The organism is Mitsuaria sp. TWR114, assembly GCF_007997345.1.
Map to the genome: position 1 here is coordinate 1 of NZ_VOSR01000012.1, position 43,182 is coordinate 43,182.

The 43,182-nt window shown below is 66.5% G+C and carries 33 protein-coding genes and 1 pseudogene; 11 read left to right on the plus strand and 23 right to left on the minus strand.

Features of this window, described 5'->3' with window-relative positions:
- The coding region (locus FUT87_RS00860) for an ABC transporter permease (protein ID WP_147239777.1) at window positions 1-434 on the minus strand (434 nt) is incomplete at its 3' end.
- Window positions 431-1,272: pseudogene (locus tag FUT87_RS00865) on the minus strand (ABC transporter ATP-binding protein). The gene FUT87_RS00860 and the pseudogene FUT87_RS00865, both read right to left, overlap by 4 nt.
- 379 nt (window positions 1,273-1,651) lie before the next feature.
- On the opposite strand from FUT87_RS00865, the gene FUT87_RS00870 reads away from it, so the two are divergent.
- From FUT87_RS00870 to FUT87_RS00895, 6 genes are read left to right on the plus strand one after another with little or no spacing between them, the layout of a single operon-like run.
- Window positions 1,652-2,110 (plus strand): type IV pilin protein, encoded by a 459-nt coding sequence (locus FUT87_RS00870; protein ID WP_091727192.1) that lies wholly within the window; start codon window positions 1,652-1,654, stop codon window positions 2,108-2,110.
- Window positions 2,104-2,739: a GspH/FimT family pseudopilin gene (locus tag FUT87_RS00875; RefSeq protein WP_147239778.1), complete on the plus strand. Its 636-nt coding sequence runs from the start codon at window positions 2,104-2,106 to the stop codon at window positions 2,737-2,739. The genes FUT87_RS00870 and FUT87_RS00875 overlap by 7 nt, the downstream gene beginning before the upstream one ends.
- Complete coding sequence (locus FUT87_RS00880; RefSeq protein WP_255511601.1) at window positions 2,708-3,142, plus strand: prepilin-type N-terminal cleavage/methylation domain-containing protein; 435 nt, start codon at window positions 2,708-2,710, stop codon at window positions 3,140-3,142. Before FUT87_RS00875 ends, FUT87_RS00880 begins: the two co-directional genes overlap by 32 nt.
- 41 nt (window positions 3,143-3,183) lie before the next feature.
- Window positions 3,184-4,356, plus strand: coding sequence for a PilW family protein (locus FUT87_RS00885; RefSeq protein ID WP_183482522.1), 1,173 nt, complete (start codon window positions 3,184-3,186; stop codon window positions 4,354-4,356).
- 44 nt (window positions 4,357-4,400) lie between these two features.
- Window positions 4,401-5,006, plus strand: a complete 606-nt coding sequence (locus FUT87_RS00890; RefSeq protein WP_091727204.1) for a hypothetical protein — start codon at window positions 4,401-4,403, stop codon at window positions 5,004-5,006.
- Window positions 5,007-5,019: 13 nt separating this feature from the next.
- Window positions 5,020-8,877 (plus strand): pilus assembly protein, encoded by a 3,858-nt coding sequence (locus tag FUT87_RS00895; RefSeq protein ID WP_147239781.1) that lies wholly within the window; start codon window positions 5,020-5,022, stop codon window positions 8,875-8,877.
- Between the two features lie 134 nt (window positions 8,878-9,011).
- On the opposite strand, the gene FUT87_RS00900 is transcribed toward FUT87_RS00895, so the two are convergent.
- The 12 genes from FUT87_RS00900 to FUT87_RS00955 form a co-directional block, all read right to left on the minus strand.
- Complete coding sequence (locus FUT87_RS00900; protein WP_091727211.1) at window positions 9,012-10,487, minus strand: glutamate synthase subunit beta; 1,476 nt, start codon at window positions 10,485-10,487, stop codon at window positions 9,012-9,014.
- 50 nt (window positions 10,488-10,537) lie between these two features.
- Window positions 10,538-15,358 carry a glutamate synthase-related protein gene (locus FUT87_RS00905; protein ID WP_147239782.1) on the minus strand — a complete coding sequence of 1,607 codons (4,821 nt, stop codon included), beginning with the start codon at window positions 15,356-15,358 and terminating at the stop codon, window positions 10,538-10,540.
- Window positions 15,359-15,505: 147 nt separating this feature from the next.
- Window positions 15,506-16,291: a transposase gene (locus tag FUT87_RS00910; RefSeq protein WP_310735086.1), complete on the minus strand. Its 786-nt coding sequence runs from the start codon at window positions 16,289-16,291 to the stop codon at window positions 15,506-15,508.
- A 2-nt stretch (window positions 16,292-16,293) separates the two neighbouring features.
- A complete protein-coding gene (locus FUT87_RS00915) occupies window positions 16,294-17,427 on the minus strand; it encodes a deoxyguanosinetriphosphate triphosphohydrolase (RefSeq protein ID WP_147239795.1) in 1,134 nt (377 codons plus the stop codon).
- 22 nt (window positions 17,428-17,449) lie between these two features.
- Window positions 17,450-18,595 carry a 3-dehydroquinate synthase gene (gene aroB, locus FUT87_RS00920; RefSeq protein WP_147239783.1) on the minus strand — a complete coding sequence of 382 codons (1,146 nt, stop codon included), beginning with the start codon at window positions 18,593-18,595 and terminating at the stop codon, window positions 17,450-17,452.
- Complete coding sequence (locus FUT87_RS00925; RefSeq protein ID WP_147239796.1) at window positions 18,576-19,181, minus strand: shikimate kinase; 606 nt, start codon at window positions 19,179-19,181, stop codon at window positions 18,576-18,578. The genes aroB and FUT87_RS00925 overlap by 20 nt, the downstream gene beginning before the upstream one ends.
- Window positions 19,178-21,379 (minus strand): hypothetical protein, encoded by a 2,202-nt coding sequence (locus FUT87_RS00930; protein WP_147239784.1) that lies wholly within the window; start codon window positions 21,377-21,379, stop codon window positions 19,178-19,180. The genes FUT87_RS00925 and FUT87_RS00930 overlap by 4 nt, the downstream gene beginning before the upstream one ends.
- 244 nt (window positions 21,380-21,623) lie before the next feature.
- Complete coding sequence (gene pilQ / locus FUT87_RS00935) at window positions 21,624-23,819, minus strand: type IV pilus secretin PilQ (RefSeq protein WP_147239797.1); 2,196 nt, start codon at window positions 23,817-23,819, stop codon at window positions 21,624-21,626.
- 26 nt (window positions 23,820-23,845) lie between these two features.
- Complete coding sequence (locus tag FUT87_RS00940; RefSeq protein ID WP_147239785.1) at window positions 23,846-24,397, minus strand: pilus assembly protein PilP; 552 nt, start codon at window positions 24,395-24,397, stop codon at window positions 23,846-23,848.
- Window positions 24,397-25,104, minus strand: coding sequence for a type 4a pilus biogenesis protein PilO (locus FUT87_RS00945; protein WP_147239786.1), 708 nt, complete (start codon window positions 25,102-25,104; stop codon window positions 24,397-24,399). The genes FUT87_RS00940 and FUT87_RS00945 overlap by 1 nt, the downstream gene beginning before the upstream one ends.
- Window positions 25,105-25,111: 7 nt before the next feature.
- Entirely contained in the window at window positions 25,112-25,720 is a 609-nt protein-coding gene (locus FUT87_RS00950; RefSeq protein WP_147239787.1) for a PilN domain-containing protein, read from the minus strand.
- Window positions 25,717-26,796 carry a pilus assembly protein PilM gene (locus FUT87_RS00955; protein WP_091731533.1) on the minus strand — a complete coding sequence of 360 codons (1,080 nt, stop codon included), beginning with the start codon at window positions 26,794-26,796 and terminating at the stop codon, window positions 25,717-25,719. The genes FUT87_RS00950 and FUT87_RS00955 overlap by 4 nt, the downstream gene beginning before the upstream one ends.
- 441 nt (window positions 26,797-27,237) lie before the next feature.
- Here FUT87_RS00955 and FUT87_RS00960 point away from each other — a divergent pair, with 441 nt between their 5' ends.
- Window positions 27,238-29,679 (plus strand): penicillin-binding protein 1A, encoded by a 2,442-nt coding sequence (locus FUT87_RS00960; protein ID WP_147239788.1) that lies wholly within the window; start codon window positions 27,238-27,240, stop codon window positions 29,677-29,679.
- Window positions 29,680-29,779: 100 nt separating this feature from the next.
- On the opposite strand, the gene cyaY is transcribed toward FUT87_RS00960, so the two are convergent.
- A complete protein-coding gene (gene cyaY, locus FUT87_RS00965; protein ID WP_404932647.1) occupies window positions 29,780-30,127 on the minus strand; it encodes an iron donor protein CyaY in 348 nt (115 codons plus the stop codon).
- A 36-nt stretch (window positions 30,128-30,163) separates the two neighbouring features.
- Here cyaY and FUT87_RS29785 point away from each other — a divergent pair, with 36 nt between their 5' ends.
- Window positions 30,164-30,382, plus strand: coding sequence for an LPS translocon maturation chaperone LptM (locus FUT87_RS29785; protein WP_221213855.1), 219 nt, complete (start codon window positions 30,164-30,166; stop codon window positions 30,380-30,382).
- A gap of 246 nt (window positions 30,383-30,628) precedes the next feature.
- On the opposite strand, the gene FUT87_RS00975 is transcribed toward FUT87_RS29785, so the two are convergent.
- From FUT87_RS00975 to FUT87_RS01005, 7 genes are all read right to left on the minus strand, one after another.
- Window positions 30,629-31,651, minus strand: coding sequence for an ABC transporter ATP-binding protein (locus FUT87_RS00975; RefSeq protein ID WP_147239799.1), 1,023 nt, complete (start codon window positions 31,649-31,651; stop codon window positions 30,629-30,631).
- Between the two features lie 26 nt (window positions 31,652-31,677).
- Window positions 31,678-32,673, minus strand: coding sequence for an ABC transporter ATP-binding protein (locus FUT87_RS00980; RefSeq protein WP_147239789.1), 996 nt, complete (start codon window positions 32,671-32,673; stop codon window positions 31,678-31,680).
- 19 nt (window positions 32,674-32,692) lie between these two features.
- Complete coding sequence (locus FUT87_RS00985) at window positions 32,693-33,655, minus strand: ABC transporter permease (protein WP_091727247.1); 963 nt, start codon at window positions 33,653-33,655, stop codon at window positions 32,693-32,695.
- 58 nt (window positions 33,656-33,713) lie between these two features.
- Window positions 33,714-34,946 (minus strand): M20 aminoacylase family protein, encoded by a 1,233-nt coding sequence (locus tag FUT87_RS00990; RefSeq protein ID WP_147239790.1) that lies wholly within the window; start codon window positions 34,944-34,946, stop codon window positions 33,714-33,716.
- A 1-nt stretch (window position 34,947) separates the two neighbouring features.
- Entirely contained in the window at window positions 34,948-35,925 is a 978-nt protein-coding gene (locus FUT87_RS00995) for an ABC transporter permease (protein WP_091727255.1), read from the minus strand.
- A gap of 246 nt (window positions 35,926-36,171) precedes the next feature.
- Window positions 36,172-37,233, minus strand: a complete 1,062-nt coding sequence (locus tag FUT87_RS01000; protein ID WP_091727259.1) for a porin — start codon at window positions 37,231-37,233, stop codon at window positions 36,172-36,174.
- Between the two features lie 298 nt (window positions 37,234-37,531).
- On the minus strand, window positions 37,532-38,593 hold the full coding sequence (locus FUT87_RS01005; RefSeq protein ID WP_147239791.1) for a porin: 1,062 nt from the start codon (window positions 38,591-38,593) through the stop codon (window positions 37,532-37,534).
- A 272-nt stretch (window positions 38,594-38,865) separates the two neighbouring features.
- Here FUT87_RS01005 and coq7 point away from each other — a divergent pair, with 272 nt between their 5' ends.
- Window positions 38,866-39,525 (plus strand): 2-polyprenyl-3-methyl-6-methoxy-1,4-benzoquinone monooxygenase, encoded by a 660-nt coding sequence (coq7, locus tag FUT87_RS01010; protein ID WP_404935338.1) that lies wholly within the window; start codon window positions 38,866-38,868, stop codon window positions 39,523-39,525.
- A gap of 62 nt (window positions 39,526-39,587) precedes the next feature.
- Here the strand turns inward: coq7 and FUT87_RS01015 are convergent, their stop codons facing one another.
- The gene (locus FUT87_RS01015; protein WP_147239792.1) at window positions 39,588-40,010 is read right to left on the minus strand and encodes an OsmC family protein; all 423 of its coding nucleotides are present in this window, start codon (window positions 40,008-40,010) and stop codon (window positions 39,588-39,590) included.
- A 457-nt stretch (window positions 40,011-40,467) separates the two neighbouring features.
- On the opposite strand from FUT87_RS01015, the gene ilvA reads away from it, so the two are divergent.
- Both ilvA and FUT87_RS01025 read left to right on the plus strand, forming a co-directional pair.
- A complete protein-coding gene (gene ilvA / locus FUT87_RS01020) occupies window positions 40,468-42,054 on the plus strand; it encodes a threonine ammonia-lyase, biosynthetic (RefSeq protein ID WP_091727275.1) in 1,587 nt (528 codons plus the stop codon).
- Between the two features lie 159 nt (window positions 42,055-42,213).
- Window positions 42,214-43,182 (plus strand): nicotinate-nucleotide--dimethylbenzimidazole phosphoribosyltransferase (locus FUT87_RS01025; protein WP_147239793.1); only part of this gene is annotated, 969 nt, incomplete at its 3' end.

A 43,182-nucleotide genomic window follows, 5' to 3' on the forward strand; every position in this document is an offset into this window, starting at 1 on the left:
GGCGCCAGCACGCGCTGCACCGGGTCGACCGCCATCATCTCCATGGCGCTGAGCTGCTCACCGGCCTTCATCAGGCCAATCTCGGCGGTCAGCGAGGTGCCGGCCCGGCCGGCGAACAGCAGGGCCGCCACCACCGGTCCCAGTTCGCGCACCAGGCTGAGGGCGACCAGCAGGCCGACGGCCTCGGCCGAGCCGTAACGCTGCAGGGTGTAGTAGCCCTGCAGCGCCAGCACGAAACCGACGAACAGCCCGGACACGCCGATGATGGACAGCGAGCGGTTGCCGAGGAAATAGATCTGCTCGCGCACCAGCGCGAAGCGGCGCAGGCACGCGCCCAGGTGCAGCAGCAGGGCGCCGAGCAGCCGCGCCGACCAGCCCCAGTCGCCGAGCTTCAGGCGCAGGCCGCGCCCGATGGAGGTCGCGAGGCCGATCATGCGGAGATCTCCTGGGGCAGCCCGAAGTCTTCGCGCACCGGCTTGGCGGGCTGATGGAAGCGCACCGGACCGTCGGACTCGGCGTTGACGAACTGGTGCACCAGCGGATCCTGGCTGTGACGCAGCTCCTCCGGCGTGCCCTGGGCGACGACGCCGCCGTTGGCGACCATCACCACGTGGTCGGCGATGCCGAAGGTTTCATGGATGTCGTGCGAGACGATGACGCTGGTCAGGCCGAGCGCGTCGTTCAGGTCGCGGATCAGGCGGGCGGTGACGCCCAGCGAGATCGGATCCAGGCCCGCGAAGGGCTCGTCGTAGAGCACCAGGTCGGGATCCAGCGCGATGGCACGCGCCAGCGCGACCCGGCGCGCCATGCCGCCGGAGACCTCGTTGGGCATCAGGTCGCGGGCGCGCGCAGGCCGACCGCGTTGAGCTTCATCAGGACCAGGTCGCGGATCATCGGCTCGGGCAGGCGGGTGTGCTCGCGCAGCGGGAAGGCGACGTTCTCGAACACGCTGAGGTCGGTGAACAGGGCGCCGAACTGGAACAGCATGCCCATGCGCCGGCGCTGGGCGTAGAGCTGGGTCTGGTCCATCGGCGCCAGGTCCTGCCCGTCGAACAGCACTTGCCCGGACTGCGGGCGCAGTTGCCGGGTCAGCAGCCGCAGCAGCGTCGTCTTGCCGCCGCCGGAGGATCCGATCAGCGCCATCACCTTGCCGCGCGGCAGGGTGACGTTGACGTCCTTCAGGATGACCCGGTCGCCATAACCGACAGTCACGCCCTTCACCTCGATCAGCGGGCGGGCGTCAGGGGAGGAGGAGGGATCGGTGAATGCCATTTCTTGGAATAGATCCGGGACGATGCCGGGCGGCAGGCGTCCGGGAGCCGGGATCATAGGGTAAAGCCCGAATTGATGCCGGAGGACACCTGGGGCGGGGTGGCGATATGCGACAGCCCGATGAAGGGGGATTGACGCCGGGATCGAGGGCTTCGCGACGCGTAACCGCTGGTCACAATGGGCCCGCGTGCGTGGCTTGCCGATGGGCGGGGCCGGTGCGCGGGACGCCCGGCGACGCTTGCACAAGGCGTCAACGGGCGCCAAACCGTGACGGACGTCACAGTCGAAGGCCGCCGCGAGACGGGCGGAATCCGAGGCACGACGAGCGGCCTCGCCTTCCAGGGGCGGCTGCCGATAATTTCAGCAAACAGGAGCGCTTATGTTCGGGAACTTTTCGTCGCCGGCTCGCCGGTCCACGTCGCGTGGCTTCACGCTGATCGAGTTGATGATCGTGGTGGCGATCGTGGGCATCCTGGCGGCGATCGCGCTGCCGAGCTACCGGTCGTACTACATGCGCGGCGCCCTCGCCGACGCGGCCACCGGCTTGACGATGATGCGGGCCGACATGGAAGCCTACTACCAGAACTTCCGCACCTATGCGGCCAGCGGTTCGGCCACGCCGCCGTGCTCGACGCCGCGCAAGAACGGCAAGTTCACGATCGGCTGCGACGCGCCAGGCGCCAGCTCCTACACGCTGAAGGCCACCAGCACCGAAACGCTGCTGAAGGATTTCGTCTTCACCGTCGACCAGGCGGACAAGCGCCAGACCACCGGCGCGCCCACGGGCTGGAACACCTGCACCAGCCGGTGGGTGATGGTGAAGGGTGAAGCATGCTGAGGACGAAGGGCCGCGCGTCACGCGGGTTCTCGTTGATCGAGCTGATGATCGTGCTGGCGATCATCGGCCTGACGACGGCCCTGGCCGCGCCGACGATGAGATCCTGGGCCACCAATGCCCAGATCCGGACAGCCGGCAGCTCGCTCTCCACCAGCTTGCGCAACGCGCAGGCCCAGGCGATCAACTCCTACCAGCCGGTGGTCTTCTACCGCACCGACGATTCCAGCTGCGCGCTGAACTCGGCTGCGTCGGCCACGGGCCGATTCTGGGTGGTCCAGCTGATCGCGAACCCGTTGATCACCCAACCCGCGCCCACGCAGCCGCTCCAGTGCGGTTCGGTGACGGATGCGACCTCCAACATCACCATCACCGGACCGACGGCAGTCTGCTTCGGCCCCAACGGGCGGCCCGTGATGCTCAACGCCCCGGTGGCCGGCGCCTCCTGCAACGTCAATGCCGATGGCAACTCGATCTACTGGATCGACTCCAGTTCGACAGCCGCCAATCAGAAGAAGCTGTCCGTCTGGGTGACCCTGGGCGGGACGGTGCGTCTGTGCGACCGCGAGCGTCTGCTGTCGGACTCCGAACCCGACGGCTGTGAAGCCGTCAACAAGGCGGCCACCGAATGAACACCTTCTCACCAAGTCGCGCGCGCGCCCTTCCCGGGCGCGCGCCCGAGGCATGACGCTGATCGAATTGATGGTCGCGATGCTGGTCATGACGATCGGCATCGTGGGCCTGGTCGCGCTGATGGCCCGTGCCTCGCAGGCCAGTTCCGGCGCCGATGAAAACCAGCGTGCGGCCACCCTGGCCTCGGAAATGGCCAACGACATGTGGCTCTACAACACGAGCCTGCCGCCCACCATCGCTGCATGGCAGGCGCGCGTCTCGGCCTCCGGCCTCGTCGGCGCGAAGGGCGATGTTGCCGATGCGCCGGTCGGGACGCTCGCGAACACCAAGCGCATCACGATCACGTGGAAGACGCCTGCCGGCGATGCGCGTACGTACTACACCGACGTGCGACTGAACTGACCATGACGATGCATCGCCGTCCCCTCCTCCGCCGTGGCGCCATGCGCGCGGCCTTCGGCTTCACCCTGGTCGAGCTGCTGATCTCGATGACGATCGGCCTGGTGCTCATGGCCGCGCTCGGCATCATGATGAACGCCTTCGACAAGTCGAAGCGCCAGAGCGCCACCACTTCCGACCTGGCCCAGAACAGCGGCTACCTGTCCTACGACCTGGACCGCCAGCTGCGCAGCATCGGTTCCGGCCTGTTCCAGAACCAGGCCCTGAGCTTCGGCTGCCCGCTCGATGTCGCGCGCAATGGCGCGCCGATCCTGCCGCGCCAGTCGGCTTTCCCCGCCCCGTTCCAGAACGTTCCGGGGGCCGTGGCGGCGATGCCCATCGTTGTCTATGCGGGACTCGGATTCGACGCGAAGTTCGGCAACGGTCCGTCCGACGTCATCCAGATCATGACCACCTCCGCGGGCATGAGCGAAGCGCCCCAGGAAGTGGTCACCGGCACCGTGCAGGTGAACGCCTTCAACATGAACAACACGCTGGGCCTTCGCGGCGGCGACCTGCTGATGCTCACCGAGCTCTCGCGCCGCTGCCTGATCACCCAGGTGGCGCCGAACTTCGTCGGCTCCGCCGCCCCGGGCGTGCCGCTCGACGGCCCCTACTACGCGGCCGCGGTCGGGACCAACAACCTGGTCAGCTACGGCGTGTCCAGTCCCTTGAGCGTGACCAACCTCGGCAACATCAATGGCAACCAGCCCCATTTCCAGCTGATCGGCATCAATGACAAGCGGCAACTGGTCGCCTACGACATGCTGCAGATGAACAACATCCCCAATGCCGACCTCCCGGTGCCGCTGGCCGACAACGTGATCGACTTCCGCGTGCGCTTCGGGGTGGCGCCCGCGGGCAACGGCGTGATCACGAGCTGGGTCAATCCGTCCGCCGCTCCCTACAACGCCGCCGGACTGACCGCGACCCCGGCACTGGGCGCCGACATCGTGGCCGTGAGCATCTCGATGCTGGTGCGCGGGGACCGGATCGAGCGCGACAAGGAATACGTCTCGCCCGGAACCTTCACCATGTTCTCCGCCTTGCCGGCGGCGATGCAGACGACGATCAAGCTCCCCGAGGCCGAGCAGCTTCGCCATTACCGCCTCATCGAACTGACGGTGCCGGTGCGCAACGCCATCCTGACGGCTCCCGCGCGTCCGGTGCCGCCTTGAGCGGACCGTCCCCGTCCGCCGCCGTCCCCATCCCGAGGCCTCCCATGCGTTCCACCGCCCCGACCCTCCCCAAGCGCCAGCGCGGCGTGATCATGGTGATCGCGCTGATCACCCTCGCCGTGCTTCTGATCGGCGCCGCCGCCGCGATGAAATCGATGAACGTGACGCTGGCCAGCGTCGGTTACTTCGGCTTCAAGCGCGAGATGACCAACCAGAGCGAACGCGCCATCCGCCTCGCCAGCACGGCCCTGTCCCCTGGCGGCGCCCTGGCGCTGACCTCGGCGCGCTGGACCAGCAACGCGGCACAGAACTACAGCGCGACGATGCTCCCGAGCGACGCTTCCGGCATTCCGCTGGCGCTGCTGGACACGACCACCGGCGGCGGGCTGTCCGGCCTGGGCAGCTCGGCCAACGAGATCAAGCTGGCCAGCGACAACGTCACCGTCCATTACCTGATCGACCGGCTGTGCTTGAACACCGGCGCCTTCGATCCGGCCAACTGCCAGATGCTGGGCCGGGCCAACAACTTCGGGGCCAAGCCCGGCAATCCGAAGCCGCAGCCCCAACCGACCTATCGCATCACCGTGCGCGTCACCGGCCCGCACAACGCGTACTCGTTCTATCAGAGTACGTTCACCACCTTGAACTGATCAGAGGCCCTCGATGTTCCCCTCTCGTCTTTCCTTGCGCCTGAGCGGCGCCGCGGCCTTGTTGGCCGCGATGTCGATCGCCAATGCGCAGACCGTGCTGGCCGACAAACCGGTGTTCGCCTCCGTCGCGGTGCCGGGCAACCTGGCCCTGGCACTGTCGGTGGAATATCCGACCGCCGTGAGCAACGCCCACACCGACGCGACCTACAACCCGGCGTCGACCTACCTCGGGTACTTCGACCCCAACAAGTGTTACGACTACAGGAAGTCCACGACCGCGATCCCGGTGGACCACTTCGCGCCGACGGCCAAGGCGGCAAGCCACGTCTGCAGCAAGAAGTGGAGCGGCAACTTCCTGAACTACGCCACCATGCAGACCATCGACCCGTTCCGGTGGGCGCTGACCGGTGGGTCGCGGGTGGTCGACACGACGACGGCCACCGTCCTGCAGAAGGCCTATGCCAGCGGCCAGGGCAACACCGGCAACTTCCCCGATCGCTCCATCACCTCGCAGACCATCGTCGCCGGCGCCACGCCACTGGTGGATCAGAACGGCAACGCCTGGAACGGCCTGAAGATGCGTATCCAGGGCCTTGGCGTGAGCATGCGCATCTCCAACAGCGGAGACAACAACAGCGGCAACCCCACGGCCTTCGATCCCACGTCGTCCTCGTGGAACGGCGGCGTCTCGTATCTGGTCGACATCCGCGTCCGCGTCTGCGACAACACGCTGAGCTCGGCGAACAACAGCTACCTGGAACAGAACTGCAAGCCTTACGCCAACAACACGATCTACAAGCCGGAGGGTCTGATTCAGGACTACGCCAGCCAGATCCGGTTCAGCGCGTTCGGCTATCTCAATGACGCCACCCTGGGCCGCGATGGCGGCGTTCTGCGCTCGCGCCAGAAGTACGTCGGTCCGACCAAACCGGTGCCGGGCGGCGATCCCGTCGCGAACGCGCAGCGCGAATGGGATCCGAACACCGGCATCATGGTGGACAACCCCAACGTCGACGCGAGCGCGAACATCAACGATGTGGCGGACATGGCCGCCTACTATGGGGTCAACGTCAGTTACAGCGGGGTGATGAACTACCTGAACAAGTTCGGCGCCTCGGGTTCGTACAAGACCTACGACCCGGTCGGCGAACTCTATTACGCCGCGTTGCGCTACTACCGCAATCTCGGCAACGTCGCCAGCTACTCCGCTCCCAGCAGCAAGACCACGCGGGCCGCGCAGGCCGACGGTTTCCCGGTGATCTCCAACTGGGGCGACCCGATGGAGTATTCCTGCCAGAAGAACTTCATCCTGGGCATCGGCGACGTCAACACCCACGCGGACCGCAACCTGCCGGGCGCGACCGGCTCCTCAGAGCCGACCAAGCCGACCGAAGTGACCGACGACAAGGCCTTCGATGCCGTCGAATGGACCAACCGCGTGGGCAAGCTCAGCGGCGTCAATGCCTCGCTGGGCAATGTCCAGGGCTATAACGGCTGCTGCAACAACAACGGCGCGTTGATCGCGGGCATGGCGTACTGGGCCAACTCGACCGACATCCGCCCGGACGCGGAATCGGACAAGAACTCGGCCGGCATGCAGACGGTGCAAACGTACTGGCTGGACGTGCTCGAGTTCGGCGCCTACAAGTCCAACAACCAGTACTACCTGGCCACGCGCTACGGTGGCGCCAACCTGCCGACGGACTTCAACCCGCTGACCCGCACGACGGACCTGACGCAAGGCTGGTGGCACACCGGCGACAGCACCGACACCGTCGGCGGTCAACTGCGCCCCGATACCTACTTCACGGCCGCCAAGGCGGACCAGATGGTGAGTGGCCTGTCCAACGCATTCGCGAGCATCGCCTCGCGGATGAAGGCGTACTCGACCGCCTTCAGCACCGCCTCGCAGCAGATCACGGCCGCCGGCGTGGCCAGCTACGCCACGCAGTACGACGCCAAGCAGTGGACCGGCGAGGTCATTGCCAGCACGCTCAGCGCCGCCAACGGCAGCACCGCCACCACGCAGGTCGAGGCCTGGCGCTTCTCCACCAAGCTGGCGGCTCAACTCGCCGGCACGGGCTGGAAGGACGACCGTCGAGTGGTGACCTACAACACCGACACCAAGAGGGCGGTGCGCTTCCAGAAGACCTCCAGCGTGGGCTCCGCTCAGCAGGCCGGCCTGGTCACCAGCTACAACACCACCGACACCACCGACGAGTATGTGAACTACCTGCGCGGGGACCAGTCGAACGAGGGCACCGGCAAGTACCGCACCCGCTCGTCACTGGTAGGCGACATCGTCAACTCCAAGGTCACCGTGGTCGCTCAACCGTCGATGAACCTGTCGGAAGGTGCCAACCCTGGCTACGCGGCGTACAAGGCGGCTGTCGCCACCAAGAAGCGTCCGAACTACCTGGTGGTGGGCACGAACGCGGGCATGGTGCACGTGATTGATGGCTCGCTGACGGGCAGCACCGCCGGCCGCGAGATCTTCGCCTACATCCCGGGCGCGCTGTTCGCCGGCCCCAGCAACCCGGCCACACCGGGCACCGACGGCCTGGCCATCCTGGGCAATCCCAACTTCAACCACCGCTTCTTCGTCGACGCCCGTCCGACGGCGATGGATGTGGACTTCGGCTATGTCGATGGCCAGCGCGGTGCCGCCGATTGGCACACGATCGTCGTCGGCGGCCTGGGCAAGGGCGGGCGCAGCGTCTACGCGCTGGACCTGACCGACCTGTCGGACGTCACCAGCGAAGACGATGCGGTGCGCAAGGTGCTGTGGGAGTTCACCGCGCCGGACATGGGCATGCTGTTCGGCGAACCCGTGATCACCAAGACGGCCACGCACGGCTGGGTGGTGCTGGTTCCGACCGGCCACAACAATGCTTCCGGCAAGGCCCGCATCTACGTGCTCAACCCGAAGACCGGCGCGATCATCACGACGATCAGCGCGGACGCGCTGTCCGACGACGCCTCTGCCGGCGATCCAGCCGGTCTGAACCAGCTGACGCCGTTCTATCCCGACCTGTCGACGCTGGTGGTCGAGTCGGTCTACGGCGGCGACCTGCGCGGCAATGTCTGGCGTGCGGACCTGCGCTCCGGCAGCAATGGCTATCCCAACCTGGTGAAGGTGGCACGCGCGGTCGGTCCGAACAACACGCCACAGCCGATCACCACGGCGGTCGTGCCCATCGGCGATACCAACACCTACCGTCGGTTCCTGGCCTTCGGCACCGGCAAGATGCTCAATGCCAACGACATCAACAGCACGCAGCTGCAGCGTCTGTACGGCGTCGTCGACGGCACGGTCGCCAAGTTCAGCAATTCGGGCGACGCGCCGACCAACAACGTGTTCCCGATCACCTCGGCCAACCTGGTGCAGCTCACGGACCTGACGCAGAAGGCGAGCATCGACTACAAGGTGAAATCGGGCTGGTACTTCGATCTGCCTTCGGGCTACCGCGTGCTGAATGACCCGACCTACTACCTGAGCTTCGCCGCCTTCTCCGCGACGCTGCCGTCGACGGCCGATGCCTGCAACCCCGGTGGTGTCAGCCGTGTCTACCTGATCGATCTTTCCAGCGGTCAGACGCAGTTCGCCAACAACGCGGCCTACCTGGATCCGGGCTTCGCCGTCACGGACATGCTGTTCGTGAAGACGGACGAGGGCGTGGACCTGGTCCTCAGCGGGTCGACTCCCTCGTCGCCCAAGACGACCTGCGATGCGAAGGATCCGACGTGCAACGTCTGCCCCCCGGGCGATCCGCTGTGCCGAAGCAAGCCCAACCAGGGCTCGGCGGTCGGCGCCAAGATCCTGAACTGGCGCGAAATCCCGCTGCGCAACAGCACGAACGGCGCGCTCTGATCGCCCGCTCCACAACCGAAGCCCGGCACCCGCCGGGCTTTTTTTCGTCTTGTCAGCCGCTCGCTACGGCTCCGTGGGCATGAAAAAACCCGCTGTCTCACGACAGCGGGTTTTCGCTTTCTGGATCCGGCTGATCAACGCGGCAACGCGCTGTCCCCCATCAGGAACTCATCGACCGAGCGTGCCGCCTGCCGGCCTTCGCGGATGGCCCAGACCACCAGCGACTGGCCGCGGCGCATGTCGCCGGCCACGAACACCTTCGCCGCGTTCGTCTTGTAGCCGCCGTTGAAATCGGTGGTCGCCTTGGCGTTGCCGCGGGCATCCTTGGTGACGCCAAAGGCATCGATGATCGACGCGACCGGGCTGACGAAACCCATCGCCAGCAGCACCAGGTCCGCCTTCAGGACCTGCTCGCTGCCCGGAACCTCGACCATCTTGCCGTTGGACCACTCCACGCGCACCGTCTTCACGCCGGTGACCTTGCCCTTCTCGCCGAGGAATTCCTTGGTCGCGATCGCGAATTCGCGCTCGCAGCCTTCCTCGTGGCTGGACGAGGTGCGCAGCTTGATCGGCCAGTAGGGCCAGGTCAGCGGCCGGTCCTCGACCTCCGGCGGCTGCGGCATCAGCTCGAACTGGGTGACGCTCTTGGCGCCGTGACGGTTGCTGGTGCCGACGCAGTCGCTGCCGGTGTCGCCACCGCCGATCACGATGACGTGCTTGCCGTCGGCGCGCAGCTGGTTCTTGAGCTTGTCGCCGGCATTCACCTTGTTCTGCTGCGGCAGGAACTCCATCGCGAAATGCACGCCAGCCAGGTCGCGGCCCGGCACCGGCAAGTCGCGCGACTGCTCGGCACCGCCGGCGAGCAGCACGGCATCGAACTTCTCGGTCAGTTCATCGGCCGTGACCACATCCTTGGCCCAGTTGGTGACCTTGGATCCCTCGGGCAGGTGGGCCACCATGACGCCGGTGCGGAACACCACGCCCTCCGCTTCCATCTGCTGGACGCGGCGGTCGATGTGGCTCTTCTCCATCTTGAAGTCGGGGATGCCGTAGCGCAGCAGGCCGCCGACACGATCGTTCTTCTCGAACACGGTGACGCTGTGGCCCGCGCGCGCCAACTGCTGCGCCGCGGCCAAGCCGGCCGGGCCGGAACCCACGACCGCCACCGTCTTGCCGGTCTTGACCTTCGCAGGTCTGGGCGGTACCCAGCCCTCGGCCCAGGCGCGGTCGATGATCGCGTGCTCGATCGACTTGATGCCCACCGCGTCGTCATTGACGTTGAGCGTGCAGGCGGCCTCGCAGGGGGCGGGGCAGATGCGGCCGGTGAACTCGGGGAAGTTGTTGGTCGAGTGCAGCACCGCGATGGCGCTCTTCCAGTCAGCATCGCCTCCCCGGTACACCAGGTCGTTGAAGTCCGGAATGATGTTGTTGACCGGGCAGCCGCTGTTGCAGAACGGCGTCCCGCAGTCCATGCATCTGGCGCCCTGCTGCTTCGCCTGCTCGACGTTCAGGCCGATGACGAATTCCTTGTAGTTCTTGAGACGCGCCTCGACGGGCTCATAGCCCTCTTCCAGACGTTCGTACTCCATGAAGCCGGTGACTTTTCCCATGGCGGCTCGCTCCTGAATTCCTGAATCTCTTGCGACTTCGATGCGACGGATCAGACCTTGGCCTTGGCGGCGGGCGCCTTGGCGTGGGCGATCGTGGCGGCGGCTTCCTTGGCGGCACCCAGCTCGCCCAGCGCGCGGCGGTACTCCGTCGGGAACACCTTCACGAACTTGGCGCGCGACTCGGCCCAGTGGTCCAGGATGTCGCGGGCGCGCTGGCTGCCGGTCCAGCGGTGGTGATCCTCGATCAGCTTCTTGAGGATCGCCTCGTCGGTGCGGGCCTCGCCATCGCCGAGCTTGTGCCAGATCGCCCTGTCCATCGTGGCTTCCTGCTCGTGCGCGGGCAGCAGCTTGTCCAGCGAGACCATCGCCGTGTTGCAGCGCTTGGCGAACTGGCCATCCTCGTCGTAGACGTACGCGACGCCACCGCTCATGCCGGCGGCGAAGTTGCGACCGGTCTTGCCGAGAACGGCGACGGTGCCGCCGGTCATGTACTCGCAGCCGTGGTCGCCCGTGCCCTCGACGACCGCGGTTGCGCCGGACAGCCGCACCGCGAAGCGCTCGCCCGCGACGCCGCGGAAGAAGGCCTCGCCCTTGGTCGCGCCGTACAGCACGGTGTTGCCGACGATGATGTTCTTCGTCGCGTCACCCCGGAAGTCGATCGACGGGCGCACCACCACACGGCCGCCGGACAGGCCCTTGCCGGTGTAGTCGTTGGCGTCGCCGATCAGGTAGAAGGTGATGCCCGGCGCCAGGAAGGCACCGAAGCTCTGGCCACCCGTGCCTTCCATCTGGATGAAGATGGTCTGGTCCTCCAGCCCTTCCGGACGACGGCGGATCAGTTCGCCCGACAGCATCGCGCCCACCGTCCGGCGAACGTTGGTCACTTCCTGCATGAAGCGCACCTTCTCGCCTTTCTCGAAGGCGGGCAGGCACTTCTCGATCAGCTTGACGTCCAGCGCGCGGTCCAGGCCGTGGTCCTGGTGATCGTTGTGCAGGCGGGCCACGTCGGCCGGCAGTTCCGGGCGATGGAAGACGCGGGTGAAGTCCAGGCCCTTGGCCTTCCAGTGGCTGATGCCCTTCTTCGTGTCGAGCAGGTCGGCGCGGCCGATCAGCTCATCGAACTTGCGGATGCCCAGCTGCGCCATGATTTGGCGCGCTTCCTCGGCCACGAAGAAGAAGTAGTTGACGACATGCTCGGGCTTGCCGCTGAACTTCTTGCGCAGCACCGGATCCTGCGTCGCGACGCCGACCGGGCAGGTATTCAGGTGGCACTTGCGCATCATGATGCAGCCCTCGACCACCAGCGGCGCGGTCGCGAAGCCGAACTCGTCGGCGCCCAGCAGCGCGCCGATGACGACGTCGCGGCCGGTCTTCATCTGGCCGTCGGCCTGCACGCGGACGCGGCCGCGCAGGCGGTTCAGCACCAGCGTCTGCTGCGCTTCGGCCAGGCCCAGTTCCCACGGCGTGCCGGCATGCTTGATCGACGACCACGGCGACGCGCCGGTGCCGCCGTCATGGCCGGCGATCACGATGTGGTCGGCCTTGGCCTTGGCCACGCCCGCCGCGATCGTGCCCACGCCGACTTCCGAGACCAGCTTGACCGAGACGTCGGCGCGCTGGTTGACGTTCTTCAGGTCGTGGATCAGCTGCGCCAGGTCCTCGATCGAATAGATGTCGTGGTGCGGCGGCGGCGAGATCAGGCCCACGCCCGGCACCGAATGGCGCAGGAAGCCGATGTAGTCGGTGACCTTGCCGCCGGGCAGTTGACCGCCCTCGCCGGGCTTGGCGCCCTGGGCCATCTTGATCTGAATCTGGTCGGCGCTGACCAGGTACTCGGTCGTGACGCCGAAGCGGCCCGACGCGACCTGCTTGATGCGCGAGCGCATCGAGTCGCCGTCCTGCAGTTCGTAATCGACCTCGACGACCTTGCTGCCGACGACGTCCGACATCTTCGTGCCGGCCGTGATCTTGATGCCCTTGAGCTCATTGCGATACCGCGCCGGGTCTTCGCCGCCCTCGCCGGTGTTGCTCTTGCCGCCGATGCGGTTCATCGCGACGGCCAGCGTCGCGTGCGCCTCGGTCGAGATCGAGCCCAGCGACATCGCACCGGTGGCGAAGCGCTTGACGATCTCGGCGGCCGGCTCGACCTCCTCGAGCGGGATCGCCTGGGTCGGGTCGAACTTGAACTCGAACAGGCCGCGCAGCGTCATGTGGCGGCGGCTCTGGTCGTTGATCAGCTGGGCGTATTCCTTGTACGTGTCGAACTTGCCCGATCGCGTGCTGTGCTGCAGCTTGGCGATCGCGTCGGGGGTCCACATGTGCTCCTCGCCGCGGGTGCGCCACGCGTATTCGCCGCCGGCGTCCAGCATGTGCTCCAGCACCGGGTCGTCGCCAAAGGCGGCGCGATGCAGCCGCAGCGCTTCCTCGGCGACCTCGAACACGCCGATGCCGCCGACCTGCGTCGGCGTGCCGCGGAAGTACTTCGCGACGAAGTCGGACTTCAGGCCGATGGCCTCGAAGATCTGCGCGCCGCAATAGGACATGTAGGTCGAGATGCCCATCTTGGACATGATCTTCGACAGTCCCTTGCCCACCGCCTTGATGTAGTTGTAGATCGCCTTGTCGGCCGACAGCGCCGCCGGCAGCTCCGCGCTCATCGCCTGCAGCGTCTCCAGGGCGAGGTAGGGATGGACCGCTTCGGCGCCGAAGCCCGCGAGCACCGCGAAATGGTGGACCTCGCGTGCCGTGCCGGTCTCGACGACCAGGCCGCAGGTGGTGCGCAGGCCTTCGCGGACCAGGTGGTGATGCACCGCCGACAGCGCCAGCAGCGCCGGGATGGCGACCCGGTTCGCGCTCAGGTGACGGTCCGTGATGATGAGGATGTTGTGGCCGCCCTTGATGGCGTCCACGGTTTCAGCGCACAGCGAGGCCAGCTGCGCCTCCACGCCCTCGCGGCCCCAGTCCAGCGGGTAGGTGATGTCGAGCTCGTAAGGCTTGAACTTGCCGTTGGTGTGGTGCTCGATCGCACGCAGACGAGCCATCGATGCGAAGTCCAGCACCGGCTGCGTCACCTCCAGGCGCATCGGCGGGTTCACCGCGTTGATGTCCAGCAGGTTGGGCTTGGGACCGATGAAGCTGTTCAGCGACATCACGATCGCTTCGCGGATCGGGTCGATCGGCGGGTTGGTGACCTGCGCGAACAGCTGCTTGAAGTAGTTGTAGAGCGGCTTGTTCTTGTCGGACAGCACGGCCAGCGGGCTGTCGTTGCCCATCGAGCCGATGCCTTCCTCGCCGTTCGCGGCCATCGGCGCGAGCAGGAACTTCACGTCTTCCTGGGTGAAGCCGAAGGCCTGCTGGCGGTCCAGCAGCGAAGCGGGGAACACCGGCGCGGCCGCTTCCGGCGCGGGGATCTCGTCGAGCTTGACCCGCACGTTCTCGATCCACTGGCGGTAGGGACGCGCGTTCGCGTACTGCGTCTTCAGTTCCTCGTCGTCGATGATGCGACCCTGCTCCAGGTCGATCAGGAACATCTTGCCGGGCTGCAGGCGCCACTTCTGGACCACCCGCGATTCCGGAATGGGGAGCACGCCGGATTCGGAGGCCAGCACGACGAGGTCGTCATCGGTGACCCAGTAGCGGGCCGGACGCAGGCCGTTGCGGTCCAGCGCGGCGCAGACCTGGCGACCGTCGGTGAAGACCATGGCGGCGGGGCCGTCCCACGGCTCCATCATCGCGGCGTGGTACTCGTAGAACGCGCGGCGGCGCTCGTCCATCCACTCGTGCTGCTCCCAGGCCTCGGGAATCATCATCATCGCGGCGTGCGCGAGCGGGTAGCCCGACATCGTCAGCAGCTCGATGGCGTTGTCGAAGGTGGCCGTGTCGGACTGGTGTTCGAAGCTGATCGGGTACAGCTTCTTCAGGTCGTCACCCAGCACCGGCGACTTCATGACGCCTTCGCGGGCGCGCATCCAGTTGAAGTTGCCCTTGACGGTGTTGATCTCGCCGTTGTGGGCCACCATCCGGTACGGGTGGGCCAGCGGCCACTCGGGGAAGGTGTTGGTCGAGAAGCGCTGGTGCACCAGCGCGATCGCGGAAACCACGCGCGGGTCGGCCAGGTCGCGGTAGTACTTGCCCACCTGGTCGGCCAGCAGCAGACCCTTGTAGATGACGGTGCGGCAGCTCATCGACGGCACGTAGTACTCGCGGCTGTGCGTCAGATGGAGCGCCTGGATCGCGCTGGAGGCCGTCTTACGGATCACGTACAGCTTCCGCTCGAGCGCGTCGGGAACGATGATGTCCGGGCCGCGGCCGATGAAGATCTGGCGAATGATCGGTTCCTTCTCGCGCACGGTCGGCGACATCGGCATGTCGCGGTCCACCGGCACGTCCCGCCAGCCCAGCAGCACCTGGCCCTCGGCCTTGATCGCACGGGCGAGTTCCTGCTCGCAAGCGAGGCGCGAGGCGTGTTCCTTGGGCAGGAAGATCATGCCGACGCCGTACTCGCCCGGCGGCGGCAGCGTGACGCCCTGCTGGGCCATCTCGGCGCGATAGAACTCGTCGGGGATCTGGATCAGGATGCCGGCGCCGTCACCCATCAGCTTGTCCGCGCCGACCGCACCGCGATGGTCCAGGTTCTCCAGGATCTTCAGGCCCTGCTGGACGATGTGGTGGGCCTTCTGGCCCTTGATGTGGGCCACGAAGCCCAGGCCGCAGGCGTCCTTCTCGTTGGCGCCGTTGTACAGGCCATGGGCGGCCAGCTCGCGGATCTCGGTCGCGGACGGGCCGGCCGTCGGCAGCGTGGCGGAAACCGCGTCGGCGGTCGTGGCGGGGGACGACGATTGCGCTGCGCGCGGATCTTGAGCTGCCGACATCGGTGGCCTCCTGAACTCTCGAAAACGAAACCCGCGCAGGTTAAGGCGCGTGCCGGCATGGCACAAGCATAACTAAATGGGGTCAGTCTCGAATTGCAGGATGCGTTGCGGGCGCGAGCCTATTAAATGGGGACAGATAGGAAATGATCATGTTGCCTCCCCCGGCTTCACCTTGCGAGGCCGACCGCGGGGGCGCGGACTCATCGGGCGCTCGCTCAATTCGCCCAGCAGTTGCAGGAAGCGTGCCGATCCGAGCGGCCACCCTTTCAGCGCGGAGTCGATCAGCTTCTGGCGCTCGGTTTCGGTTTCGCCCTCCTCCAACCACCGACGCCAAGCCAGTTCGCGCTCGAATGGGGTATTGCCCAGGGCCCAGAAGCCGGGCGGGTCGCTGATCAGAGGGTCGCGCCGGTGGCCGAGATGGTGCGCGGCGGAGGACCACGGGTAGTCGCCGGGATCGCCCAGCCCCGCGCGTCCCGGGTTCAGCTCAATGCTGCGCATGACCGCGAGCAGGTGGGTGTCCGCCTCCAGCGGCGCCGCGCGGAAACGGCCTTCCCACAAGGTGCCCACACGGCCGTGGCGGAGGTTGAAGGCGCTCACGTAACGTCGCCCGAGCGCCTGCATCATGCGGCTCAGGCCGTCCGTCGTGGAGGGCGTGGCCAACAGGTGCAGGTGATTCGGCATCACGACATAGGCGTGGATCGCCACCTTGTGCGTCGCGGCGCTGTCCTGCAGCGCCGCGAGCAGGGCCTTGCGGTCTTCGTCGTCAACGACGATCGGCTGCAGGTTGTGACCGCGATGGATCAGGTGATGCAGATGGCCGGCGAGCGCCAGCCGAGGAAGTCTTGCCATGGTGGGAACGGAAGTCTGTCCCCAATTATGGCGCCGGCTGTCGATCGAGCATTCGCAGCCGCCGGAGGCGGCATTCGCCGACATGATCAGGCCGCGATGAGGCGCTTGCCGGTGAGCCGCTCATGTTCCCTGAGCGCGAACCGGTCGGTCATGCCGGCGATGTAGTCGGCGCAGGCGCGGGCGTGGTCCTCGCCATCCGCGAAATCCGCCGGCAGCCGGCCGGGATCGGTGAGGTAGATCTGGAACAGCTCTCGCAGCACCTGCTCCGCGCGGTCGCGCTGCGCCTGGACCGCCGGATGGCGATAGAGGTTCTTGAAGAGGAAGCGCTTGAGCTCGGTGCTGGCCTGACGCATGTCGGGGCTGAAGCGCACCAGCGGGCCCTTGGTGCGGGCGTCCTCGGCGTCGGCCGGCGCGGCGGCCTCGATGGCGCTGCGCGTGGCGTCGATGACGTCGTAGACCTGCTGGGACAGCATCCGGCGGATGGTCTCCGCGAGCAGTCGCTTGCCGGTCAGGTCCGGATAAGCCGACAGCGTCTCCCGCAGATAGCGATGCGTCAGCGCCACCTCTTCGAGCTGCTCCAGGGTCACCAGCCCCGAGCGCACGCCGTCGTCGACATCGTGCGCGTTGTAGGCGACCTCGTCGGCCAGATTGCAGAGTTGCGCCTCCAGGCTCGGCTGGCCGCCATGGAGGAAGCGCGCGGCGACGCCGCCGGGTTCACGCTGCTCGATCCGTTCCGCGTCGCGGCGGCTGCAATGCTTGAGGATGCCCTCGCGGCTCTCGAAGCTGAGGTTCAGTCCGTCGAAAGCGGGATACCGCTGCTCCAGCTTGTCGACCACGCGCAGCGACTGCAGGTTGTGCTCGAAGCCGCCATGCGCCTTCATGCAGTCGTTCAGCACGTCCTGGCCGGCGTGACCGAAGGGCGTGTGGCCCAGGTCGTGCGCGAGGGCGACGGTCTCGATGAGGTCCTCGTCCAGGCCCAGGCTGCGCCCGATCGAACGCCCCAGCTGCGCCACCTCCAGCGAATGGGTCAGCCGGGTGCGGAACAGGTCGCCTTCATGGTTGAGGAAGACCTGCGTCTTGTAGACCAGCCGACGGAAGGCGGTGCTGTGGACGATGCGGTCGCGATCGCGCTGGAATTCGCTGCGGGTCGGCGCCGGCGCCTCGGGATGACGGCGACCGCGGCTGCGCGCGGGATCGGAGGCGTAGGGCGCGCGCAGCATCGTCATCGTGGGTTCGGGCTTCTCAGCGTTGTCCGGGCTCGGTGTGGGCCTCGATCACCTCGGCCACCAGCGCATCGGGTGCGCCCCGCAGGCCGGCCTTGCCCAGGGACTCGATGACGACGAAACGGATCTCGCCGCCCTCGTTCTTCTTGTCGACGCGCATCAGTTCGAGCCAGCGCTCGATCGGCATCCGCGGCGCCTTCACCGGCAGCCGGGCGCGCTCGAGCAGGCGCGTCATCCGGTCGACGAATGCTGGCGGCATCAAGCCCAGTCGTGCCGACAACTCGGACGCCAGCACCATGCCGCAGCCCACCCCTTCGCCGTGGAGCCACTCGCCGTAGCCGAGGCCGGTCTCGATCGCGTGGCCGAAGGTGTGGCCGAAGTTCAGGATCGCGCGCAGGCCGCTCTCGCGCTCATCCTGGCCGACGACCCAGGCCTTGATCTCGCAGCTGCGCCTGACCGCGTGAGCCAGCGCTGACTTGTCGCGTGCGAGCAGGGCGTCGAGGTGGCGCTCGATCCAGTCGAGGAAGATCGCATCGGCGATCGGTCCGTACTTGATGATCTCCGCCAACCCGGCGGACAACTCGCGATCGGGCAGCGTATCCAGTGTGTCGAGATCGGCCACCACACGCACCGGCTGGTAGAACGCACCGACCATGTTCTTGCCGCGCGGGTGGTTGATCGCGGTCTTGCCGCCCACCGACGAATCGACCTGCGCCAGCAAGGTGGTCGGCACCTGCACGAAGGGCACGCCGCGCATGTAGATGGCAGCCGCGAAGCCGGTCAGGTCGCCGATCACGCCGCCGCCCAGCGCGTACAGCACCGTCTTGCGATCGGCCGCGCCGGCGAGCAGGTGATCGATGACCCGGTCCAGCGAGGCCCAGTTCTTGTGCTGCTCCCCATCCGGCAGGATGACCGATTCGACCTGCTTGTAATGCGGCGCCAGCTGGCGCTTCAGGCGTTCGAGGTAGAGCGGCGCGACGGTGTCATTGGTGACGATCAGCGCGACGGCCGCGCGCGGCAGGCCGGACCAGGTCGACGCGTCGTCGAAGAGTCCGGGGCCGATCTGGATGTCGTAGCGGCGATCGCCGAGATCGATGGCGACCGTGGTCGCGCCGGCGGCCGACGCCGCCGCGGAAGACGTGGAATCAGGAAGCGGAGCGGTCATTCCCGGAAGTGTACGGGGCCTCGCTCGCCCCCACGGTCGCCGCCACCCGGGCCGGATCGATCAGACCCGCGAGTTCCAGCTGCATCAGGATCATGTTGGCCAGCCCATGCACCGAGGGGCGGCTCGACTCGAGCACGAAGTGCGCGCAGCGGCGGTAGAGGGGATCGCGTTGTCCATAGAGGTCGCGCAGCTTCGCCAGCGGATTGGCCACTTGCAGCAGCGGCCGCTGGGTGTCGTGCTTCAGCCGCCGGAAGAGTTCTTCAGGCGACGAGCGAAGGTACACGACTGTCGAATGCGCCTTGAGCCGTTCGCGATTGATCTCGCGCAGCACCGCGCCGCCGCCAGTGGCCAGGATCATTTCGCGGTCCGTTCCCGCGCCCTCGAGCAAGCGCGCGATCACACGCGATTCGAGGTCCCGAAACGACGCTTCGCCCTGACGGGCGAAGTAGTCCTTGATCGACTCACCGCCGAGATCCTTTTCGATCTCGGCGTCGGAGTCGACGAAAGGCATGTCGAGCTGTCTGGCCAGCAGTCGGCCGACGGTGGATTTGCCACCGCCGGGCATGCCGACCAGGCTCAACGTCAGTTGCACGCTGCTGGAGTTCCGGGGACAGCGGCCTTGGCCACGTTCTGTGCAAACGTCACCCCAGTACCGCTGGGCGAGGTAACCGTGATGTACACAGTGCCGGACGCAGTGGTGTCCGCGAACTTGACATCGATCGATGCGCCCGTGGGATAGGACGTGCTCGGCGTGGTGGCACCGGCCTGGACCGTGACCGTCAGACCATCGCTGCCGGTCGCCGTGACCTTGCTGCCTGCCGGCATCGGGTTGAAGGCCACCGGATTGTTGTCGCTGACAAAGAAGAACAGCGACAGGCTCGACGCGCCGCCCGAATAGACGACGCCCGTACCCACCGGAGCCACCTGACGGAGGTTGGGGCGAGCCGCTTCGTCCTGGGAATAGCCCAGCCAGGTCGAGCGTTGCACGACGTTATTCGCGTCGCGGTAGTAGCCGTACAGACCACTGCCCTTGGGCTCCTCTCCAAAAGCGCCGAAGTCGATCAGCTCACGCTTGTCCGGGCAGGTACCGCGCAGGTTGTCCGGCGCCTTCAGACCCCAGACGATGCCAGCCGTCGAAGACGAGAAGACCGTCTCCACCGCACGACGGACATAAGCCTTGCCCTGGCCCGCATCGCAGGTGTTCGGCACATACGGCGTGTAGGCGGAGAAGCTGAACAGCGAGGTAGCCGGCTGCGTCAGCACGTTGTTCGGATCATTCGTGCAGACGTTGGTCCCGGTGCTGTCGTTCTGCTTGATGAACTGATCGGTGTTGCTGTAGTGGTTGTTGTACAGGCGGTCCAGGAACACCGAGCCGAGGTTCTGGAACTGCTCGCCGGCATCGTAGACGTTGTTACCGTTCTGGTCGATGAAGGACTCTTCACCCAGCGCATACGCCAGCACCGTGACGCGGCCGTCCGCCGGGCGCGGTTCCGACGAAACAAAGTTCGACGTGGCGCGGGAGATTCCGCTGGCATCCTTGGCCGTGAACACCGTGTTCACCACCTGGCCAGCTTCCGACACGAAGTTGATTGCCGTTCCGTCCGGCACCGGGTTGCCCAGGCGGTCGGACGCGATGATCGAATAGGTGTTCGCCGTGCCGTCACGGCTGCCGCCTTCGATGTTGATCGTCCCCTGAGCCAGCGAGAAGTTCAGCTGCGAAGGCAGGCCGACCGCGATGGACAGCGCGCTGGACACGGTGGAGATCGACGTGCCCTTGAGCGTCGCGGACACCCGCACCGGCGTCGGCACCGTGCCGGAATTGACCCGGACCACCACATCGCCGTTGTTGTCGGTGTTCTTGGTGACCGTCGTCTGCGTTGCACCATCCAGCGTCAGCCCGCCGGACCAGATGTTGGCGGTCAGGTCGATCGGCTGGTTCGGCACGCCGTTGCCGCTGGCGTCCACCAGTCGGAACGACACATTCGCAAACTCGGTATAGCCCGATCCCTTCAGGTAGATCGTCTGCGTCGCGTTGCTGGTGGACTGGATGCTTTGGGCCGAGGGCTTGCCCAGATTCAGCGACAAGGACTGCGTGGCCGCACTGCCGGCGATGGTCGCTTGATAGGTATCGGTGTTCTGGAAGCTGCCGCAGCTGTTGTCGCGGAAGCGGAAGGTCGCCACGCCGGTGCTCGTCGTCACGCTGCTGGCAGGCGTCAAGGTGCCGCGGCCGGCGATGACGCACGCCGACGTCAACGACACATTCACCGGCGTACCGATCGCGGACGAGGACAGCGCCACGGTCAGCGTGGTTTCACCGTTGGGCGGGAGCGCAGGCAAAGCCAGGTCCGACGTCAGCGAGGTGATCGTGACGTTGGTAGCCGTCAGCTGGAAGCCGGCGGTCGCCGTCACATTGGCGGCATTGACGCTCGCCGTCGCGGTGATCGTGTCGGCGCCGGTGTTGGTGGCGCTGGCCGGAGACAGGGTCACCGTCGCGTCGCCGCTGTCATTGGTCAGTGCCGAGGCCGGCTCGAACTTGCCCAGATTGCCGGCGGTGGTGAACGTCACGACCGTGCCCGGAATCGGAGCGCCAGTGGCGGTCCGCAGCGAAGCGGTCACCGTGGCCGGCGCGTTCGCGGTCACCGTCGACGAGGACAAGGCCAAGGTCATCGTCGGCGTGGTGACCGGCGTGGTGCCACCGCCGCCCGTGCCGCCGCCGCCCACCACCGGGGTACCGGCATCACCGCCGCCACCACCACCGCCGCAAGCGGCCAGCACGGCCACCATCGTGGCGTCAGCATCAGGCGGGCGGCGCCGCGCGTCATCCCGTTGCCGGCGCCGGCCACTTGTTCGATTCGCTTCATGTCTTGCTACTCCTGCGTCCGCAGCATTTGTTCTGGCCGCGGCATCCTCTCTGATATGCGCTCGCGCCGCCGGCCCTTTCCGGCTCTTGTGGCGGCATTTCTCACGCGAACGCCCTTTGGTTCATGACGGCCGTTGCAGCGAAGCGGCGCCCGAGGCGCCGCCGCGATCAGCGCGTGGCCGTGACGCGATCGCTCACCACCTTCGGCGTGATGAAGATCAGCAGTTCCGTCTTCGCCGAGCTGCGCGACTTGTTCTTGAACAGGTTGCCCAGCAGCGGGATATCGCCCAGGTACGGGACCTTGTTTTCGGTCTCGAGGTCTTCCTGCGTGTAGATGCCGCCGATCACCACCGTGCCGCCGTTCTCCACCAGCACCAGCGTCTGCACATGCTTGTTGTTGATCGCATAGCCTTGGGGGGTCAGCGTGCCGCGGCTGTCCTTGTTCACGTCCACCGTCAGGATGACGTTCCCTTCCGGCGTGATCTGCGGCGTGACTTCCAGCTTCAGCACGGCCTTCTTGAAGGTGATCGAGGTCGCGCCACTCGAGGTCGACTGCTGATACGGGATTTCCTCGCCCTGCTCGATCAGCGCCTTGGTCTGGTCCGCCGTCACGACGCGCGGGCTCGACACCACCTTGCCGCGGCCATCAGCCTCCAGCGCGGAGATCTCCAGGTTCAGGAAGCGGTTCGCCGTGGCGCTGAACAGCGACAGCGCGAAGTTGGCCGCCGTCGCACCGCCGAAGGCGTCACCCGAGACGTTCGCCGGCAGGTTGACGAACTGCGAGTCGTTGTAGTTGTAGCTCGTCTGCTGGTTGGTCTGCGATCCGACCGCGGAGTAATTGCCGCCGATCGTCACGTAGTTGCTGCCACCGACGTTGTAGCCCGGGATGCCGCCCTGGCGGCCCCGCAGGTCGGAGGCGCCCAGCTTCACACCCAGCGCGCGGCCGAACTTGTCGTCGGCCTCGACGATGCGGGCCTCGATCAGCACCTGACGCACCGGCACGTCGATCTTGGCGATCAGCGCCTGGATCTCTTCCAGCTTGGACGGGATGTCGCTGACGAACAGCTGGTTCGTGCGGGTCTCCCAGATCACGCTGCCACGCGGCGACAGGATGCGCGACGCGTTCGCGCTGCTGCTGCCGCCCTGGTTGTTCTGCCCGGTCAGGCCCTTGGCCACTTCCTCGGCCTTGGTGTAGTTCATCTGGAAGGACTGCGTGCGCAGCGGTTCCAGCTGGGCCACGGCCTGCTTGGCCTCGAGCTCGGCCTTCTCCTTGTTGGCCAGCTCTTCCTTCGGGGCGATCCACAGCACGTTGCCGGACTTGCGCAGTCCCAGGCCCTTGGCCTGCAGGATGATGTCCAGTGCCTGGTCCCAAGGCACGTCCTTGAGTCGCAGGGTCACGTTGCCGGTGACGGTGTCGCTGGTCACCACGTTGAAGTTGGTGAAGTCGGCGATGACCTGCAGCAGCGCGCGCACATCGATGTTCTGGAAGTTCAGGCTCAGCTTGTCGCCGCTGTAGCCCGGGCCTTGCGTCAGCTTGTTCGGGTCGACCTTCTGCGGCCGCACTTCCAGCACGAACTGGTTGTCGCTCTGGTAGGCGCTGTGCTCCCACACGCCCTTGGGCGTGACGACCAGGCGCACGCGGTCACCCTGCTGGGTTGCCGTCACCGTCTGCACCGGCGTGCCGAAATCGGTCACATCCAGCTTGCGGCGCAGGCGTTCCGGCAGCGCGCTGCGCAGGAACTCGACCACCAGGTTCTGGCCTTGCTGCTGGATGTCCACGCCGACCTGGCTGCTCGGCAGGTTCACCACGACGCGGCCCGCGCCATCATTGCCGCGACGGAAGTCGATGTCCTGCAGAGCCTGCGTGGTCGAGTTCTGGCTCGGCGCGAAATGCACCGGCTCGGTGGTCGCCGTGGTGGGGCCCGCGGCGGCGACCGTCGCGGCCGACGGCGCGGCGTCCAGGAAGATCAGCAGCGAGTTGTCCTGCAGCTGCGCGCGGTAGGTGCTCGCCTGACGCAGGTTCAGCACGACGCGGCTGCGATCGCCCGCTTGCGCCACATTGGCGGAGCGCATGTTGCCGGAGTTGATCTCGACCGCATTGCGACCCATGCCGTTGGAGACGCCCGGCAGGTCCAGCGCGATGCGCGGCGGCGCTTGCACGGCGAAGCCGCGCGGCAGTTCGGTCAGGGGTTTCGCGAGCTCGATGCGCACGATGTCGGCGCCGCCCTGCTGGGTCGAACTGATCGACCGGATCATGTTCTGGGCCCAGGCCTGCACCGGCATCAGCACCGCCAGGCTCATCGCGCAGGCCAGTGCTTGCCAGCGCTTGGCGCGCCCGGCTCGTTCCCTCGTCTGGACGCTCATCGAAGCGTTCTCCACAACAGTGTTCTTCATCGTCCCTGCTCCTGAAGCTGGAGAGTACTGGTGCGTTCAATCCATTCGCCCGCAGCGTCCTGGACGACTTCTCGCAACGTGATTTCGGTCTCGCTGATCTTGGTGATGCGGCCGAAGTTCTGGCCCAGGTAATCACCGACCCGGGCTTGATACAGCAGGTTGTCGACCCGCAGCAGCGCGTAAGGACGACCCTCGCGCGAGACGCTGCCGACCATGGCCATGCTGTCCAGCGGGAAGGCTTCCAGCGGCTCGCGACGGCGCTTCATCTCGGCCGCCAGCAGCGAGCTGGGCTGCGCCGCCTCGCGCCGAAGCGCCACCGTCAGCTTCTGGGTGCTGAAGGGGTCAACCACCGCGAGCGCCTCATAGCGCTGCGGCTGGAAGGTCTTGGGCGGCGTCAGCGGCTTGACGGTCGGGCGCGTCTGCTGGCGCTGCTCGTCCATCCACTGCTGCAGTTCGTCGGTTCCAGCGGAGCAGCCCGCCAGGGCGGCACCGACCAGGACGAGACCCAGCAGGCCTCGCGTGCGGTCGGAAGAGCGAACGAGGCGCATCATTTCTTCTTCTCCGCGGCCGCCGCAGCCTTCTTCTGCTCCGCGACCTCGTTGGGGTCGAGGTAGCGATAGGTCCGCGCGGTGGCTTCCATCGTCAGGGTCGCGTTGGTGTCGGTGCGCGGCGGCGCGTTCTGTCCGCCGGTCGCTCCGGGCGCGAGGATCGACATGTCGTGCAGCGTCACGATCCGGGACAGGTTGGACACGTCCGCGGTGAACGAACCGATGTCGTGATAGCGGCCCGTCACCTTGATCGCGATCGGCTGCTCGGCGTAGTAGTCACGCATGACGATGCCACCCGGACGGAACAGCTCGAACTGGAGCCCTCGGCCCAGGCCCGCCTGGTTGATGTCCGACAGCAGCGCATCCATCTCAGCCTTGCCGGGCAGCTGCTTCTCGAGCTGCAGGACGTACTCCTCGACCTGGCTCTTCTGCTTGCGTAGCTCCGGCAGGTTCACCGCCTGCGTCAGCTTGTTGTTGAAGTCTTCCTTGAGGTGGGGTTCCTTCTCGCGCTCGGCGTCGAGCGCCGATTGCTCATCCGACAGCACCGCGAACCAGCCCAGCACGACGGTGAGCAGCGCCACCACGATGAACGACACGTAACGCGGCGCCGGCGGCCACTGGCCGGGCTCCTGCATGTTCAGGTTCTGGAACTGGCTGGAGAAGTCCGCGAACCAGGCGTTGAGGTCCAGGTTTTTCAACGTTGCCATGGGGTCCTCACGACTTCTGCGGCGCGGCACCGGCGCCGCTGGCCGCGCCCGCGGCGGCTTCGGGATTCGCGCTCTTGATGCCGACCTTGATCGAGAAATCGTAGAGGCGGCGGGGATCGCGCGGGTTCACCGGCGCGGCCTTGATCTCGACGAGATCCGGAGCTTCGACCCATTCAGCACGGCTGAGATTGCGCAGCATCTCGGACACGCGCTCATTGGACGCGGCCACGCCGGCGATCACGACGACCTTGTTGGTCTGACGCACCGACTGCAGGAACACCCCTTCCGGCGTGAACTGGGCCAGCTCGTTGAGCAGGTGAACCGGCGTGTTGCGATCGCTTTGCAGGTTTTCCACCGCGCGCTGGCGGGCACGCAGTGCCTCGATCTCGGCGCGCAGCGTCGCGATGTCCTTGATCTGCGTGTCGAGCTTGGTAATCTCGGCCTTCAGATAGTCATTGCGCTCCGCCTGGGCGGCGGTCAGTTGCTGCAGCAGCAGGTAGATGAACGCGGCGATCAGCAGACCGACGACGAAGGACATTCCCAGCCCGACGAAGAACGCGGCCTTGCGGCGCTTGCGCTTCTCCTCGCGGTGCGGGAGCAGGTTGATCAGAATCACTGAAAGAACCTCCGCATGGCGAGGCCACAGGCCGTCAGGTACGCAGGGGCTTCACGGCGCAGCTTGGACTCGCGCACCGCGGACCCGAGCACCATGTTCTCGAACGGGTTCACCACCATGCAGGCAAAGCCGGTCAGTTCGGTCACCCGTTCCTTCAGGCCCGGCAGCGTGGCCGTGCCGCCGGCCAGCATCACGTAGTGGACCTTGTGGTGCGGGGTGCTGGTGAAGAAGTACTGCAGCGCCCGGCCGATCTCCTGGGACAGGGAATCGACGAACGGCGTCAGCACCTGGGGCTCATAGTCATCAGGCATTTCACCGCTGAGCTTCTTCTGCTCGGCCTCCTCGAACGAGAAGCCGTACTGGCGCGAGATCAGCTGCGTCAGCTGCGAACCGCCGAAGGCCTGGTCACGGTCGTAGAGCATTTCGTCGTCGCGCAGCACCTTCAGCGAGGTGGTGTCGGCGCCGATCTCGAACAGCGCGACGAGCGCGTCCTTGCCCTCGTTGGGCAGCGTCTCGACCAGCCGACCCACCGCCATGCGGGAAGCATGCGACTCGATGTCCAGCACGACGGGCTTGAGGCCGGCAGCCTCCGCGAGCGCCTGCCGATCCTGCACGCGGTCCTTGCGGGACGCGGCGATCAGCACCTCGACGTCGCCCACCGATGTGGGGCTGGGGCCGATGACGCAGAAGTCCAGCGACACCTCGTCCAGCGAGAACGGGATGTACTGGTTGGCTTCGGCCTCGACCTGCAGCTCGAGTTCTTCCTCGCGGAGCCCCGCGGGAAGCATGATCTTCTTGGTGATCACCGAGCTCTGCGGCATCGCCAGCGCGGCCTGCCGCGTGCGGCTGCCGCTGCGGGTGACCACCCGCCGGACCGCGTCCGCGACCTCGTCGAATTTCTCGATCTGGCCGTCGGTAATCCAACCCTTTTCAAATGGCTCGGTCGCGAAACGTTCCAAAACGTATTCGCCACTCGAGTTTTGACTCAATTCCACAAGCTTGACGCTGGACGATGAGATGTCCAGGCCAATCATGGGTGGATGCGCACGTCCGCGCAGTAGATCCAACAGCCCCATGATGCGTTCCCCCAACGCGCCGCTCATGCGCCGGTTTGTTAATAAGTTACTTGAATGCTATCAGCAAAGCCTTTGTCAGCCCAAGGCAAAGCGGTCACAGCAAGTAACGCAGCGTTGCGTAACATACACGCCACCGAGGGGTGGTAAAGCGTCGAAAAATGCGCTTTCGACACCCCATTCCGTACGGTTTCGCGGCAGATTTCCGCTTTGCCCAATTCCCCTTTCGACCACCTTGTGAGGGATGTCTCGCGGGGAGGAAAAGGCAGCCGCGCAGTGTCCGCGAAAGTCCCGACAACTCCTGTAACAGTCAAGGGTGGTGGTCCGGGACGCGTCGGGCCGGCTCCGAGGCCGTTCCTATAATCGCCGCTCGCGGCCCGCATCGTCACCCGTAGAGGCCCTGATAGGGCGCGGCCAGGCACGCAAGATTGCACACTCCGGCCCATGCCCTCGAAGCATTCCTCCGACAACGAACCCTCCTTCGACGCCCCCTCCGATGCCGGCAAGGGCGCCGCTTCCAAGCCAGACAAGGGCGGCTCCCCCCGCAAGAAGGCCAAGGGGGGAGACAAAGCCCGGCGTCCCTGGTTCGTTCGAGCGCTGGGATGGCTGGTCGGGCTGATCCTGGCCGGCGCGGGCGCGGTGGTGCTGCTGGTGGGCATGGCCCTGGCGATTGCCTATCCGCAACTGCCCGACATCAGCGGGCTGACGGACTACCGCCCCAAGCTCCCGCTGCGCGTGCTCTCCAGCGAGGGTCAGTTGCTGGCCGAGTACGGCGAGGAGCGCCGCAGCTACTCCGACATCCGCGAGATCCCCAAGGTGATGCAGGACGCGATCCTGGCCATCGAGGACGCGCGCTTCTACCAGCACGGTGGCGTGGATTACCTGGGCGTGATCCGTGCCGGCCTGGCCAACGTCAGCGAGTCCAAGAGCCAGGGGGCGTCCACCATCACGATGCAGGTGGCCCGCAACTTCTATCTCTCCACCGAGAAGACCTTCACCCGCAAGATCTACGAGATCCTGCTGGCGCTGAAGATCGAGAGCGCGCTGCCCAAGGAGAAGATCCTCGAGATCTACATGAACCAGATCTTCCTGGGACACCGGGCCTACGGGTTCGCGGCGGCCAGCGAGGTCTATTTCGGCAAGCCGCTCAAGGATCTGTCCATCGCCGAGGCCGCGATGCTGGCCGGGTTGCCGAAAGCACCATCTGCTTACAACCCGATCAACAATCCGCGCCGGGCAGTGTTGCGCCAGCAATACATCATCGATCGGATGCTGGAAATGGGCTTCATCACGCCCGAGCAGCACGCCCAGGCGAAGGCTGAAAAGCTGCGCATCCGCCCGCCGCAGGAAGCGGCCAGCCACGCCGAGTACGTGGCCGAGCTGGCGCGCCAACTGATCTTCAGCCAATACGGCGACGAGGCCTACACCCGCGGCCTGAACGTCTACCTGACGCTGCATGCCGACGAACAGGAGCGCGGCTACCGGGCGCTGCGCCGCGGGATCATGGATTACGAGCGGCGGCAGGTGTATCGCGGTCCCGAGGCTTACGTGGACCTGCCGGCCGACCCCAAGGAGTTGGACACCCGGATTGCCGAGGCGCTTTCCGACCACCCCGCCAATGACGAGTTGCTGGCGGCCGTGGTGCTGGAAGCCAGCCCCAAGCAGGTCGTGGCGGCGCTGCAGAGCGGTGAGTCGGTGACGATCACCGGCGATGGTCTCAAGCCGGCGACCTCCGGCCTGTCCGAAAAGGGCAATCCCAAGACGCGCATCCGACGCGGCGCAGTGATCCGTGTGATCAAGCTGGTCAAGAACAACAAGGACGAGTGGACGATCACCCAGTTGCCGGAAGTCGAGGGCGCGATGGTGGCGCTCAGTCCGAAGGACGGCAGCGTGCGCGCGCTGGTGGGTGGCTTCGACTACAACAAGAACAAGTTCAACCACGTCACGCAGGCGTGGCGACAACCGGGCTCGAGCTTCAAGCCGTTCATCTATTCGGCGGCGCTGGAAAAGGGCTTCAACGGCGCCACCATCGTCAATGACGGCCCGCTGTTCTTCGACGCCACGACCACGGGCAGCCAGCCTTGGGAGCCGAAGAACTACGACGGCCAGTTCGATGGCCCGATGCCGCTGCGGCGAGCGTTGGCCAAGTCCAAGAACATGGTGTCGATTCGGGTGCTGCAGTCGGTGGGCGTCAAGTACGCGCAGGACTGGATCACGCGCTTCGGTTTCGATGCGGACAAGCACCCGGCCTACCTCACGATGGCACTGGGCGCCGGCTCGGTGACGCCGATGCAGATGGCGCAGGCGTATTCAGTGTTCGCCAACGGCGGCTACCGGATCGCGCCGCAACTGGTGCAGCGCATCACCGACCACGCCGGACGCGTGCTGTATCAGCAGCAAGCGAAGCCCTTCGAGGATTCGCAGCGCGCAATCGAGCCGCGCAACGCCTTCCTGATGGACAGCCTGCTGCAGGAGGTGGCGCGCAGCGGGACGGCGGCACGCACGCAGGCCACGCTCAAGCGGCCCGACATCTACGGCAAGACCGGCACCACCAATGATTCGATGGACGCCTGGTTCGCGGGCTTCCAGCCGGACCTCGTCTCGGTCGTCTGGATCGGCTACGACCAGCCTCGCAAGCTGGGCGACCGCGAGACCGGCGGCGGTCTCGCGCTGCCGGTGTGGATCGAGTTCATGCAGTACGCGTTGCGCAACACCCCGGTGCAGGAGATCCAGCCACCCGAAGGGGTGGTCAACGTCAATGGCGAGTGGTTCTACGACGAGTTCACCAACAACAACGGGGTGAAGGCGCTCGGCAACGAGGAGCACGTGCCAACCTCCGGCACCGAGGAAGAGAAGAAGAGCATCCTCGACCTCTTCAAGCGCTGAGCGGCCTGGCCGCCCCCAAATGCGAAGGCGCCCCGCGGGGCGCCTTTTTCATGCTGTGCTCATGCCGGGCCTTGCGGCGCAGGCATCCCGAGGTGGGCAATCAGACGCCGATGAACTTCAGCGCCTTGGCGCCGTGGTGGGAGGCTTCCTCGGACAGCCGGGCGAAGAATTCCTGGCCGTCCTTGGTATCGCGCCAGTGGCCGTCGACGAATTTGAAGTGGTAGCCGCCGCGACGCGACGCGAGCCAGAGCTCGTGCAGCGGTGGCTGCGTGTTCACGACGATCTTGCTGCGATCCGGGAACTGCAGTTCCAGAAGTCCGCCGGTCCGATGCTGGTCGACGTCGATGACGTCGTCGTCGAGCCAGGCGTCGATCGTGGATTCGATGCTGGCCAGCACGGCGTCGGTGCGTGCGTCGTATTCGGCGTCGGTCAGCGGGGTAGCGGTCATGTGCAGCGGGAGGCGGACTCGCTAGACTGCGAGCCCATGAAGAACGTGAAGACGCGAAGTGTAGGCGCAGCCTGCCGGCCCGCTCGTCGTGGCGCCTCCAAGGCCCTGACGACCTTGATGTTGTGCGCCGCGCTGGCCCTCACGGCCTGCGGCCAGAAGCGCCCGCTGCAGCTCCCCCAGCACGCCAAGCACCCGCCCGCGGCCGCCGCCGCTCCCGCGCAGCCAGCCGCCTCGGCCGCCAGCGCCCCGAACTGACGCCATCTCACCCCGCCCCGCCCACCCTCTCGAAGTCCTCGCCGTCCTCACCGAAGTCCTCGTTCTCACTTCGTGGGCAGGGCCGGGGCCGGCGACGAAGTCGTGCCGTCCAGACTGACTGGGCGCGTTCTGTCTGACCAAAGCGAGCCGCAGGCGAGCGGCGGGAGTTGAGCGCCTGAGGCACGACGGGAGTCGCCGGCCCCGGCCCTGCCCACGCCGCTCACCAGCCGAAGTAGGCCCCGGTCATCAGATCCTCCCCTCCTCCACCGCATGGCAAGCGACCCGAACGCCGTTGAGTGCCAGCAGCTTGGGCCGCTCCGCACTGCAGCGCGCATTCGCATGCGGGCACCGCGGATGGAAGCTGCACCCGCTGGGGGGATTGAGCGGATTCGGCACTTCTCCCTGAACGGGTGTCCGCGCCCGTCCTGACATGTGGATGTCGGGAATCGCGTCCAGCAGCATGCGCGTATACGGATGGCGCGGCGCGGCGAACAGTGTCCGCTTGTCTGCCTGTTCCACCAGCCGGCCGAGGTACATCACGCCGACCTGGTCTGCGACATGCCGCACCACGGCGAGGTTGTGGGAGATGAAGAGGTAGGTCAGTCCCTGCTTGCGCTGCAGGTCTTTCATGATGTTGAGGACTTGCGCCTGGACTGAGACGTCGAGCGCGGAGGTGGGCTCGTCGCAGACGAGGAACTCTGGTTCTGTGGCCAGTGCTCGGGCGATCGAGATGCGCTGCCGCTGCCCGCCGGAGAACTGATGGGGGAACTTTTCCGCGTCGGCTGGCGAGAGGCCCACGGACTGCAGCAACTCGCCGACGCGGCGCTTGAGTCCGTCGGTATCGCGCACCAGGCCGTGCTCGCGTAGCGGCTCCGCGACGATGTCCTGCACTTTCCAACGCGGGTTCAGGCTTGCATAGGGGTCCTGGAAGATCATCTGCATCCGGCGTCGCAAGGCCAGTGCCTTCGGGCCTTTCAGCGTGGTCGCGATGTCCTCGCCGTCGAAGCGCACTTCGCCCTGCGTCGGGGTGTACAGGCCGACCAGCAGGCGGGCGACGGTGCTCTTGCCGCATCCGGACTCGCCGACCAGTGCGAGCGTGCGGCCCTTTTCGATGGTGAAGCTGACGCCGTCCACCGCATGCACGAACTGCCGCGGCTTGCGCTCGACCACGCGGTTCAGCCACGGGGCCGACACGTCGAAGGTCTTGGCCAGCTCGCGCACCTCGACAAGCGCGGTGCCGGGCGTCGTCGTCGCCGCCTTGGCGCCCATCGAGTGGGACGTCTCCGTCATCACGGTCATGCAACACCTCCCTGCACGGTGGCTAGGTCAGCCGCGTGCAGCCAGCAGGCCGCGTCGGTGGCGGCGGCCTTCATCAGTTCAGGGCGCTGCTGATGGCAGCGATCGAAGGCTTTCGGGCAGCGCGGATGGAAGGCGCAGCCGGTCGGGATCGCATTGAGGCGAGGCATCGCGCCGTCGATCTGCACCAGCCGCTCGCGGTCCTCGTCCATCGCCGGGATCGAGCCCATCAGGCCCGAGGTGTAGGGATGGCCGGGGCGATGGATCACCTCCTGCACTGGACCGATCTCGGCCACGCGCCCGGCGTACATCACTGCCACGCGATCGCAAGTCTCGGCGATGACGCCCATGTCGTGGGTGACCAGCATCACCGCCGCGCCCTGCTCGCGGCATACCCGCTTGAGCAAGGCGATGATCTGCGCCTGGATGGAGACGTCCAACGCGGTCGTCGGCTCGTCCGCCACGATCAGCTTCGGATCCGCCGCCAGCGCCAGGGCGATCACCACGCGCTGCCGCATGCCGCCGGAGAACTGGTGCGGGTACTGGTCCACCCGAGCCTCGGGCGCCGGAATGCCGGTCGCGGCCAGCAACTCGATCGCGCGGGCGCGTGCCTGTTTGGCCGTCAGCCCCAGGTGGGTCGTGATGGTCTCCACCAACTGGCGACCCACCGTGTACAGCGGGTTCAGCGAAGTGAGCGGATCCTGGAAGATCGCGCCGATCTGTCGCCCGCGGATCCGCCGCATCTGGTCGGCGGGCAGGTTGTCGATGCGCTTGCCCTCGAGGAGGATCTCGCCGCCAGCGATGCGCCCGGGCGGTTCGAGCAAACCGATGATCGCGGAGCCGGTCAGCGACTTCCCGGCGCCGGACTCGCCGACGACGCCGAGCACCTCGCCCGGCGCGATGTCGAAGGACACGTCGTCCAGCGCCAGCAGCGTGCCGCGGCGGGTCGGAAATTCCACGCGCAGGTGGCGGACTTGCAGGAGAGCTGCGGTCATGGGGACGTCCATCGAAGCATCAGCGCAGGCGGGGATTGAGCGCGTCGCGCAGCCAATCGCCGAGCAGGTTCACCGACAGCGCGATCAGCACCAGCATCGCGCTCGGCCAGATGGTGATCCACCATTCGCCGGAGAACAGGAAGTCGTTGCCGATGCGGATCAGCGTGCCCAGCGACGGACTGGTCGGCGGCACGCCGACGCCGAGGAAGGACAGCGTCGCCTCGGTCAGGATCGCGGACGCCACCTGCAGCGTCGCCAGCACCAGCACCGGCCCGGTGACGTTGGGCAGCACGTGCCGCCACATGATGGCCAGCGGCTTGACGCCGATCACGCGCGCGGCCTGCACGTATTCCTTGTTGCGCTCGACCAGCGTCGAGCCCCGCACCGTGCGCGCGTACTGCACCCAGCCGGTCAGCGCGATCGCCAGGATCAGCACGGCGAAGGCCAGCGTGTCGTGCGCGTCCTTGAAGACCACGCGACCGATGCCGTCGATCAGCAGCGCGATCAGGATGGACGGGAAGGACAGCATCACGTCGCAGATGCGCATGATGAAGGCGTCGACCTTGCCGCCGACGAAGCCGGCCAGCAGTCCCAGCCCGACGCCGATGATCATCGACAGGATCACCGACGCCACACCCACCAGCAGCGAGATGCGGGCGCCGTACATGATCGCGGAGAGCAGGTCGCGGCCCTGGTCGTCGGTGCCCAGCAGGTACTTGCTGGAACCGCCCTCGATCCAGGCCGGTGGCAGGCGCGAGTCCATCAGCTCCAGCGCGGACAGGTCGAAGGGATCGTGCGGCGCGATCCAGGTCGCGAAGAGCGCACAGACCACGCAGCACAGGGCGACGAAGGCGGCGACCATCGCCGTCGGAGAGTGGGTGAACGAGTGCCAGACGTCGCCGTCCAAGAAGCGGCTGAGCGCGTTGGGCGGCCGGGCAGCCGGCGCGCCGGAGGCCGGCGAAGGGGGAAGTGAGGCGGTCATTCGGGAATGCGGGCAGCGGGCTGTCGGATCGATGGCGAGCGGAACGCGCGGCGTCCGCTCAATGCGGCGGGAGAGGCAGGCCCTGCTCCACCAGCGCCGCGAACAGCGCGGAGCCCAGCGGCAGGATCTCGTCGTTGAAGTCGTAGCGCGGCTGGTGCAGACCGCAAGGACCGCCCTGCCCCAGTCGCAGGTAGGCGCCGGGCCGGGCCTGCAGCATGAAGGCGAAGTCCTCGGAGCCCATGCTCGGCACCAGCTTGTCGTCGACGTTCTCGGCACCGACCAGCGACTGGGCCACACGCACGGCGAAGTCGGCTTCGGCCGCGCTGTTGATGGTGGCGGGATACAGGCGTTGGTAGTCGACCTTCGCGCTCGCGCCGAAACCCAGCGCCACCGATTCGACCAGCCGCGTCATGCGCTCCTCGAGCAGTTGCTGCACCTCGGGCTTGAAGCTGCGGACCGTGCCGGTGATCTGGGCCATCTCGGGAATCACGCTGAAGGCGCTCGATTCGCCGGCCTGCATCGAGCACAGGCTGACCACCGCCTGCTCGATCGGCGCGATGTTGCGCGACACGAGGCTTTGCACCGCGGTGATCACGTGGCCGGCGATCAGCACCGGATCGACGCTCAGGTGCGGATGCGCGCCATGGCCGCCGCGGCCCTGGATGGTGATGGTCACCCGATCCGCCGCGGCCATCATCGCGCCGCGGTTCAGGCCGATCTTGCCCGGCGGCAGATGCGGCCAGTTGTGCATCGCATAGATGGCCTCGACCGGGAAGCGCTCGAACAGACCGTCGGCGATCATCTCGCGCGCGCCGCCGTAGCCCTCCTCGCCGGGCTGGAACACCAGCACCGCGGTGCCTGCGAAGCGCCGGGTCTGCGCCAGGTAGCGCGCCGTGCCGACCAGCATCGCGCAGTGGCCGTCGTGCCCGCAGGCATGCATCAGGCCGGGTGTCGACGAGCGCCAGGCGAAGTCGTTCTGCTCGCGCAGCGGCAGCGCGTCCATGTCGGCGCGCAGGCCGAAGAGGCGCGGCTTCGCGTCGGGCGCCGCGCCAGGCACGGGCTGGCCATGGATGGTCGCGACGATGCCGGTGCGGCCCAGGCCCTGGTGGATCTCGTCGACGCCGCAGGCCTTGAGCGCCTGCACGATGCGGGCCGCCGTGCGGTGCTCCTCGAATCCGAGTTCCGGCATCGTGTGCAGCTCGCGGCGCAAGGCCACGAGCTCGCCGCGCGCCTCGAACAGCCGCTGGTAGGTGCCCGCCGCGGTGGCGGTCAGGTGCTCCGGAGCGTTCATGTCAATGCGCGCCGCCGCTCACGCGCAAGCGCGGATCGACGGCGAAGTACAGCAGATCGACGACAAGGTTGATCACGACGAAGATCAGCGAGATCAGGCACAGATAGGCCGCCATCACCGGGATGTCGGCAAACTGCACCGCCTGGATGAACAGCAGGCCCATGCCGGGCCATTGAAACACGGTCTCGGTAATGATCGCAAAGGCAATCAGCGATCCCAGCTGCAGCCCGGTGATCGTGATCACCGGCACCAACGTGTTCTTCAGCGCATGACCGAAGTAGATGGTGCGGTCGCTCAGGCCGCGGGCCCGCGCGAACTTGATGTAGTCGGCGCGCAGCACTTCCAGCATCTCGGCGCGCACGATGCGCATGATGAGCGTCAGCTGGAACACCGCCAGCGTGATGCCCGGCAGCAACAGGTGGCGCAGGCCATCGGTCGTCAGCAGGCCGGTGCTCCAGGCGCCGAACATGACGACCTCGCCTCGGCCGTAGCTTGGCAACCAGGCCAGTTGCACCGCGAAGATCAGGATCAGCAGGATGCCGATGAGGAAGGTCGGCAGCGCCACGCCCAGCAGCGACAGCGTCATCAGCACCTGCGAGCCGAAGCTGCCGCGCCGCAGCGCGGCGTAGACGCCCAGCGGGATGCCGAACACCAGCGCGATCACCGCGGCCGTGGCGGACAGCTCGAGCGTCGCGGGGAACCGCTCAGCAATCAGCGCCGAGACCTTGCGGCCTTGCTTCAAGCTCACGCCGAACTCGCCCTGCACCGCATTGCCGGCGAAATGCGCGAACTGCACGGCGAAGGATTGATCGAGGCCCAGATCCTTGCGCAGTTGCTCGCGCTGCTCCGGCGTAGCGTCCTGTCCGAGCAGGTTGTTGACCGGATCGCCGACGTACTGGAACAGCATGAAGGCGATGAAGGCCACCGTCAGCATGACGACAACGGCCTGCGCCAGGCGGCGAAGAATGAAAACCAGCATGGACGATGGCCTCCGGCGACGGCTTGGGCGAGTCGGCTCGTGGCCTGCCCTGGCACGACCTGACCCCGGAGGCAAGACGCTTCAGAAGTCAACGATCATCGAGGAGCGTCCAGCGCCCGGCAAGTGGGTTACTCCTTAACGCAGCATGAACGCGACGTCGTCTCACCGTCGCGCGCCAACGAAAAAACCGCCCGAAGGCGGTTTTCCAAGTGGCCAGCGAGCGCGGGTTGCGCCTGCATGCCGGGATCAGAAGCGATGGCGCATGCCGACGATGGCGCCGCCGCGCTTTTCAGCGCCGTTGGCGAAGCGGACCGCACCGTCATGCTTGGTGTAGTCCAGCTCGACATAGGCGTCGGTGCGCTTGGAGAAGGCGTAGTCCGCCACGAAGGCCAGGTAGTGGCCCTTGCTCTTCGTGTTGGCGAGCGCCGCGCTGTAGTGCGTTTGCGTCGCGTACCAATAGTGGCCGCCCAGGTTCAGCTGCGGGGTCAGCTGATAGGTCGCGCCGACCGAGATCATGTCGCGCTTGCGCACATCGTTCGCCGCCGCATTCAGCACGTTGCCCAGCAGGCCCGAGGTGTAGGCCGCGCCAAGCAGGCCACCCCGATCGAACTTGTTGGTCGCCCAGGACAGGTTGACGTACCAGGGACCGGCCGTGTAGCCGCCGCCCGCGGTGTAACCCTTGACCTTCTTGCCGAGGGTGTCTTCGACCTGCAGGTACGCGCCGCCGAAGGCGATCGGGCCCTGCGAGTAGCGCAGCATGCCGCCGTAGGACTTGTTCTGCGAGTTACCTTCACCGGCCGAGACCTGGATTTCGCCGCGCACCGGGCCGGTCTCGAACAGGTACTTCACCATGTTGTCCTGACGGGCGCCCATGGACAGGCCGATCTCGGGCTTGTAAGCCTCGATGTAGGGCGAGTACTTGAACGAGGCGTAGGTCGACGTGTAGATGTCGAACAGGATGTTGTATTGGCGACCCAGGGTGAGGCGGCCGAAATCGCTCGACTGGATGCCCACCCACGACTGGCGCCAGAAGTCCGCTGCGGCGACGGTGCCCGTGTCGGAGTTCAGACGGTGTTCCAGGTTGGCGATCGCCTTCAGGCCACCACCCATGTCCTCGGTGACGTTCACCCCGAGGCGGCTCTGCGACATGCCGCCGGGGATCACCTGCTTCTCGGAAGATCCCACGTTCGCATTGCTGGTCCAGCGCAGACCGACGTCCACGATGCCGTAGAGCGTGACGCTCGACTGGGCCCAGGCGGCGCTGGTGCTGGCTGCCAGGATGCTCAGCGCCAAGGCGGCTTTCTTCATGTGATGTCTCCTTTGATTTGGTTTGGTCGCCGTGATCGATTCTCAGCGAAGCCTTCAAACGGAGACGCGCTGTGTTGCACATCGCCCACGCGAGCAAACCCTGTCAAGTTTGTGACGACCAGACAGAGGGAAAACCCGCGATCACTATTCACAAAATCAACAACGGTGCGTTGCGGCGACAGAGCTTGATCGCCCGACGCAAGCCCTGGCCCCGCACCCGCGTACCGCACGGACGGCACAGACGAAAAAAAGCCGCCCCGAGGGGCGGCCTTCGTTGCGCAGCGCGCTGATCCGGGGATCAGAAGCTGTGCTTGATACCGACGTCCAGGCCGCCCGACTTGCCACCGCGAGCAGCAGCAACGGCATTGTTGCCAACGCGGAAGTTCGCGTTGCCGTCGTTCTTGATGTACGAGGCGGTCGAGTACAGAGCCGTGCGCTTCGACAGATTGTGCTGGTAGCCAATCGTGAAGGCCTTCGAGTCGCCAGCGCCGTTGATCGGCGTCGCGTTGGTCGCGGACGGGGCGGTGATCAGCGCGTCGGCGGCGCTGTTCGTCGAAGCCTTGCTGAACTGGGCGGTCACCGAGCCGGCGGCCGTCACCGGCACCACGGCGCCGATCGTGTAGATGTTCTGCTTGAACGACGACAGCTTCAGTTGGCTGTACAGGCCGCTGACCTTCACAACCTTGAAGTCGTACGAGGCACCCAGCGACAGCTGCTTGAACTTGGTGTTCAGCGTGTCGGTGGTCTGGTAGCCGCCGGCAACGTTCAGGTCACCCGCCTTGTAGCCCAGACGGCCGCCGTACATCTTCTTGCCTTGGGCGCCTTCACCGGCAGCCACGTCGAACGAGCCGTACACGCCGCCCAGATCGCTCGGCAGGAAGTACTGGACCAGGTTGTCGGCACGGTTGTTCGTGTCGTACAGGCTGGTGCTCAGGCCGAAGGTCGAGTACAGGCGGGTCACGTCGCCCAGACCCGTCGTGGTGTAGACGTCGAAGTCGTCGACGACCAGGCGGGTCGAGGTCTTGCCGCGGCCCAGACGGACTTCACCGAAGTCGCCCATCAGGCTCACCGAGGCGCGACGGCCCCAGAAGCGCGAGCTGTCGGCGGTGCCGGTGTCGGCAGCCAGGGCGCCTTCCAGCCAGAAGCCGGCCTTCAGGCCGCCACCCAGGTCCTCGACGCCACGGACGCCGATACGGCTGGAGCTGCTGCCGTCGTTCGACAGCTGCTTCGTATCCTGGCCGTTGGCCTTCGTGTAACGGGCTGCGACGTCGATCACGCCGAACAGGGTGACGGACGATTGAGCGGCAGCGGCACCGGCGAAACCAGCCAGCACAGCCAGCGCGACGAGAGATTTCTTCATTAGAGACTCCTAGATCTTCAATGAGGTCGCGGTCGGTAGATCGTCCGCAAACCAAGCTCCTGCAATGAAGCTGTGGTGTATTGCAACAGGTCCGATCCCGCCTGACCAGCAGCCACCCCGTAAAAGTCCTGATTTCGTTGGTCCGAAGCAACGCGTATGAGGTTAAAAAAATGTGTCATCACGCATTCGCACAAAGGATCAGACAGCGCCGGGGAATCGCTTGACGCTGCCCTTCTAAACTGAAGGCTCATTTGCCACGGTATGCGCTCACGATGCAATTTCAGACCCGACACCCGGCGCGCAGTTTCACCCGCATGGACGCGTGGATATCCACGCTGGACCAAAGCCTGAAGACGTTGGCGGGCGTCGCGCCGATGTCGCGCCCGGCGCCGCAGGCGACCGCCCCGGACGAGGCGCTCGACGAAGGTCAGCGTCGGTTGTCGGCTTCGCTGATGCGGGTCAACCATGTCGGCGAGGTCTGCGCCCAGGCGCTGTATCGCGCCCAGGCGCTGAGCACCCGCGACGAGCAACTTCGCGAGCATCTCCAGCACGCCGCCCAGGAGGAAATCGATCACCTCGCCTGGTGCGCGGACCGACTGCGCGCGCTCAATGACCGACCCAGCCTGCTGAATCCGCTCTGGTACGGCGGCGCTTTCGCGATCGGGACGGTCGCAGGACTGGTCGGAGACAAGGTCAGCCTGGGCTTTGTCATCGAGACCGAACGGCAGGTGGAAGCCCACCTCGCCAGCCATCTGGAACGCCTGCCCGATGGCGACCATAGTTCCCGGGCGATCGTTGCGCGGATGAAGGAAGAGGAGGCGCGCCACGCCGAAGAGGCGCGTGACCGCGGCGGCATCGACCTGCCGCGCCCGGTGCGGGGCCTGATGCGCATGGCCGCCAAGGTGATGACGCGAACCGCCCACCACCTTTGAAGCGCCTCTCTAGATAGTAGAGCGGACGGGAGCGAGGGCGCTCAAGGCGCTCCTCCTGCGGCTCACGCCTCGACGATCTCCACCGATGTCGTGATTTCCGCCGTCTTCGCCAGCATGATGCTGGCGGAGCAGTATTTCTCGTGGGACAGCTGGACGGCGCGTTCGACCGCCCCTTCGGGCAGCCCCTTGCCGGTGACCACGAAGTGCATGTGGATCTTGGTGAACACCTTGGGATCCGACTCGGCGCGATCGGCGCTCAGCTTGACCTGGCATCCGCGCACGTCGTGGCGGCCGCGCTTCAGGATCAGCACGACGTCATAGGCCGTGCAGCCTCCCGTCCCGGCCAGCACCGTTTCCATCGGCCTCGGCGCCAGATTGCGGCCACCGCCCTCCGGAGAGCCGTCCATGTTGATCATGTGGCCGCTGCCGGTTTCCGCGATGAAGCTCATGCCATCGGCGCCCATCCAGTTGATCGTGCATTCCATTCGTCGTTCCTTGGTTCGATGGGCCAGGTCGGGCGCCTTCGGCACCCTGACCCCGTTTTTTCGATCCCCGCCATGTTGCAGCGATCGACTCTGGCGGTGATTTTGCGCATTTAGAGGCCCGACTCCATGGTCGAAGCCCTCGAAAAATATTGCAGCGCAACATGCATCGCCCTAGAATTCTAGGCATGCGACAGCGCTACCCCACCCGTGGGGTCAGCCCCGCACCGATTGTCTCCTCCACCGCCTCCATGGTGGATTCAGCCCGAGGCCACAAGCCTCGGGCTTTTTTTCGTCCCTCGTCGGCCCCGCCCAGCCGCAAGGCTTGCTCCTCCAATCGCGAAAGCGCGCCCGCGCCGCGCCGCTGGCGAGCCACCGCGCCCCGGACAAACCCTCGCTATCATCGTCCGCCCGATGGTCGGCGCGTCCCGCGCGGTCAAGGGGAACTGGAGGGAATTCCATGGCCGGCACCCGCCGCGCATCGCGCAAGACCGTCTCGAAGCGCCCAGCGGCGCAGCACCCGGCGTTACTCCCTGCGGATCAGAGTTATCTGCAACGGATTCTTAACGCGAAGGTGTATGAGGTCGCGCAGGAAACCTCCCTCGACGCCGCCCGCAATCTCTCCAAGCGCATCGGCAACAAGGTCTGGCTGAAACGTGAGGATCAGCAGCCAGTATTCAGCTTCAAACTGCGGGGCGCCTATAACAAGATGGCAAATCTCGCGCCTGGGCAATTGGCCCGGGGGGTGATTTGCGCGTCCGCCGGGAATCACGCGCAGGGCGTGGCCCTGTCCGCGAAGAAACTCGGCTGCCGGGCCGTGATCGTGATGCCGGTGACCACGCCCAAGGTCAAGATCGACGCCGTCCAGGCCCTGGGCGGCGAGGTAGTGCTGGCCGGCGAATCCTTCACCGACGCCTACGGCCACGCGCTCGAACTGGAGCGCGAGCAAGGCCTGAGCTTCGTCCATCCCTTCGACGACCCCGACGTCATCGCCGGCCAGGGCACCATCGCGATGGAGCTGCTGCGCCAGCACCCGGGGCCCATCGACGCCATCTTCGTGGCCATCGGCGGTGGTGGCCTGATCGCGGGCGTGTCGGCCTACATCAAGGCGGTGCGGCCGGAGATCAAGATCATCGGTGTCCAGACCAAGGATTCCGACGCGATGGTGCGCTCGGTGCGCGCCGGCAAGCGCGTCGCGCTCAGCGACGTCGGGCTGTTTTCCGACGGCACCGCGGTGAAGCTGGTGGGCGAGGAAACCTTCCGCATCTGCCGCGAGCTGGTCGACGACTACGTGCTGGTCGACACCGACGCCGTCTGCGCCGCGATCAAGGACGTCTTCGTCGACACGCGCAGCATCCTGGAGCCGGCCGGCGGTCTGGGCGTCGCCGCGATCAAGCAGTACGCGGCGCAGCACGGGACCAAGGGCGAAACCTACATCGCCATCACCTGCGGCGCGAACATGAACTTCGACCGGCTGCGCTTCGTGGCCGAGCGCGCCGAGGTCGGCGAGGAGCGCGAGGCGCTGTTCGCCGTCACCATCCCCGAGGAGCGCGGCAGCTTCCGCCGGTTCTGCGAACTGGTCGGTGGCCGCAGCGTCACCGAGTTCAACTACCGCATCTCGGACCGGAACGAGGCGCACGTGTTCGTTGGCGTCTCCATCGCCAAGCGCGAGGAAGCCGACAAGCTGGCCCGCAGCTTCGAGAAGCACCGCTTCCCGACGGTCGACCTCACCGACGACGAACTGGCGAAACAACATGTGCGCCACATGGTCGGCGGCCGGACCGAGCTGGCCGAGAACGAGCGCCTGTTCCGCTTCATCTTCCCCGAGCGGCCCGGCGCGCTGATGCGTTTCCTGTCCAGCATGAGCCCGGACTGGAACATCAGCCTCTTCCATTACCGCAACCAGGGTGCCGACTACGGCCGCATCCTCGTCGGCCTGCAGGTGCCCAAGGGCGACGGCAAGGCGTTCAAGACCTTCCTCGACCAGCTGAACTATCCGTACACCGAGGAAACCGACAACCCGGTCTACCGCCTGTTCCTGCGCTGAACCCGGCCGCACGTGAAGCGGCTGTGACCGGCCGGGCGCTGAGCTGACGGCGGTGATGGCTCGACGCCACCCACTGCCCCACGGACAGGGGGCAGGCACGGCGCGGCTGGGCAATTGCCGATGGCCGTCCCCCGACGCGGACCGAGAATGGCGGTCCCCATGTCCATTCATCAGTCCCTCATCTCGCCGACGGCCAACCCGGAACTGGAGCGCGCCCTGCGCCAGCGCCTCGAGCGCCGCTGTGCGCTGGCCGGCCGCCTGGGCGAACTCGAGCCGCTCGCGGTGCGGCTGGGCCTGATCCAGGCCACGCAGACGCCCAAGTTCCGTGATCCGACGCTGGTGCTCTTCGCCGCCGACCACGGCCTGGCCGTCGACGGCATCGCATTGCCCAACGGCCGCAGCACGCGCGAGCAGGCGCTGCTCGCGCTGCAGCACCGGTTGCCCGCCACCGTCTTCGCGCGCAACCAGGGCATGCATGTCACGGTCGTCGACTGCGGCATCGCCGAACCGCTGAGCCCGCAGCAGCGGCTGCTCGCACGCAAGATCGCGCACGGCACCCGCAATTCGCGCGCCGGCCCGGCGATGACGCTGGACCAGGCCCATGCGGGCGTGCGCGTCGGCATGGAGATCTCCGACAACCTGGCCGGCAACGTGATCGCGTGCGCGGGCCTGGGGCAGGGATCGCTGGAGGCCTCGGCGCTGGTGCTGTCCCGCCTGATGGACATGCCGGTGCAGGACTTCGTCATCACCGGCCCGGACATGCCGCACGAGGAGCTGTCCCACTTGATGCTGGTGCTGCAGGGCGCGCAGACGCGTCACCGCGACGTGCAGGAGCCGATGGCGGTGCTGGCGGCGTTCGGCGGTTTCGAACTGGCGGTCATGGTCGGCGCGATGCTGGTCGCGGCCTCCAAGCGCCAACTGATCCTGGTCGACGGCATTCCGGCTTGCGCGGCGCTGAAGGTGGCCTCGATGATCGCCCCGCCGGTGACCGACTACGCCGTCTTCTGCCGCAGCACCACCCATCGCGGCCTGGACGAGGCGCTGCAGCTCTTCCACGCCGCGGCGCTGCTCGAACTGGGCATGGAATGCGGCGATGGCACCGGTGCGACGCTGGCCTGGCCGCTGGTG

Bases quoted from the DNA above. Each gene is read 5' to 3' on its own strand.
- FUT87_RS00870 (WP_091727192.1), top strand. From the start codon at position 1,652: ATGTTCGGGAACTTTTCGTCGCCGGCTCGCCGGTCCACGTCGCGTGGC.
- FUT87_RS00875 (WP_147239778.1), top strand. From the start codon at position 2,104: ATGCTGAGGACGAAGGGCCGCGCGTCACGCGGGTTCTCGTTGATCGAG.
- FUT87_RS00885 (WP_183482522.1), top strand. From the start codon at position 3,184: ATGCGCGCGGCCTTCGGCTTCACCCTGGTCGAGCTGCTGATCTCGATG.
- FUT87_RS00890 (WP_091727204.1), top strand. From the start codon at position 4,401: ATGCGTTCCACCGCCCCGACCCTCCCCAAGCGCCAGCGCGGCGTGATC.
- FUT87_RS00895 (WP_147239781.1), top strand. From the start codon at position 5,020: ATGTTCCCCTCTCGTCTTTCCTTGCGCCTGAGCGGCGCCGCGGCCTTG.
- FUT87_RS00900 (WP_091727211.1), bottom strand. From the start codon at position 10,487: ATGGGAAAAGTCACCGGCTTCATGGAGTACGAACGTCTGGAAGAGGGC.
- FUT87_RS00905 (WP_147239782.1), bottom strand. From the start codon at position 15,358: ATGTCGGCAGCTCAAGATCCGCGCGCAGCGCAATCGTCGTCCCCCGCC.
- FUT87_RS00910 (WP_310735086.1), bottom strand. From the start codon at position 16,291: ATGTCGGCGAATGCCGCCTCCGGCGGCTGCGAATGCTCGATCGACAGC.
- FUT87_RS00915 (WP_147239795.1), bottom strand. From the start codon at position 17,427: ATGCTGCGCGCGCCCTACGCCTCCGATCCCGCGCGCAGCCGCGGTCGC.
- aroB (WP_147239783.1), bottom strand. From the start codon at position 18,595: ATGACCGCTCCGCTTCCTGATTCCACGTCTTCCGCGGCGGCGTCGGCC.
- FUT87_RS00930 (WP_147239784.1), bottom strand. From the start codon at position 21,379: ATGGTGGCCGTGCTGGCCGCTTGCGGCGGTGGTGGTGGCGGCGGTGAT.
- pilQ (WP_147239797.1), bottom strand. From the start codon at position 23,819: ATGAGCGTCCAGACGAGGGAACGAGCCGGGCGCGCCAAGCGCTGGCAA.
- FUT87_RS00940 (WP_147239785.1), bottom strand. From the start codon at position 24,397: ATGCGCCTCGTTCGCTCTTCCGACCGCACGCGAGGCCTGCTGGGTCTC.
- FUT87_RS00945 (WP_147239786.1), bottom strand. From the start codon at position 25,104: ATGGCAACGTTGAAAAACCTGGACCTCAACGCCTGGTTCGCGGACTTC.
- FUT87_RS00955 (WP_091731533.1), bottom strand. From the start codon at position 26,796: ATGGGGCTGTTGGATCTACTGCGCGGACGTGCGCATCCACCCATGATT.
- FUT87_RS00960 (WP_147239788.1), top strand. From the start codon at position 27,238: ATGCCCTCGAAGCATTCCTCCGACAACGAACCCTCCTTCGACGCCCCC.
- cyaY (WP_404932647.1), bottom strand. From the start codon at position 30,127: ATGACCGCTACCCCGCTGACCGACGCCGAATACGACGCACGCACCGAC.
- FUT87_RS29785 (WP_221213855.1), top strand. From the start codon at position 30,164: ATGAAGAACGTGAAGACGCGAAGTGTAGGCGCAGCCTGCCGGCCCGCT.
- FUT87_RS00975 (WP_147239799.1), bottom strand. From the start codon at position 31,651: ATGGGCGCCAAGGCGGCGACGACGACGCCCGGCACCGCGCTTGTCGAG.
- FUT87_RS00980 (WP_147239789.1), bottom strand. From the start codon at position 32,673: ATGACCGCAGCTCTCCTGCAAGTCCGCCACCTGCGCGTGGAATTTCCG.
- FUT87_RS00985 (WP_091727247.1), bottom strand. From the start codon at position 33,655: ATGACCGCCTCACTTCCCCCTTCGCCGGCCTCCGGCGCGCCGGCTGCC.
- FUT87_RS00990 (WP_147239790.1), bottom strand. From the start codon at position 34,946: ATGAACGCTCCGGAGCACCTGACCGCCACCGCGGCGGGCACCTACCAG.
- FUT87_RS00995 (WP_091727255.1), bottom strand. From the start codon at position 35,925: ATGCTGGTTTTCATTCTTCGCCGCCTGGCGCAGGCCGTTGTCGTCATG.
- FUT87_RS01000 (WP_091727259.1), bottom strand. From the start codon at position 37,233: ATGAAGAAAGCCGCCTTGGCGCTGAGCATCCTGGCAGCCAGCACCAGC.
- FUT87_RS01005 (WP_147239791.1), bottom strand. From the start codon at position 38,593: ATGAAGAAATCTCTCGTCGCGCTGGCTGTGCTGGCTGGTTTCGCCGGT.
- coq7 (WP_404935338.1), top strand. From the start codon at position 38,866: ATGCAATTTCAGACCCGACACCCGGCGCGCAGTTTCACCCGCATGGAC.
- FUT87_RS01015 (WP_147239792.1), bottom strand. From the start codon at position 40,010: ATGGAATGCACGATCAACTGGATGGGCGCCGATGGCATGAGCTTCATC.
- ilvA (WP_091727275.1), top strand. From the start codon at position 40,468: ATGGCCGGCACCCGCCGCGCATCGCGCAAGACCGTCTCGAAGCGCCCA.